The organism is Bacteroides faecium (assembly GCF_012113595.1).
Classification (GTDB): Bacteria; Bacteroidota; Bacteroidia; order Bacteroidales; family Bacteroidaceae; genus Bacteroides; species Bacteroides faecium.
Genome location: NZ_CP050831.1, coordinates 692,058 through 749,728, shown reverse-complemented (window position 1 = coordinate 749,728; position 57,671 = coordinate 692,058). Strand labels below are relative to the sequence as shown.

30 protein-coding genes and 1 pseudogene (2 of these 31 cut by a window edge) are annotated in these 57,671 nt (G+C 43.9%); 4 read left to right on the top strand and 27 right to left on the bottom strand.

Going from position 1 to position 57,671, the window contains the following annotated elements; all coding sequences use genetic code 11:
* The 6 genes from BacF7301_RS02960 to BacF7301_RS02935 all read right to left on the bottom strand — a co-directional run.
* On the bottom strand, positions 1-202 hold the 5' portion of the coding sequence (locus BacF7301_RS02960; RefSeq protein ID WP_167960046.1) for a BACON domain-containing protein. 1,316 nt of this gene lie to the left of the window's left edge; 202 of the gene's 1,518 nt are visible here — the first part of the coding sequence; it begins with the start codon at positions 200-202; the stop codon falls past the left edge of the window.
* 43 nt (positions 203-245) lie between these two features.
* Positions 246-1,931, bottom strand: coding sequence for a RagB/SusD family nutrient uptake outer membrane protein (locus BacF7301_RS02955; protein ID WP_167960044.1), 1,686 nt, complete (start codon positions 1,929-1,931; stop codon positions 246-248).
* A gap of 21 nt (positions 1,932-1,952) precedes the next feature.
* The gene (locus BacF7301_RS02950) at positions 1,953-4,739 is read right to left on the bottom strand and encodes a SusC/RagA family TonB-linked outer membrane protein (RefSeq protein ID WP_167960042.1); all 2,787 of its coding nucleotides are present in this window, start codon (positions 4,737-4,739) and stop codon (positions 1,953-1,955) included.
* A 32-nt stretch (positions 4,740-4,771) separates the two neighbouring features.
* Positions 4,772-6,523 carry a RagB/SusD family nutrient uptake outer membrane protein gene (locus tag BacF7301_RS02945; RefSeq protein WP_167960040.1) on the bottom strand — a complete coding sequence of 584 codons (1,752 nt, stop codon included), beginning with the start codon at positions 6,521-6,523 and terminating at the stop codon, positions 4,772-4,774.
* Positions 6,524-6,536: 13 nt separating this feature from the next.
* Entirely contained in the window at positions 6,537-9,716 is a 3,180-nt protein-coding gene (locus BacF7301_RS02940; RefSeq protein ID WP_245208324.1) for a SusC/RagA family TonB-linked outer membrane protein, read from the bottom strand.
* Between the two features lie 156 nt (positions 9,717-9,872).
* The gene (locus tag BacF7301_RS02935; RefSeq protein WP_167960038.1) at positions 9,873-11,330 is read right to left on the bottom strand and encodes a sulfatase-like hydrolase/transferase; all 1,458 of its coding nucleotides are present in this window, start codon (positions 11,328-11,330) and stop codon (positions 9,873-9,875) included.
* A 214-nt stretch (positions 11,331-11,544) separates the two neighbouring features.
* Between BacF7301_RS02935 and BacF7301_RS02930 the strand changes: the two genes are divergently transcribed.
* The gene (locus BacF7301_RS02930) at positions 11,545-15,648 is read left to right on the top strand and encodes a hybrid sensor histidine kinase/response regulator transcription factor (protein WP_245208322.1); all 4,104 of its coding nucleotides are present in this window, start codon (positions 11,545-11,547) and stop codon (positions 15,646-15,648) included.
* 118 nt (positions 15,649-15,766) lie between these two features.
* Here BacF7301_RS02930 and BacF7301_RS02925 read toward each other — a convergent pair whose 3' ends face one another.
* From BacF7301_RS02925 to BacF7301_RS02875, 11 genes and pseudogenes are all read right to left on the bottom strand, one after another.
* On the bottom strand, positions 15,767-17,491 hold the full coding sequence (locus BacF7301_RS02925; RefSeq protein WP_167960036.1) for a TonB-dependent receptor: 1,725 nt from the start codon (positions 17,489-17,491) through the stop codon (positions 15,767-15,769).
* Positions 17,492-17,520: 29 nt separating this feature from the next.
* On the bottom strand, positions 17,521-20,538 hold the full coding sequence (locus tag BacF7301_RS02920; protein ID WP_167960034.1) for a tetratricopeptide repeat protein: 3,018 nt from the start codon (positions 20,536-20,538) through the stop codon (positions 17,521-17,523).
* 23 nt (positions 20,539-20,561) lie between these two features.
* Positions 20,562-20,777 carry a hypothetical protein gene (locus BacF7301_RS02915; protein ID WP_245208321.1) on the bottom strand — a complete coding sequence of 72 codons (216 nt, stop codon included), beginning with the start codon at positions 20,775-20,777 and terminating at the stop codon, positions 20,562-20,564.
* Between the two features lie 950 nt (positions 20,778-21,727).
* A pseudogene (locus BacF7301_RS02910) lies at positions 21,728-22,719 on the bottom strand (ATP-binding protein).
* Between the two features lie 95 nt (positions 22,720-22,814).
* On the bottom strand, positions 22,815-23,339 hold the full coding sequence (locus BacF7301_RS02905) for an NUDIX hydrolase (RefSeq protein WP_167960032.1): 525 nt from the start codon (positions 23,337-23,339) through the stop codon (positions 22,815-22,817).
* Positions 23,340-23,472: 133 nt separating this feature from the next.
* Entirely contained in the window at positions 23,473-24,942 is a 1,470-nt protein-coding gene (locus tag BacF7301_RS02900) for a DUF4832 domain-containing protein (protein WP_167960030.1), read from the bottom strand.
* Between the two features lie 33 nt (positions 24,943-24,975).
* Positions 24,976-26,562 (bottom strand): glycoside hydrolase family 31 protein, encoded by a 1,587-nt coding sequence (locus BacF7301_RS02895; protein WP_167960028.1) that lies wholly within the window; start codon positions 26,560-26,562, stop codon positions 24,976-24,978.
* A 19-nt stretch (positions 26,563-26,581) separates the two neighbouring features.
* The gene (locus tag BacF7301_RS02890) at positions 26,582-30,712 is read right to left on the bottom strand and encodes a hybrid sensor histidine kinase/response regulator transcription factor (RefSeq protein WP_167960026.1); all 4,131 of its coding nucleotides are present in this window, start codon (positions 30,710-30,712) and stop codon (positions 26,582-26,584) included.
* Between the two features lie 18 nt (positions 30,713-30,730).
* Complete coding sequence (locus BacF7301_RS02885; RefSeq protein ID WP_167960024.1) at positions 30,731-31,834, bottom strand: DUF5017 domain-containing protein; 1,104 nt, start codon at positions 31,832-31,834, stop codon at positions 30,731-30,733.
* A 30-nt stretch (positions 31,835-31,864) separates the two neighbouring features.
* Positions 31,865-33,658: a RagB/SusD family nutrient uptake outer membrane protein gene (locus BacF7301_RS02880; RefSeq protein ID WP_022043278.1), complete on the bottom strand. Its 1,794-nt coding sequence runs from the start codon at positions 33,656-33,658 to the stop codon at positions 31,865-31,867.
* A gap of 18 nt (positions 33,659-33,676) precedes the next feature.
* Complete coding sequence (locus BacF7301_RS02875) at positions 33,677-36,748, bottom strand: SusC/RagA family TonB-linked outer membrane protein (RefSeq protein WP_167960022.1); 3,072 nt, start codon at positions 36,746-36,748, stop codon at positions 33,677-33,679.
* Between the two features lie 896 nt (positions 36,749-37,644).
* Here BacF7301_RS02875 and ahpC point away from each other — a divergent pair.
* The 3 genes from ahpC to BacF7301_RS02860 all read left to right on the top strand — a co-directional run bounded on the left by ahpC (position 37,645) and on the right by BacF7301_RS02860 (position 41,809).
* On the top strand, positions 37,645-38,211 hold the full coding sequence (ahpC, locus tag BacF7301_RS02870) for an alkyl hydroperoxide reductase subunit C (protein ID WP_005675267.1): 567 nt from the start codon (positions 37,645-37,647) through the stop codon (positions 38,209-38,211).
* An 86-nt stretch (positions 38,212-38,297) separates the two neighbouring features.
* The gene (gene ahpF, locus BacF7301_RS02865; RefSeq protein ID WP_167960020.1) at positions 38,298-39,848 is read left to right on the top strand and encodes an alkyl hydroperoxide reductase subunit F; all 1,551 of its coding nucleotides are present in this window, start codon (positions 38,298-38,300) and stop codon (positions 39,846-39,848) included.
* Between the two features lie 134 nt (positions 39,849-39,982).
* Positions 39,983-41,809 (top strand): endonuclease/exonuclease/phosphatase family protein, encoded by a 1,827-nt coding sequence (locus BacF7301_RS02860; RefSeq protein ID WP_167960018.1) that lies wholly within the window; start codon positions 39,983-39,985, stop codon positions 41,807-41,809.
* Positions 41,810-41,885: 76 nt separating this feature from the next.
* On the opposite strand, the gene BacF7301_RS02855 is transcribed toward BacF7301_RS02860, so the two are convergent.
* From BacF7301_RS02855 to BacF7301_RS02810, 10 genes are all read right to left on the bottom strand, one after another.
* Complete coding sequence (locus BacF7301_RS02855) at positions 41,886-43,835, bottom strand: glycoside hydrolase family 97 protein (RefSeq protein WP_167960016.1); 1,950 nt, start codon at positions 43,833-43,835, stop codon at positions 41,886-41,888.
* Between the two features lie 2 nt (positions 43,836-43,837).
* Positions 43,838-44,842 carry a GRP family sugar transporter gene (locus BacF7301_RS02850; protein WP_167960014.1) on the bottom strand — a complete coding sequence of 335 codons (1,005 nt, stop codon included), beginning with the start codon at positions 44,840-44,842 and terminating at the stop codon, positions 43,838-43,840.
* 10 nt (positions 44,843-44,852) lie between these two features.
* Complete coding sequence (locus tag BacF7301_RS25890) at positions 44,853-47,408, bottom strand: nucleoside hydrolase (RefSeq protein ID WP_167960012.1); 2,556 nt, start codon at positions 47,406-47,408, stop codon at positions 44,853-44,855.
* Between the two features lie 12 nt (positions 47,409-47,420).
* On the bottom strand, positions 47,421-49,043 hold the full coding sequence (locus tag BacF7301_RS02840) for a DUF4832 domain-containing protein (protein ID WP_167960010.1): 1,623 nt from the start codon (positions 49,041-49,043) through the stop codon (positions 47,421-47,423).
* 17 nt (positions 49,044-49,060) lie between these two features.
* Positions 49,061-50,476, bottom strand: coding sequence for a RagB/SusD family nutrient uptake outer membrane protein (locus BacF7301_RS02835; RefSeq protein ID WP_167960008.1), 1,416 nt, complete (start codon positions 50,474-50,476; stop codon positions 49,061-49,063).
* Between the two features lie 13 nt (positions 50,477-50,489).
* The gene (locus tag BacF7301_RS02830; RefSeq protein WP_167960006.1) at positions 50,490-53,435 is read right to left on the bottom strand and encodes a SusC/RagA family TonB-linked outer membrane protein; all 2,946 of its coding nucleotides are present in this window, start codon (positions 53,433-53,435) and stop codon (positions 50,490-50,492) included.
* A 25-nt stretch (positions 53,436-53,460) separates the two neighbouring features.
* Complete coding sequence (locus BacF7301_RS02825) at positions 53,461-54,636, bottom strand: DUF1566 domain-containing protein (protein ID WP_167960004.1); 1,176 nt, start codon at positions 54,634-54,636, stop codon at positions 53,461-53,463.
* A 12-nt stretch (positions 54,637-54,648) separates the two neighbouring features.
* Positions 54,649-55,584: a ribokinase gene (rbsK, locus tag BacF7301_RS02820; protein ID WP_167960002.1), complete on the bottom strand. Its 936-nt coding sequence runs from the start codon at positions 55,582-55,584 to the stop codon at positions 54,649-54,651.
* A 41-nt stretch (positions 55,585-55,625) separates the two neighbouring features.
* Positions 55,626-56,549, bottom strand: coding sequence for a ribokinase (gene rbsK / locus BacF7301_RS02815; RefSeq protein WP_167960000.1), 924 nt, complete (start codon positions 56,547-56,549; stop codon positions 55,626-55,628).
* A gap of 226 nt (positions 56,550-56,775) precedes the next feature.
* A protein-coding gene (locus BacF7301_RS02810; RefSeq protein ID WP_167959998.1) for a BT2802 family ribose utilization protein crosses the window boundary here: on the bottom strand, positions 56,776-57,671 show its 3' portion. It continues 646 nt past the right edge of the window; the window shows 896 of its 1,542 coding nt (coding positions 647-1,542); its start codon lies beyond the right edge, outside the window; its stop codon occupies positions 56,776-56,778.

Sequence of the window (57,671 nt, the reverse complement as noted above, 5' to 3'; positions counted from 1 at the left end):
TCCAGGGAGTATTGGAACTGATATTGAAAACAATCGTATGCGGGGATTTGGCTAATACGGCATATTCTGCTTGAGCGTCAGTCTCTAATAGAGGTGGGTATTCGGTTTGGGAGTCGATGTTGAATTCCTGGCATGAATTCAGGCTGAATGTACATACCACTACCAAGCAGCATAGTATTGTATAAAATGATAGCTTTTTCATATAGCGTATTGTTTTATTATTGATGATATAAATAGATAATAGGTTACCATCCCGTGTTCTGGGGATTCAGGTTTTTATTCTTGAATAACTCGCTTTGCGGAATAGGATAGAGATACATCCGTTGGTTCCATGTCCTGCTTTTATAAAGCGTCCGTTGGAAATTCAATGTACCATCCGTTGCTCTTTCGATGCTTACGCCGTAGAGTTCCTTTTGGGTGTCCTCTCCAATCTGCCATCTGCGTATATCCCAGAAACGGTGGTCTTCGAAAGCAAATTCAACGCGCCATTCATTCTGCAATGCCTTCATAAATTCGTTCGGGTCGGTAATGGAGACGGTTGGCATTCCGGCATTTGTTCTGACTTCGTTCAGTGCCCATTCCGCCGATTTCGGAAAATCACTGTTGGTATATTGCGGGTTCTTAAATGCCATTACCATAGATTCCGCGTAAGTAAGCAATGTTTCCGCATAGCGGTAGACAATCCAGTGATGTTTGTTGACTACTTCCTTGTCCGCTTCGAAACTGGTAGTCTCCTGGATATATTTCCGCAGGAAGTAACCGGTGGGCGAACCTCCTTCGGAAACGGACGTATAATCACTTCCACCTTTATATACCGCGATTTCGGAACCTTTGAACGACATGCCGTTGGCAAGAATCGTGCGCTCGAAGCGCGGGTCACGGTTGGCATACGGATTTTGCGGATTGAAATCGGGGTCTTCACATTCCCAACCATTATCGGTCAGGGTGACGGCATATCCTTTGATAGTCTGGAAAGCATTTACCAGATTCTGCGACGGGAATGTGGCAGTGGCCGGTGTGGCACGTGTTCCTTCGGTGAACCGGACCGGGAAGTTGTTACGCTCAAACGCGGCGCTGTTGCCGTTCATGTGGAACAGGACGACTTCCGGTGAAGAAATATTATTTGCTTTCTCATTCGGATCGAGCCGGTATAAGTCTGTCTTGATAATGTCATAGGCAGCTTTGGCGGACGCTTCCCATTTCTCCTGATTGTTGGACGGGTTGTGCTGTTTGCTTGCTGCATATAGCAGGGCTTTTGACTTCACAGCCATGGCAAAGCCTTTGGTGATTCGTCCGGTTTCGTTATTAGGCTGACCGACGTATGTTGCGGGCAGATTGTTTGCACCGTCTTCACATTCGGATACGATAAAGCGGATCACCTCTTCAAAGGGTGTCTTACCGATAGCGTTTGCTTCTTCGGTCGTAAGAGTTTTCAACGGCATGGCGATGTCTCCATATCTGCGGGCAAGCTCGAAGAAGTAGTGGGCTCTAAGTACGCGTGCTTCATACGGGAAGTAACCCAGTTGCTTCATCCAGTTCTCATAATTGGTGTTATACTCATAGCGCGACAGGTCTACGTCTTCCAATGATTGAAGGAATTCATTGGCTGCGCGGACACCTTCGTATAGCCCCCAGTTATCATCGCGGGTTTTAATAGCCGACCAGTTGCCGTTGGTCATATCCTGTATGTTGCCTCCCGTTGCTCCGAATTCGGCATCATCACTGGCACAATCTCTCATAGCTCCGCCGATGACGCCAAAGTCTTGCGGCATATAGGTATATACATGGGTGAGCATTTGTTTGGTCTTATCGAAATACCGGTAGATATCTTCCCGGGTATTTAATCCGTTCGTTTCATCGTAATCCAGGTAATTGCAGGATGCGAATGCGATGATAGAACTGCATGCTACTATGATATGTTTAATTTTCATATATCTTAATCGTATTTCGGGTTAAAAGTTGAACTTGATTCCTGCCCAGTAGGAGCGTGTGGAAGGGTATGCGGCTCCCAGTTGTTCGGGGTCGGCAAAACCGATATTGTCCAGTGAGAAGAGGTTGTTCCCTTGCAGGTAAACCTTCATGTCCGCAAAACGCATCATCTTTTTAGGGAATGTATAGCTGACATACAGGTTCCTTAGCTTGATGAATGAACCGTCCCTGTACCACAGGGAATTGGCGCGGTAGTTGTTGGCGTTGGCAAGGGTGGTGAGGCGTGGCATGGTCGCTTTGGCCGCGTTCTCCGGCGTCCATGCAGTCTCGTTATCCAGGAATGTCTGTGAGATGTTTCCGTTATTTACCAAGGGTTGGTATAGCGGTGAATTCAGCAGGCTGGTGGTGACACCCGTCATTCCTTGAAAATCGGCGGAAATCTCGAAGTTCTTATAAGAAGCGGTGAGGTTGATTCCGAAATAGAACCGGGGTACGCCCGAACCGAACATTTTTACTACGTCTTGCTCGTCAATCCTGTTATCTCCGTTCTGGTCTTTGTATTTGATGTCACCCGGACGGACGGTAGAGAATGTCTGGACAGGACTGTTGTTAATCTCTACCTGGTCGTGGAAAAATCCGATTGCTTCCAGCCCGTATCTCTGGCCTACCCGGTTTCCTTTGGTGTACAGATAATCGTATTGCTGGTATTCCTGTCCGTCATTAATGATTTTACTGTTGACGTAGGAAGCATTGGCACCGATACTGTAATTGAAATCTTTGCCTATTTTGTCCTTCCATGAGAGAGAGGCGTCAAAACCTTTATAGTCTTGGATACCGGCATTCAGTTTACTTACGCCGATACCGATGATACCGGAAACGGAAGATGAACCGTTGATAAGAATATCGCTTCTTCTTTCGTAGAATCCTTCCAGATAAACGGACAGGCGGTTTTTGAAAGCGTTCAGTTCCATACCGTAGGTGACTTTCTTTGACTTTTCGATTGTCAGATTCTCTACGGGAAGGTCACCTTCTGCCAACCCGTAAAATTCGCTGGCATTATTGGTGAAGTAATAAGTTCCACCGTTGGTGCTACCGTATGACTGGCGGTAAAGTTCATGCTGCATATTGCCGTCCCAACCGGAGATTCCGTATGAGGCGTATAACTTGAAAAGGTTGATTGCTTCAATGTTTTTCATGAACTTCTCGTTAGAGGCAATCCAGGCGGCGGATACTGCCGGATACAGGTGGAAGCGGTCCCCTTCGGGCAGAAATGCCGTACCGGAATAGTTGAGTACTCCATTGACTGTATATCGGTCGTTATACATATAGGTGGCATACAGTAGGCCGGATTGTCTCTTGGCACCCTTGTTTCTCCCGTTGGCTGTGTAGGATTGCTGGTCGTAGATAAGCGAGGCGTTCAGGTCGTGTGCGCCGCTTTGCAGCAGATAATTGATCTTAGCCTGAATGTTGGAACGCATATAGAGCGACTTGAATTTAGAGTCATCGTGATTGAGGGTTTCCGAATCTTTTCCGTAGCTGACGGGTGTAGTCACTATTGTGCCATCGGGAAGCATGGAAGCCTGTACGTCCATATATTTATATTCCTTTGTGGCTGTGTCATACATAGAGCCGGAATTGTCGAACGCTACGGATACTTCCGCCGAAAGGCCTTTCAACAGTGCGTCCAGTTCCTGTTTCAAGGTGGCATTGGCTAACAGTGTGCCGTAAGTAGTCCGGTAGTTACCCGTACTTTCCAGCAAGGCAACAGGATTGTTGGCTCCATACGTGCTGTTCCCGCCATACGTACCGTCTGCGTGGCGGATAGGAAACACGGCGGAAGGGGTATTATAGATGATTCCCGCAAGCGCATTGGTGTTGTTGGCTCCAATACTGTAAGCATTATTGGTTTCCTGCAGTTTTCCGAGAATACCGACCTTGAAAAAAGTGCTCGAAGTCAGGTCCACATCAATGTTGGTGCGGATATTCAGACGAACATCCGAAGGTTTGGTGCTATACCGTCCGTCGGCTTGTTTGTCTTTAAAGAGAGCCGTGTCGTGCATATAGTCGATAACGGAGTAGTAGCGGAAACGATTGCTTCCACCGTCGAAAGTCAGGTTCAGGCGATGATTGTCGGATGTCTTGTTATACACTTCGTCCCACCAGTTCACGTTCGGATATTCGTAGGGGTAAGTGTTGTTTTTAAATGCATCCAGTTCGTTGGGCTGGTAGCGTGCATCCAGTCCGTCAAGTGCCAGTGCCGTGTTGAGGCTGTTGGCGTATGTGTATGCATCGGCAAATTCCGGTTTGCGGAACTGCGTACTGATACCGTACTGGTATTTGGCGGTTACTTTCAGTTTGTCGTCGTGCCCGTGTTTGGTCGTGACGAGTATGACGCCATTCCCGCCTCTCACCCCGTAAAGGGCGGATGCCACAGCATCTTTCAGAATCTGGATAGATTCGATTTCCGAACTGCTGATGTCGGATAAACTGCGTGGAAAACCGTCTACCAAAATAAGAGGAGCATTTCCGTGAATACTTAGCGAGGGAATATTCTCTGCGCTGGAACCATTTCCCTGATATACATTCAATCCGGCTATTTTGCCGTACAGTGCTTTGGCAATATCTATTTCCGGTGCTTTGTCGAGCACTTTGCTATCGATGCTTCTGGCGGAACCGGCAATTGCTTTTTGGGGCATTTCCGTCTGGTATCCCAATTGCACCCTGTCCGGCAAACTGTCTCTCTCCTGTTCCTGTGCAAATGTAGGAGTAGTGAAACCACCGATTAATGCTATGATTATATATTTCTTCATAAGATATGATTAACTTAAGTTATTGTGTAAATTTACCAGCCGGGATTTTGGGTCATTCCGTATCCCTTGTTGATTTCTTTCTGCGGGATAGGAGACATATACCATTTGCTGTCCCAATTGTTTGCCCAGTAGCGTGAAGCCAGTTCGTAGGGTGCGAAAGTAAAGGAAGTGGGATTATTGACTTTATCTCCTTTGGAATACAGGCCATATAGCTTTTTCTGGAAATCGTCTTTGCGCCCCCAGCGTACAAGGTCGAACCAACGCACTTCTTCGAAACCGAACTCCAATGCGCGTTCACGCAGGATAGCTTCCCGCAAGTCTGACTGTCCGATATCGGAAGATAAATCGGAAAGTCCTACGCGGTTGCGTACTTGGTTGACATAGCTAAGGGCATTCTCGGGACCTTCCACTTCATTGATTGCTTCCGCATAGCTCAACATCACTTCCGGCAGACGTAGATAAGGCCATTGGACAGGGCGGTTCTGGCGGTCGCTCGCTGCTTGCAGGATGAATTTCATCATCAGGAATCCGCTACCTTCGGCACGATAATCCTGATGGTTGGTATATACGGGTGCTTGCGTGTCATTGAAATAACGGTCACCGGGAACGGCTACATTTTCATATAATCGCGGGTCGCGGGTAGGCTCACCGTTTTGGAAGAAAGGTTGTTTGGAAGGATGCTCCCAATTAAAGTCTTCCGGAAAATCTTCTCCGTCCGCCCAAGGGAACATATTAACATAGTTCAGTGTGGGACCGGAGTAGAAACGTTGATCGAACAAGTTATTGTGGGTGCTTTCGTTATATCCCCTTCGGATAGAAACCAATACTTCTGTCCCCCCTCTGTCATAGTAGCCGGCGCGATAGGCAAGGCGCCGTGCCTGTGCGGTCGGTTCTGCCGGCTGCGTCAGGGCATACTCCTGTCTTCTATCCAGTTCGGCAAAGAATTCCTGTCCGGCTTTCATCGCATCTTCCCAACGTTTTTTGCTATAATTACCATAGCAGGTATATTCATCTGCCTGACCATGCCATTTGGTATCGGAATTGAAAGTGGGGCTGGCTGCAAACAGCAATATCCTGAGTTTTAATCCCATGGCTCCGGCTTTAGTCATGCGCCCGTCCTCTATCTCGTCCTGTTTCCATTTCAGGTAGGGGATTGCTTCGTTCAACAGACCTATAATCCTGTCTACTGTTTCAGCGAAAGTGAGACGGGGGAACTCCATTGTTTCGTTGGGTTCTATTGAATGGTCAATCCAGCATACGCCACCTACATAACGGAACATCTCGGCATAGCTCAGGGCGATAATCATTTTAGCTTCGGCAATGCGTTCGTTGCGCTCGTCTTCTGTCATATCGGGCACTTTTGCCACATTCTCGATATAGATCCATGCGTAACGGATTGCGTTGTACTGGCTTTCCGAACCATAACGGTAGGCTTCGGCATTTGCCAATGAATTGTTGGCACTTAACAGACCGTTGTAATAGAGGTTGGTAGGACCGTCGGATGCATTGTTTCTGAAACTCTGATATAAATCGCTGATTGCTTCGAGCAGGTTCACTCCCAGTTTATTATTGGGTGCTGCACCCGTAGGCAACCCATAAGGCAGATAGGTATAGGCACTTGTCAACACTTTGTCCGCATTGACCTTGGAACTGAACATGGAGTCCAGTACCGCACCCGAACTTTCGGGTTGGCTGCCCAGGAATTTGTCTCCGAATGTCAGGTCCGAACAGGAGCAGACGCCGCAAACCAGACAAATTGAAAGTAACTTTATAATATTCTTCATTGTTTTACGGTATTTAGAAATTAAGATTGACACCTACACTATAAACCTTGACCAATGGATAAGCACCTACATTGTTTCCTAAACTTTCCGGGTCTAAGATGTCGAGAGGTGAGAAGGTCAGCAGATTATATCCATTGAGGGAAAGTCCGAGACTTTTGGCGCCGATTGCTTTCAGGAAGCGCTTGTTGGTGAAGGTATATCCGATTGTCAGGGTTTTCAGGCGGATATACGAGGCGTCTTTCAGCCAGAGGGTAGAGTTCTCCGAGTTCCATGTTTCCGAAGTTTCCGCCGCACGCGGATATTTGGCTTCTAGCTGGTTTTCTTCTGTCCACCCTTGTTTGTAGAAGTAGTCCAACAGTCCCCGTTTGCCCGCATTGGTAAAAGGAATACGGTATTCTACCTGAAGCATTTTATTGACGTGCGTTGCGCCGCTCCATTGCATGCTGAAGTTGAATCCTTTGTAATTGAATCCGCCATTGAAACCGAATACATATTCCGGACGTTCCGAATAGCCGGTTGTCATCCGGTCGTCTCCGTCTACCGTATTGTCACCGTTCAGGTCGGCGTACATAGCGTCGCCCGGATACACTCTGACGGAAGGTTGGGGAAGTGAAGGATTAAGTACCAGTTCGCCGTTTGCGTCTTTCGTGAAGTCGCTGTACTGGTAGAGCCGGAGATATTTATACACATTAGTCGGACGTTCCGTAGAACCGCCGGTCTGGTTCATGTAGTCATATTTGTTGGGCACTTCGTCCATGTAGATGATTTTGTTGCGGGCAAAAGACATATTGGCGTTGGCATAATAACGGATACCATTGCTCAATGTGTGGTCCCAACCCAACGAAATCTCATATCCGTGATTATCCACCTTTCCGATATTCAGGTTCGGCAGTCCGGTGGCAATGATAGAAGGAGTGGAGTTTGGTGAGATAAGGATGCCGGTACGTTTTTCCGTAAAGTAGTCGACACTCAATGAAAGTCTGTTTTTCAACATTTTCAGGTCGATACCATAATTTTGCTTGTCGGCTGTTTCCCAACTGACGTCGGTGTTTCCCGGAGTTCCGAGTATGTATGCCTGGCTGCCTGTCGGATTGGAAACTCCGAAACTGTACGTACCGTTTTGCGTCCATACTCCCGGCATATACATAAAGCGGGTGCTCGAACCGGTGTCGCTACCTACGCGTCCCCACGATACTCTCCATTTCAGGTAATCAATCAAAGATTGTTTTTTCATAAATGCTTCTTCCGACATGACCCAGCCTACGGAAGCGGACGGGAATAAACCATACCGCTTCTTGCCCGGAGCAAAGTTCTCGGAACCGTTGTATCCGGCATTTACGTCTACCAGATATTTGGATTTGTATCCGTAAGTGGCACGTCCTACAAAACCTACATATCCCCGCGGCATATATTGATACGTTGCGTCCGTTCCATCCGATTTTTTCGGATAGTAGTTGCGTGACTGGTTGTAAAGGAACAAGGCGGTGACTTTATGGTCCTTGTTGAATGTGCGGTCATAATTGATTCTGCCTTCGATATACCAGTTGCGGTCCCTGCCGTAATCTTCGGAATAATTGAGCGGAGTGATACTTCCGTTCGGCACATAGACAATGGTCTTGTCATAATCCGGGTCGGTCTGCGGCTTGGTAGAATCATCCATAAATGATTTGTAATAGGCTGTTTGCGATTCGACTGTACCGCCGGTACGATATTTATTCAGTTTGAACATATTATCATAAGATGCTTTTACTGAAACGGAAAGTCCCTTGGTCAATACATCCAGTTTTTGTGTGATGTCTACATCTGTGTTCAGGGTGGTCTTGTATTCCTGGTTGTAGCCTTGTCCCCAATATATGCTCAATCCGTCACGGCTTACTCCTACTGGGGTTAATGCACCCGGAGTCATAGTCCGTACTCCGTTTACTATGCCGGGACCGGCAAAAGGAAGCGCCCATATCTGGGTATATACCCAGGGGTTGTCGCTGGAAGCTCTCGGTTCTTGCTTCTGTCCTACGTTGCCACCGATGTTCAGTTTCATAGTAGTTGTCCGGGTCAGTTTGAAGTCGAGATTGGCACGGTAATTATAACGGTTGTACTTGAAGTTATTGTCATAGGGCAGCGCGTCAAATTGTTTCAAAATACCGTTCTGATAAAGATAACTTAAAGATACGAAGTATTTTACCGCCTCATTGCCACCGGATATGTTGATGTTGTTTTTTGATTGTATGAATAGGTCGTTATACATATAATCTCCCCATTTGGTGTTGGGATACATGATAGGGTCCGAGCCTGTGCGGTATGCTTCTATCGCTTCACGGGTGAAGTACATGGCTTTGTCCGTCACCCGGTCATTTTGTTGCTTCATGTTCCAGTAACGGGCGAACTCGTAGCTTCCGGTTTGCTGGACGTATGATAGCGGTTGCTGCACACCGGTAATGGTGCTGACATTGATAGTCGGTTTGCCGGATTTCCCCCTTCGGGTAGTGACAAGAACTACGCCGTTCGCGCCGCGTACTCCGAATACCGCCGTGGCGGAAGCGTCTTTCAGGATAGAGAGGTTCTCAATTTCATTCGGGTCTATCTGTGAGAATTCACGTTCTACACCGTCTACCAAAATGAGGGGAGAGGAAGCACCGCCGGTTAGCGAACCGCTACCGCGTACAAAGATAGAGGCGGCGTCATCACCCGGCTGTCCGCTTGTCTGCACAGTGGAAACTCCCGGCATTGCTCCTGCTAACACATTGCTGATACTTGCTACGGGGGCTTTTAGCAATTCCTTTGTGTCGATAGATGATAAAGCACCGGTCAATGTTGCTTTTGTCTGTGTACCGTAGGCAACTACCACGACTTCATCCAGTGATTGTGAATCATCTTTCAGAGTAACGTTGACAGTTCTATTTTTGCCTACTGCAATTTCCTGTTTCTGATAACCGATGAATGAGAATACCAATATGGCTTTCTCGTCCGGTACTACAATTGTGTACTCGCCATTGATGTCGGTTATGGCACCGATAGAAGTGCCTTTGACCAGCACATTTGCACCGATAACTTCCATCTGTGTATTATCGACTATCTTACCTGTGATTTTTATGCCGTTCTGTGCAACTGCGGGCATAGAACTACAAAAAACAAAGATAAATGACAATACAAAGAAACGAAGCCATCCTGCTCGAATTTTGCTTTTTCTTTTCATGTGATTGATTTTTGTGTGATTAATATAGTTTTAGTTAAAAGGGTGTTTTTTGCGGACAGGCGGCATTATGCTGCCTGTCCGGGTTGTGTTAAGTGAAAAACCTCTTTATATAATTATTGAAAACTGACGATTCCTGACTGTTACGAATCGTTTTTTTTATTGTTTCTCCGGGAGATAGGCAGCGAACGGATCGTTGGTCTGCATCAGCCATTCTCTGAGTTGCTTGTGCAGGGCGCGGACTAATTTAGGTCGTTCTGTTGCTATATTTTTCATTTCGTACGGGTCTTTGTCCCGGTCGAAAAGTACAGTCCGGTCAATCTTTCCATTGGTGGCGTGTACGGCAAAGGTATATTTTGAAGTACGCAGGCCCCGGTAGCCGGTAGTTGGATTATCGGGCTGTACGCGATAGTAAGGCTGCACGGTTTTCTTGTCCGCTTTTCCTGACAGGATAGAGTTGGCAAAGTCGAATGTCTGTACTTCCTGCGGAATGTCTTTGGAGAATCCCATCATGGATAATAAGGTGGGATACATATCTCCGAACGCAATCATGGTATGATTGTCGACCCGTGGCTTGATTTGTTGAGGCCATGAAATAATCATGGGGACTTTCATGGACTCTTCGTAGTAAATGTCTTTTCCTGCGGAGTGGTGGGCTCCCATGCATATTCCATGATCGGAAGTGAACACTACAATCGTATTGTCGAATAGTTTCAGCCGTTTCAATTCTTCGATAAGACGTCCCACGTTCTCGTCTACTCCGGTCATACAAGCATAGTAGTCACGGATATTGTTGCGGAAGTAGTCTCCCATTTCAGTTCCCTTGGCCGGAATGTCCGGGCGATTCTCGCATAAAGATTCCACATTCAGGTGCTTATAAATCTCTTTGTATTTGTCGGGCACGAGGTCATAACCTGTATGCGGGGGATTCATGGATACGACCAATGCGAAAGGAGAACTGCTCTTTTTCTGTTCCGAGAGGAACCCAATGGCACGGTCTACCTCATATTCCGGTCCCCATTTATGGGCATAGAAGAAACTGTCACGCGGAGCGGTTGTTTCCCAATACATCGGATTGAGGTGATTGTCATACGTGCCGTAAGCTACCCAGAAGTCGAAACCATGTCGGCGTTCGGGGGGGCACCATTCATTCCATGCCGTTTCTCCACGGTTGTTGTAGGTATCCACATAGGGTTTGTAGGGTGAGTCGAGATGCCATTTCCCGACGTAGCCTGTCCGGTAGTTCTTGTCTTTTAGGACATCACTCCAGCAACGGGCTGTTTCCGGCAGTTCCACACCATAGGGGGCTGTATCCGAATTGCAGTTTCCTATTACCTTATTATTCATGGGATACATACCGGACATCAGGATTCCCCGTGCCGGTGATGAAACAGGATAGCAACTGACTGCATTGGTGAAGAGCACTCCTTCGGACGCAAGCCGGTCCAAGTGGGGAGTTTGTACCGGTTCTTTGTTCAGACAGCCTAAAGCGTCTCCTCTCCATTGGTCGGCCATGATAAAAACGAGATTGGGGGATTCGTTTTTTTCTTGTGCCTGAGCAGGAAGACTGGCTGCTATCGGCAGTAACAAAAAGGTGTTTTTTAAATGTTGTTTCATACTATTTATTTGGATTATTTCTGTTGTTCTCAGGTTAACGATTTACTGTTCTGGTAACTGCTACAAAATTAAGGTGAAGGCAAAAAAACGCCTCTGAGCGTTTCATTCATTAATGTCTGGCGTTTCATTCAAATGACGATTAATTGGGCTTTTTTCTAGCTTTTTCGAGTTTGTTTTTGTTTCTTTGTGCGCAGAGCTAAATCTAATCCCGCCTATGAACGCAAAGAAAACTTTCTTATTAACCGCCTGTCTGCTTCTTCCTTTTTTGCTTTATGCTTCTTTGGAGCAGAACTTTAAAAAGATGAATATGCAAAACGGTCTTGCCGGTAATTCCGTTTATTCCATATTTAAGGATAAGGATGGATTTATATGGTTCGGAACAGGAGATGGGTTGAGCCGTTATGACGGAAAGAATATACGCAGCTTCACTTCCGATAAATATAATATGACTATTGAGCATATGTATGATACATCGGACGGGCTGCTTCTTTTTATCACCAGTAGTAATTTACACTGCTTTGACCGTTATCGGGAATGTTTTGTAGAAACAGCCGGCTTTGGCGATATGCGATACTACAATACGAGAGGGCTGGTACTTCTGAATGATTCTACCTACTGGTCGATTTCGAAAAATAAGTTACACTTATTGAAGCGTGTGCTTGGTAGAAGTGCTGATAATAAAACGTCTGTGCTTTCGCTTGAAGTACTGAAAGAGTTTGCACTAACTGATGAAACGGAGATTATCTATGCATTTTGTGAATCGCAGGACAAAAAGAAACTTTTTCTGGTAACAGAGAAAAGTAAACTGCTTATTTTCGATTTGCAGACGGAGAAGTTGGACGCTGTTGTTACTCTGTTTACCAGTCGCCCCGATTCATATCAGATTTCCTCATTGGTTTGTGATAAGGATTATTTATGGATGTCGACGATAGGCGGGGGCGTGTTGCGTTATCATTTGCGCAATCATTCTTTAGACTCTTTTACAAGAAATTCCAGTAGTAAACAGTATTTGTCGCATGATGACGTGTACGCTTTGATAGCTGTAGGAGATAAATATATAGCGGCTACCTGGAATGGATATACGGTACTTTCCCTGGATAGGAAGAATGGTGATGTAACGACCGAGATTAATAACCAGCTTCCCCGTTTCTCCTATAACCTGGAATCCCGTATGCTCTCTGCTTATTATGATTCTCAAGGGTTGCTCTATTTCGGAACACATGGGGGAGGGGTAATGATTCTCGACTTGAGGGAAAAGTTTTATGAAAGGTTCTGCCAGAGTGAGACGAGTGAAATCTGTGATATTGTGTCCGATGATAAAGGGAATATCTGGCTGGCTACGTTTCATGGGGAGATATTATGCAGCGACTCGCCGTTTGACCCGTCAAAGCCTTTGAGTTTTTCTCCGAAGAATACTCCCATTGTTGAAGGAAAAGCTGTGCTTTGTGCTATGAAAGATGAGGAAGGCAATCTATGGTTTGGCAATTCGGATGCATCCATAACTTGCTATCAATCTTCTTCTGGTAAGTTTATGAACTATAACTTGCCTTATGAATACCGGAAGAATAATAATCTGAAATATTCCACTTATGTGTGGCAGTTGTTTATGGACAGTAAGCACCGCTTTTGGGTAGGGACGCGGAACGGTTTATTACTGTTCGACCGGGAGACGAAGAACTTCTCTCCGGTCTTAACGGTGGAAGGCAAACCATTGGAAAAACATTCTATACGTGCCATTGTCGAGGGATTGAATGGCGAGCTTTGGATAGGTACTCCCGACGGATTGTACAAGTTAGTATTGAATGTCGAAGGAAAAGCGGAAATAAAAGGAAATTATGAAGTGGCAGCGGGAACTGCCGCCCGGTATGTCCGTGCTCTGCATGCTTCTACGGACGGGCAACTTTATATCGGTTATACGGAGGGACTGGGGATTCTTGCGCAAAATAAGGACTCGATACAACATTTCTATACCACCCGTGACGGAATGTGCAGTAATTTTGTCACTTGTATAACGGAAGATGAGAACGGGCATATATGGCTAGGCACGAATTCGGGCATCTCCCGATATAGCCGGCATCAGAATTTATTCTATAATTACTATATCTCGGGCAGTAACCGTTCGGTTTTGCAAGCAGCGAATACATTGTTCTTCGGGAATAACTACGCATTGACTTATTTTAATCCGGAAACGGTGGAAATGATACCTTCGATAAAGAAAAACCTCTTGCTTGACCTGGAAGTGAATAATAAGCATGTAGCGATTGGTGAGAAGAGAAACGGGCAGGTTATATTGCAAAAAGGACTTCCTTATACTGATGAGCTTACTCTGGCTTATGCCAACCGTGACTTTTCGCTTTCATTCAGCAACTTGCTTTATTCGGAAGAACATCAGAAGTATAATTATCGTTTGCTCCCTTATCAGAATGAATGGGTGGTATGCAACGGAGGAGAAAAAGCTGCTTATACCAATCTGCCTGCCGGTGATTATGTGTTTGAGGTGAAAAGCGTTTATCCCGACGGCACTGACAGCGTGGTAAATACATTAGCGATACGTATTCTTCCTCACTGGAGCCAGACTATCTGGTTTCGCCTGTGTGTGCTTTTGGTTATATTGTTGATAACCGGCTATGCCGTTCACCGTGTTCGCCGTGAACAGCGAAGAGCTAAACGCGAATTACTCCTGAAACATGAATTGCATATATCCAATATGGAGCGTGAGCAGGAAAAACAGATTCGGGAAGAGAGGGAGAACTTCTTTACCTGTGTGGCTCATGAGTTGCGGACTCCGTTGACATTGGTACTTTCTCCGTTACAGGAACTGTTACATCGAAAGACAAATACTGACCCTGATTATAAGGCTTTGTCGTTGATGTATGAGAATGGTAATTCACTTCACCGCTTGGTAGACGACTTGTTGAGTGTGCAAAAGATTGAGGCGGGGATGATGAAATTATGTCTTTCCGAAGTGAATGTCGTGGCTCTATTGAAAGAAACGGCGAATACTTTCCGGCAAATGGCGGTGTCGCGAAAGATTGATTTCGCTATTGATTTGCCGGATAAATCTATCCCTTTATGGGTGGATATTGAGAAAGTCGCTTCTGCTGTACGCAATTTATTATCGAACGCATTTAAATATACGGAAGCGGGAGGTAACATCACTCTTGCTGTAATGGAGAATACAATGGATGAAAAGGAGTATTGCCGGATTGTAGTTTCCGATACGGGCAGAGGGATTCCGGTTGAATTGCAGCATCGGGTATTCGATTCGTTTGTTACCGGAGGGGCGGCCCCTTCCTTTTCGACTAAAGTCGGTATTGGCTTGCGTATTGTGAAAAACACGATGGATATGCATCACGGGACAGTAGACTTACAAAGCGAATTGGGAAAGGGAAGTAGCTTTAGCTTGAATTTCCCGAAAGGGAAAGCCCATTTTGCCGACGATAACTGTGAAGAAACGGTTTATGAACCGGTGGATGACAACGCAAGTCCGACGGACGAACCTGCCGTACCGGAACAGGTAAATAAAGAAGAACTATCTGCTGCAAGGTATAAAACAACTCTGCTGGTTGTAGAAGATAACCCGGATATCCGGCAGTATATTGTGAGTCTTTTTCAGAATAAATATAATGTTCTGGAGGCTGCCGACGGTGAAGAAGGGGTGCAACAGGCTATGCGACATTTGCCGGATTTGATAATCTCCGATATTATGATGCCGGTAAAAGACGGTTTTGCCTGTTGCAAGGAAATCAGGGAGCAGGTGGAGACAGCGCATATCCCTATTTTAATGTTGACGGCAAAAGCGGAAGATGCGGATATAATACGGGGAGCACAGCTTGGAGTGGATGATTATATGATGAAACCTTTTAATCCGGAAATACTGAAAGCTAAAGTCGAAAATCTGATTCTGCGCAGGGAACATTTGAAACGGATTTATACAAAATCGTTGATGTTGAAGCAAACGGCGCAGGCAACAGAAGGGGATGATTTCATGCAAAAGGTAATTAATGTAATAGAAGCCAATCTGGCTAATGAGGATTTTAGTGTACAAATGCTTGCCGAACAGTTGAATATGTCACAGCCTACTCTGTACAGGAAGATTAAGGAACGAAGTGAACTTTCTATTATTAAAGTGATTCGTAGTGTCAGGATGAGCAAGGCGGCTTCGCTTATCATGGAGCATAAATACTCTGTATTGGAAGTATCTGAAATGGTCGGGTTTAACGACCCGAATACATTCCGTAAACACTTCACAGAGCAGTTTGGCGTACTTCCTTCTAAGTATGACGAACGGACTAAGGGAGGAGAGAGTGAAGAATAACAGAGATTGTAGCGATGCATTTATTATATAAATAGAAAATGCTCATTCCATATTGTGTGGAATGAGCATTTTGTGCAATCTATTCTGATATGATTTATCTATCTGCTTTCTTTAGTCCTTAGAACCGGAAACTTAATCCCCCTAAGAAGTTGAATCCTTCGGCAGGATAGCCTAAATAATATTGATATTTCTTGTTCAGTAGATTGTGTACCTGTGCATAAACAGATACTCCTTTGAATACATTGTAGCTGGCTCCGATATGTAAATCGTTGATTGCAGTCATTTTTGAATACCCTTCCACTTCTTTTCGGTTCACATAATCATAACCGAGATTTATATTTAAGGCGGAAATCGGATGAATATGTACATTGAAAGACATTTCGCTGACAGGCTTTACAGCCAATAATTCCTTTCCATTCTTGCTATCCCAATTACGATAGGTATATTTTGCTGATATTCCTAGAATATCTTTGTAATCGTAGCTGATTTCGCCACCGAGATAGAAGTTGCTTGTATTGTCTTGAGCGAAGCTCAGATATTTAATGTGGGGTTGCTCATCTGAATCTTTGAAATCAAAATAAGACAAATCATTCTTCAAGTTTTGGTAACCGCCATATACATTGAACCAGACTCCCGGATAAGGGCTGGCTTTAAAGCCGACAGCACCGTTGATTTGTTCGTAAGTGTCGTAAGGACGTTGTACATAGCCCCATGCGGAAGAAGTATTTGCTTCCGGCAGCTCTCCGTAAGGACAGACATTCTCCAATCTGCGGAAATCATTCAACAGTTTGCCGCCTGTCGCTTTTGCATAAAGCACATAACTGTCAGAGAAGATATACTGTGCAGTGATATCCGGTGAAACGCGGAAGGACTTGTCGAATCCGAAAGATAAGTCTACATTGGCTCCGATGTGTAATTTCCAGTCATCGTTATCCAGTTCGTAATAAGGATTCAGAAGAAGCGTTGTATAGTTCTTGAAAAACTCGTCCCCGGTAGCGGTATTCTTTGTGTATCCGCTATACAGAAGATTATTCATCTCCAAAGCGATAGTCACCGATTGTTGGTCACCGATAGCTCCCGTGACATCGCCTTTGGTACGTATGATTGTCTCTTTAAGAGCTGTATTGGCATCATTCTCATTGAGCATGTTATGCTGACGTTCGTACATCAATAGATTCGTTTCGGCATTGAAACGTAGCGGTGCAGTTTCGTCGATAAAATGAATACCAGCATGAAAGTCACCGGAAGTAAATTTCTGCTTGCTGTTTACACTTCCCGGTTTGAGGTTGAAGTTATTTAGGCCGAAGTTTCCGGCAATATTCAAATCCAATTTGTTGAATTGGTGTGTGTAATCCACGTTTGCACGTGTGCGATAATAGAAAGCATTCCATTTTTCGTTGTCGGTAAAGGGGATTGTCAACTTTCCGTCCATTCCATCCATCTGGAAACGTACATTCAGTTTGTCTTTATCCGAGAGACGGAATAAATAATTGGCAAGAACATCCAGATTGCCTAAATTACCATATCCGGCACGTACATATCCGGGAGTGCTTCCGGGCTGGATTTCTTTTCCGGTATAAGGATTCATCAGACCCGCCGGGACAGAAGTTGCCGGAAAGAAAGTCGTAGCATACTCTACCTCTTTCTTGCTTACCGTCGGTTCTTCCACTTTGGGCAGGACGTTTACTTTCGAAGCGTCCATAATATCCGGGTTATATTCTTGTTCCACAACAACGGTACGATTCATGGTCGTATCTTTGGGCTGGGTGGTTTGGGCTTGAAGGCCGGACGGCATGGAAATCGCCAATGCAAGTCCGCCTATTATATAAAGAGACTGTTTCATCTTATTCTTTATTCTTTAATTTTCAACTTTCAATTTGCACCTTTCAACTTAGCAAGTCTGCTTTCAATCATACTTTCTATATCATCGTTACCTTGGTAATTCTGTTGCAGGCTCAATAGATACTGGCGTGCGTCAAGGTCTTTGCCCATAGCGGCATACACATCGGACAAAAGGACGAAGCTACGTGCCAGCCAATAAGCGTGCGGCGTGCTTTGTTCTATGTAGTTGAGCAGTTCCTTTTCCGCGGCAGCATATTCTTTCGCGTCATACAATGACTGTGCAACCAGATATTTAGCTTCCGCTCCGTATGGATTACGGGTGTCTTTTGCCAGTTCGCGGAAGTCGTCCATCGCTTTTTTATCCGCCTTTTGTTTGACATAAGCCTTAGCGCGATAGTAAAGAGCTTCATTTCTCAGTTCAGGACTGAGTTTGGCTTCTGCCAGTAAGTCGGTAGCAGCATGGATGGTTTCAATATCGTCCCTCAACAGGAAGGCGCAGCGGAGTATCCCTGTTTCAGCAAGCTGGCGACGTTCCACGTTGGTTGCTTTTTCTTTCAGCATCTTATAGCTAGCTAATGCTTCTGCCGTCTGTTGTTGGTTGAACTGCACTTCGGCACGCAGGATAAGGGCTTCTTCCGCAAACGGATTGTTTGGATATTCCAGTAATTTGCCAGAGTGGAGAAGAATCATATCATAGTTTTTCTGCTCGTTCCCAATCAGGCAAAGATAATAATGTGCATTCAAGCTGAAAGCTCCTTCCGGGAAAGTCTGCAAGTATTTGTTGAGACTCGTCTTTGCTTCTTCCATCCGTCCCCGCATATAAATCTTTTCTGCCGCGGCATAGGTCAGTGAATCCTGCTCGTTGGCATCAAAGCGGATATGTCCCGACATGGCATTTGCCAAAGCCGCAAATTCGTCTATACGGTTCAAGTCTACATAAATCGACTTCAAATCACGCATGGCCAGACGGGCTTCTTCACTACCCGGATATTTCTCGATGACCTGCTTGTAGGCTTCGATAGCTTGGTTGTAATCCTCTTTCTGATAATAGAGCAGTCCGATTTCCGCCGCAGCTTTCCGGCTGACCGGGCTTTCGGGGTATTTGTTCAGCAGTTCCTTGAAGGAAGTGATTGCCTGACTGTTATTGTCCATCAATACATAGGACCGCCCTTTCTCGTAAATAGCATTCACGGCATAAGGAGAAGCGGGATATTTTCCTACCAGCCGGTTCAGCAAAGTTATCTTGCCGGTATAGTCTTTCTGCAGGCCGGATACAAGAGCCAGTTGATAGAAAGAATAATCGCCGGAAGGAGTATTCATCTGTTCGGCTTGCGAATAATAATGTTTGGCTTCCTCGAAGTTGCGTACGTGCAAGTGGCAGTCACCGATACGGTTGTATGCATCGGCTAAAGCCGTTGCGTTTTCACCTTTCTCCAGTTGGACGTATTTTTGGAAGTAGTTGCTTGCTTGCGTATAGTCTTTCCGGTGGAAAGCGATATATCCCAGGTTATAATTGGCAAGCGCATACATTTCGTTATTGGGCTGGGTGGTCAGTTGCAGATAAGCGTTGAAATCGCGGGCTGCTTCCATCATCCGGTTGAGGCGATAATAGGATTCTCCACACCAATAGTAAGCATCTGCTTTTGTCTGACGATTGTATTGTCCGATGGCAATGGATTGGTTCAGATATTTCAAAGCCTGTTCAAAATCGGCATTGGCAAAAGATTGCGTACCTAATTGGAACAATATCTTCTGCTTGGCTTCCAGTATTTGTGCGCTTGGTTTGGCAATCCGGTCTATTGATTTCAAAGCCGCATCGTAGCTACGGGTATTCATGTAAACTTCCACCAGATAGCTGCTGACTTTCTCTGCATAAGGAGAAGTCGGAAATTCGTTCAGGAACTTCTCGAAGGCAGTAACGGATTCACCGAAAGCGGAGAAAGAAGTCTCATGCAGGCAGAGAGCGTAGTTGTAAGCCGCCTGTTCTTTGATTTGCATATTGGCGTTGGACGCTGCCGCCTGTTCGAAAGCCATGCGGGCTTTGTTCTTTTCTGCCAGTTGCAGATAGGAGAGTCCCATATGCAGGTAAGCATTCTGTGTGAGCGCGTCATTGGTAGTTGTCACTTTACCGAGTGTCTCGGCTGCTTTTGAATAGACTTTCGTCTGATAGTAAGAAAGTCCCAGCATATAAAGGGCATCTCGACGGGGAGCCGAATGGTCTTTATTCAAATATTCACTGAATGATTCTACTGCTTTGTGATATTGTCCGAAGTGGTAATAAGCATCTCCGAGGATACGGTACATTTCCGCTGCATGTTCATTGTTCGGATAAGCCGACAGATAATTCTGTGCTACAATCTGTGCCTTGTCATAGTTTTTGAGCTGTGCATAGATTTCAGCGATATAATAAGGTACGAGTGCTTTGTATTTCGAATCGTCTTGTAGCGGAAGGAAACCTTTCAATGCTTCGTTATAGCGTTTCTGTGTATATCGGATATAAGAAATATAATAATCGCAATCTTTTGCATATTTGGGACTGTTGGCACGGAGAGTCTCAAACCAGATGGCTGCTTCTCTCAGGTTATCCGTTTTCAGATAGCAGGTAGCCAATTGATAGGTGCGGTCGTCACGTTCTTCGCTGCCGAGCAAGTCGAGGTCAGTAGAATTAAAGAGTGCCATCGCTTCATTGTACTTTCCTTCGTAGAAATAGCAGGAAGCTAACAAAGAATAAATTCGATTGGCGTAAGGCGTATCGGGATAGCGGTCGAGATATTTGCGGAGCAATTCGATACGGTTCTTGTCATTTAACTCGTATGCCGAACTGACCAGCATATACTCCGCATCTTGAAGCAGGCTGGCTGTTGGCTTTTGTTTTACAAATGCCTTTAGTGCCGGCAGGGCAGCGGCATAATTCTTTTCCTGGAAAAGTTCTTTCCCTTCTTTATAAAGGTTGTCAGTCGAAGTGAACTTATCACCTGTCTGGGCAAATCCTATAATGGGTGCGCAGCAGATAGCCGCACAAATGAGTCTAGTAATTTCTTTTTTCATAATCGGGTATTTATGCAAAAGTACTACATATCTTCCAAAGACAATCCTTTGAAAGTTATTTTATAATCATTTAATTCTTTATGTAAAGTTTCGCTCTTCTTTTCCAACACGTTTTCCAACACGGAGATGCTTATATTTTTGGGGTTTCTTTTTACCTCTCCGATTAGGGCGGTTTTATTGAATCGGTTGAGGGCTGTCGGGTTTATCTCTATTTCTTTCTTTCGGTCATAAAATTTCATACTACAGGCTTTATTCTTAATGGCGGTTAATTTAATGGCCATTAAATTAATGACGATTACAAAGATAATGAAAGTCATGCTATTCTTCTCATTTTGAGTGGTGTAATATAATTATTTAAGATTATGGACTGATTGTGTGCTTTGGTCTTGAATGGTCTTTTTATAGGTTTTGGGCTAAATCCAACTTTTCATCAACTTCTCCGCTTTCAGCTTTCAGTTTCTTCTGTAATTTCCTATTCATCGCTGTTTCGGCTGAAAGCACTTGCTGAAATCACCTTGTTTTGCTTTCAGTTTTCCGATTTTGCAAAAACAGGGGCTCTGTTTAATAAAAATACAGGTTCTGTTCCCACACATCAGAACCTCTGTTCTTATAGATTAGAGGCTCTGATGTGCGGGAACAAAGGTGCTAATCCTTGGGAACAGAACCTCTGAACCGTGGGGAGAATTCGATATGCCCGGTGCTCAGAAGAGGTATGGGCTGGGGCTAGAATATATACATGCACAGCGCAGACATCAAGCTGTTTAGTGGGTATATATATCCATTGTGGTGGCTATATATGTACAGCACGGTGGCAATATATATACAGTACGGTGAATCTATATGTCCAATATGTTGGTTATGTAGATATATATTAGGATAGATGTGTGTTTAATTTATTTGTAGATTTTGCTGTTTCTTGAGAAGCTGAAGGCTGAAAGGCTATTTTTATGAGCGCTTTCAGCCGGGATGCCGATGAATAGGGATTTGCAGAGAAAACTGAAAGCTGAAAGCAACTTTCTCTACTTTTTGTTGGGTGGGATAAAAGGTATCAAAGAGCCTGCTCAAATTTAAACTAAGTACTTCTTCTATCTGATTCGTCTACTTCACTTGTTGAAGTCTTGTACTTCTTCTGTCTCGTTCTTGCACTTTACTTTGCCAGCTCTTGTACTTCACTTTCCCAACTCTTGTATTATTCTACAATCCACCTCTCAATATTCCTTGTCTGGCTACTGAAGTTAATCCCTATCTTGAATAACTTACGAGGGTCGGCTGTAAAAGGCTGCGCATAATTCTTTTCGTTTATTTGTCTGAGAGCCTCTTCGGCACTGCCTTCCAGTTTAAATTCCATTACATATATGAATTCATCGGTTTGCAACACGAGGTCAATACGACCTTGTGATGTACGGTACTCTGCCTTTACATAGAAACCGATAAGCTTGAAAACGATGAACAGTACATTTTGATAATGTAATTCCTGGTCGCGTATTAACTCATAGGGTGTATCGGCAAGAAAGCTTTGTAAACGGCGGAAGAAAGATTCATAATCACCACTCTCCACCTCGCGGACAAACTTTAGAATTCACTTACTTTGCCGAACTTGGTGACACCTGTCAGAAAGGCGAACTTTATGTAGCCGTCCATCGTTTTTATAGCTCCGTAAAAGGCTTGCAAAGTGTTGCGGAAAGCTTTTTGCAGTTCTTCGTTGCCGATAGCTTGCAGCATGGGTTTGTCATATTCATCTACGAAAATGGCAACACGATTTCCGGTCTGTTCATAAGCACGGCGGATGATGCCCTTGAAGCGGAGAGGCAACGAGGTTTCGGAGGGCTCGGTGCCGTACACCTTTTCCCATTTGTAAAGAGTATCGTTCAGAATATTTTCCAGACTTTCCAGGCTTTCGTACTTTTCCGTATTGAGGTCTATGTGCAATATAGGATGCTTTGTCCAGTCTTTTTCCAGTTTCTCTATCGCAAGTCCTTCAAAGAGTTCGCGCTTACCTTCAAAGTAGGCTTCGAGTGTAGACACTAACAAACTTTTCCCAAAGCGGCGCGGGCGGTTTAGGAAGAAGTAGCTGCCTGTCTTTACCATTTGATAAACTAAGGCAGTTTTATCGATGTAGAAATATCCGTCTCTGCGAATCTTCTCAAAGTTCTGTATTCCGATGGGGTAAATCTTGTTCATGACCAAGATAGATTTAGAATTCTAATGCTACAAAGGTACACCCTTTTTCCGCTTAGAACGCAATTTGCATACCGAAAGTTTAGTGAAGCCTCCAGTTAGTTATGTTGGCTCAGAAACCGTATAAGTCCCCGCCGGATGGAGTCCAACCCGAAATCTTCCGGACGTATCTCCGATAAAGGCAGGAAGAAGGAATCCGCCACATCATCCATTGCCGAGAAATGGCTCATATCTTCTACGGTACAAAGAAAGAACATATCAAGCGTGTGCACGGGAAACCCGGAGTAGATGTAAATATTGGGAAGTGAGAATTGGTAAATGGCTTGCTTCACTTTCAATCCGGTTTCTTCCAATACTTCACGGGCTACGCCTTCTTCCCCTGTTTCGTCCATATCAATAAAGCCGCCGGGAAGGTCGAGCGTACCTTTGGCGGGCTCTTTGGCGCGTCGGCAGACTAGCAACTCCTTCTTTTCATTCAGAATCAGCGCCACGGTAGCGGCAGACGGGTTGAAATAATAGACAAAGCCGCAATCGGCACATTTCTTGGATTTTTCATTGTTGACCTCGAAATGTGAGGAACCACATTCTGGGCAATATTGGAATTGGTCGAGAGGATGCTTCATAATTCTTTTGCAGATACTGCATTTTGGTTTTTTCGATTACAAAAGTACCTAAAAAAGCAAAAACGACAAACTTTGTGAGTGTATCGTTTTTGCCTGCCTTTCCTTTTTCCCTCAAAGAAGATGTTCCTTTGCATTATTTTACTTGGAACTTTTCTAAACTTTCTCCAACGAAAGGTGCTTTATTTGAATTAGTAACCAACATTGTACTATGTATTTTATTATATCCGTATTGTTTGTTCCATACATCTTTGTTAGCTAATTGTATACTGTATTCCCAACGTGCCGCAATGGTTGGTCTGGGGTCGGGAAGATTCAAATAAATATCATATTCACCGCTTGGCATTGATTCCGGCAGTCCGAATCGAGCCTGAATGGTAATCTGCTCATTCGGAAACCAGAAGCGCGGATCTTCTTTAAGTTTGATCTTATACTTGTTCTCTTTCTTCTTTTTGTGGACAAATACAATCTCGACATCTCTCGGATTAAATGGGGCAGCCCAACCTGTATTCTGTAACTTTAACACCACCTCATAAGGACAACCTATTTCTCCTTTGGGAGTAAAGTACCCTTCGGAGAGAGTGAAGCGATAACCTAAACGCTTTTGTATTTCCTTCATGCATTGTTCGTCCTCCCATTGGTTGATGACTGCGGGATGATAATCAATATTAATATACGACCAATGGTATTTGGCAAAGTCTGTAACAGCATTCTCGCAGTTCGAATATTCCGACAGTTTGCAGGTTTCTCCTCCCATGGCTACATATTTTGTTTCCCATTCCCAGAATTTTCTGTAATCAGGATTCTCTCCGAAAGTTCCCATGTCATCTATGTCGGCCAGAAAACAGTCGTTGTGAAAAGCTATACGAGATAAGTCGGATTCATTATAAGCCGTTTTCCTGGTAATGGTGTCGGTGTAGTTAATATTGAAAGTAAATAACTTGGCTACCGGATACCGTACACTTATCATTCTGTCCTTGGGCATTACTTTCAGAAGGGCATCCAGTACCTTACGGCGGGGAGCATACTCTCCCTTTTTAGGCTGGTAGTTGTAATGGTCGGTATAATACCATTCTCCCCATACCCCGACAAATCCGGCTTCGAGTACACATATCACATCCGAAAATTCTTCCAGAATAGGTTTTAGCTGTTGGATATGCTGTTCCGTGAGTTCCCAGGGAGCATCCCATGGCTTCTCGTTTTCGGACGAAGTATATGCAAAGCGTAATACGGATTTCGCTCCTCCTTTTCTGAGAGCCAGCATATTGTTGCGTATCCGTTGCAGATATTCTTCGGAGATCAACTTATCTTTGAAATCTCTCATATAGTAGGCGGTGAATATAAGGCTCATGCCTTTCTCCCGACATTCTTTCAAGAAGGCGGGGGTAATGGAGTGGTTATTGTCCGTGGCATATTCCTGGTGAGTGAAGAATCCTCTCTCCGGGTTGCAAATTATTTCCTCCGAGGGTTGGTATGTTACTTTCTCCAGTTGATCCGGCGCACTGGAAGCGGGAGATTCTGTTTCTTCTTTGGAGTTTACTTTGTCATTGCAGAAAGTCAATAACAGAGCCGGAATACAAAAAAGAGATAAGAAGAGTCTTTTCATGGGATACTATATATGAAGTGTGAATATTCGGGATTATTTAACTTCTACAAACCAGGGAAGCCGTGAAAGAGGGACATCGAGGGTATACGTTTTACCTCCTTTATAGACTTTTCCCAGATCATCTTTCCATTTACCTTTGGGGAGTTTTACTGTACGTGTATTGCCGCTGGACATAATGGGGGCTACCAGGTATTTATCCCCCAACATATACTGGTCCCTGCATTCTTCAAATCCCTGATTAGGGAAGACATAATCCATGTGGCGTACAATGGGTTCTCCTGTAATAGAGGCATTTTTTGCCTGTGAGAGTATATAATCACCCAGTTGCTCATGCCATTTGGCATACTTGATGCACGTTTCCAGGTTCTCTTTATTTAGAATCCGCCAGGGGGCTACCGAAAACTGCATCATCGGCATCATGGAATGTATCTGGCAGGAACGTACAATCAATGTCTGGTCAAAACCGGACGCATCAATACCCTGAAAACTGGAATATTCTCCGCCTCCAATCATGTCGGGACAGGCATACGAATATCCCAACAGACCGGCAGCTATCATTGAGGGTACCAGACTTGCCACTCCGTCCCATGAGTATTTCTTGTCGCCCAGGCGTTGCACTAAAGGCTGGCCGCCTAATTTCCAACAGGCGCGGAATTCGTTATATGGAAATTCGAGCCCCAACTTGGCCCATAAATAAGTCTGTTCGGTATCATACGATTGGCGGTCGAAAACATCTACCTCTTTTTCCGGATATCTTTCCGGGTCTCCTGCATCGAATTTGAAACCGTCGATATGATAGTCTTGTTGCATTTTCTTGAGCGTATTCCGTAAATGGTTATAAGCGTCGGGATTGCTCAGGTCATAGCAGGCACTGGAACCGTTCCACCAATCGAGAATTGCCGGCTGGTCACTACCTTTTCTTTTTACCAGATATCCCTTCGCCTTTAGATACCTGAATTCTTCGCTATCGGGTGACACAAACGGACTTACCCATAACATCACTTTAAATCCCATGGCATGAAGTTCGTCAACCATTGCTTTGGGGTTCGGAAACTTGTCCGGGCGGAAGTTGAAGTTTCCGTAATCTTTTTGCCAGTTATCGTCAATCATCAGTATGCCGGTAGGAAATCCGTTGTCGATAATACTTCTTGCATATTTCAGGATATCCTCTTGATTCTGATTATATATAAGCTCTATCCAGGTATTGTATTGCGGCTTTGAGAAGAACAGTTCGGGCGGCAATATACCGGCGGGTGGGAGATACTTTCCGGAAGCGGTCAGGTAAGCCTCTTTTAATGTGTTTCCTGCGGTAGCGTGCTCTATTGTTCCTCTGGCGGATTCTATGCGGATTTTGCCGTCTCTCAGTTGAAACCGGAATGGACCGTCACACCAGATATAACGCCCCTTATTCGAGATAAGTAACGGGGTAGTCTGGTTATTAAAATTCTGGGTTTGCAGGTCGGCTTCTATTGTGTTATCGCAGAAAGGCATTTTATTGCCGAGGTCAGTAGCTCCTCCCCACCATTTTTCATTGGGAAGGATTTCTATTTCTTTTACCTGTTGTGGCAAAGCAGTTGTAGCGAGACTGAATGCCAGGATACTGAGGATTAATTTCTTCATAATATAAATATTAATGTGACTAATGCTTGATAAATTCGGAAGGTGAACTGCCGAATTGCTCTTTAAATGTTCTTGTGAAATAAGACGGACTTTCGATTCCGACAGCATAACCGACTTCACTGATTGACATATCGGTGGTTCTTAACAATTCTGCTGCCTTGTCCAACCGAATCTTACGGATGTAATTTCCCAAAGACATTCCGGTTGCCGATTTGATAAAGCTATATAATTTGGTCCTGTTCATCCCAAGTTCGAGGCAGAGGTGGTCGACAGAGAATTGCTGGTCGGTTAGATTGGCATTAACCAACTCCACTAGTTTGTCAAACACTTCTCTTTGTTTCTTGTCTTGAATCTCCTGCCGGACGTTGTTGGCGGTAGGCAGATTCCGCATCTGATGACTTTTATTGAGAAGATTGCGGACGTTTGCTTTGAGAAGTCTGGGGTTGAAGGGTTTGGGGATGTACGCATCCGCTCCCATTTCAATCCCTTCAATCTGGTCCTCAACCTGCGATTTTGCAGTAAGCAGAATAATAGGAATAAAACAAGTCTGTAAGTTCTTCTTTAGAGTTGCACACAGTTCTATGCCGTTCATTCTGGGCATCATTACGTCTGAAATGATAATGTCCGGGAGGCTGCGGTTACATTTGTCCAAGGCTTCCTGTCCATCAATAGCCATGATGATATTATAGTCTTTTACGAAATACTCCCTTAATATCATAAGTATTTCGTGGTTGTCGTCCACCAGCAGAATCGTAGGTTTGCCTTCCATATAAATAGCTGTGGTCTCTTCTATCTCCAATGGTTCGTACTCTACTGCATAGTTTGATAAATAGTCTTTTAGTACGAAAGTACTTTCTTCTATCTTTTCCTCTTTGGCCAGATAGGTGTCCGATATCGGCAGGGCTATGATGACTTCGGTTCCTGCATCCGGCTTGCTGCTGATGATAATTCCGCCGTGGTGGAGTTCGATAAGGGATTTGACCAAAGATAACCCGATGCCCGAACCGGTATGCTGTTTACCTGTATTATTTTGCACCTGATGAAAACGTTTGAAAATGGTAGGCAGTACGGCTTTCTCCATGCCAATCCCTGTATCGCTCACTCTTATTATCGCCTGTTCGCCGGGAATCATATCTTTGGTATTCCAGAAAGAATCCTTATAGCGGGGAACAATGTCATTCACGTATCCTTTAGCAACCTGAATGTTGATTTCGCTGCCGGCATGAGAATAGCGTATACTGTTGGAAAGGATATTCGACAGTATTTTACCGAAATGCTCCGGGTCTATCCACATCCCGATCTCCGGATTGTCAATTTGTAAGTTCACATGGATGTCGGAGGCTTCCGCCCAGCCTTTGAATTCTTCGTAAATATCGCTCACGTATTCAGGAATAGAAGTATAGGTCGTCCTGAGTTGGGCGGACTTCACTTCTGCCCGGTGAAAATCAAGCAGTTCGTTGACCATGTTCGACAGTTTGCCTGTATTATGCTTTATGATATTTACATATTTGTTTGTGCAAATGTCCTCGTCTTCAGCAATCTCATTGATAGCGTGGCTTATCAAGGTCAGCGGGGTCCGGAACTCATGAGAAACATCCGTGAAGAATCTCATTTTCATTTGCATCATTTCCTCTTTCTGTCGTTCCTGTTCTTTCTGCATGGAAATCGTATTCTTCATCTGAGTCCACTTGATGAAGTAACGGAAACCTACGTAGAACAGTCCCAGAATGGCGAGAATATATAGGGTATAAGCCCACCAAGTCATCCAGAAAGGGGGTTGGGAGTAAATCTGCAATGCATATTGTTCATTACTCCATATTTGCCAGTCGCCTGCTTCCACCAGTAAGGTATGCGAACCGAACGGAATTTTCTGATAAGCTACGGCTGGTTCCTTGCCTGCTTCTATATATCGCCATTCATTATCATATCCTTCCAGTTTGTAGCGGTAGCGTATGTGGTGCTGGTTACTGTAAGATAATGAGGTGAAGTTGACGGAGAAATTATTATCAGGATACTTGAGTTCAAGACTGTTGGAAAATTCGATGTCCGAGTCTACAGGTTTTCCGTTGATATGGCAACCGGTAAAGTAAACACGATATGAGGTGTTATGCGGAGTTTCGGCAATAGGAGTGAAGTAGTTCAGGCCGTGGGCTCCTCCGAAGTATAAGTTTCCTTCGTCATCCTTGGCGGAAGAGGAAGTACCGAACACATAACTTTGTAAGCCATCGTTTGTGTCGAATACATTGAAGCGTTTTATCCCGTCGTCGAAGTAGTTCAGATTAAAGCCTCCGCACCATACACGCCCGAACTTGTCGACTTCGATACTCTCTATGTCGTTGGACGTCGCTCCGGCCTCTATCCCGTAACTTTCGGCTGAGTAGTCATAAATCCCGTTGGGCCTGTCTATCAGTGTCACTTTGTTAAGTCCGTTGCCCATGGTGCCTATCCAGTAAGTAGAGTCACTTCCCTTGTCGATAGGCCAGATGTAGTTACTGCTTAAACTGTTCTCGTCGTTCTCTCTCGCCAGATATTTGACGATACGGACTACCTTGCCTTCATTATCGAATATGATACGGTTGATACCCATTGCCGATGTGATAATGAGTTCATTTTTAGTTGTATCGCTATATATGTTGTGAAGCAAGTCGGTGGACAGATTACAGGGAGCGGGGGTCCGGCTGGTATAGGTCATCGTGTTTTTCCATAGACCGTTGATCTCTTCGAAACACTCCAGTCCGGCATACGTCGTGACCCACAAACGGTTGAACTTGTCGAAATCCAGCCAGAAAATATAACCGCCGTTGATTGTCCGCAGTGAGTGGGTAACTTCTCTTGTCTTTTTATTGATAATGATGATATTATCTCTGACAGCTGCATAGATATTCCTGCTATCCGACTGTATACTTGTGATACTCGGAAATAACTGGGGAAGGTGACAATAATCCCATATCACTTCTTTTGTTCTGATATCGAAACTGCTCAATCCGCCAAACTTGCTTCCCATATATACATGGCCATCCTTGCTGTAATGTACGGAACTGATAAATTCGGAACCGATACTTGTATCGGACGTTCTGAAAGGACTGTATCTGACTGTTTTGAAAAAACGGGCCCTTGTATTGGCATAAGACACGCCTGCGGTCCAGGCGGATACCCATAGATTATTGTCCCTGTCGAGGAAGATATTGTTGATGTCACTTCCTACCGAATAGGGATTGGACGGTGAGTGCTTATGTTCCATGACAGAGGTGGACTCATTGCTTTTCCATACTTGGAAAAGTCCTTCGTTTGCTCCTATCCATACATATTCGGGGTCAACACATAAGGACAGTACCCCACCCGGAGTATGGAACATGACCTGCTTGGCAAGTGTATAACTGCCGTCGTTTTCGATTTTATATTTAGCCAGATGTTCCTGATAGATGATCCATAAATCTCCGTTATCATAACAAATATCCCTGACTCCCGATCCTATGTTATTATTGATATTGCCGGAAAACTTCAGTTCTCCCTCAGCGTCAACCTTGTAGGCGGACAGATACCTTTTTCCCGAAATCCAGGCATTTCCCAAGCTGTCTGTTGTCACCTTCGGGTTCAATTCGTCGGAAATATAATTGTAAGCGTCTCCTATCTTTCTGGCAGAAATGACCGGTTCCCCGTTATCTTTTTCGGAAGATTCAACCTTTACCAATCTGATTTGGTTATCCGATATGAGCCATAACTGATTACCAATGCCCTGCTTGAGCACCCTGACTTTGGAATAAAAGGCGGGATCGGGTTGAGCCTCTGTCCGGTAACTGACAAATTGCTTGGTTCTGATATCAAAACAAGCCAGTCCGGCTTCCGTAGCCAGCCAGATATAGCGGCCTACTATCTGAATACTATAAACCCTGTTATAATAGACTGAATTTATAATACCGTTTTCGTACTTGTAGGAATCAATGGAATATCCGTCGTACCGATTAAGCCCTCTATGGCTTCCGAACCACATATATCCTAAGGAGTCTTGTACGATACAGGTCACGTTATCGTGTAGCAGTCCCTCGTTTCTGGTCAGATGACGGAACAGGAGTTCTTCCTGTGCATTGCCGGTTATGAATGCACAGGAAAGAACGATAAGTGACAGAATGATTTGTTTATAATATCTCATAAGCAAAAAACGTCTGTGTTATGGACGAACGGTTATGTCAATGGTAGAGAACTGAGTGTTGTAATCATATTCACTCGCATGAATATTGTTTCCTACATTGTCTTTATACCCGCTATCCGAATAGTTTTTCATACTTGTATTGGTGCCTATTACGACTACCTGATAATTACCCGGTTGCGTATACGTATATTGATATTTCAATATTCCGGAGTTGTCATTGATGTTCAGAGACTGGCCTGTGGAGAACGGAATATAGTCTATATCACCATAACTTGCGGAAGCTATGTAGTAATCGCCTAAATATCCGGCATTATTACTAGGGGTAAATAAGATCTGTATGTATGACAATGTACCCATGGTTTTTCCCGTAGCTCCCTGCCAGGCGTCTATAACACTCGACAAATCAACGGAGTAGTCCGTAAACGCGGTATTGGGATTCCAGTATATGTCCCAGACGGTTTCATCTCTGAATATAACCTCCGTTTCACCGACTCCAATGCCGCCGAGGCGGATGACTACCTGAAAGGTTGTTATGTCCGGACGCTGTTCTCCCGAACTGACATCTCCCAGGATGTCTTTGTCGAATCTCATCCGTAAATTCAGCTTTTTGTTTGTTCCCAGCTTGGCGTCCGTATGCAGGCGGAGTGCTTGATACCACCATTCGGGATGAACGGATGTGATTTTCAGTACATTCTGCTGAATGGACTCGTCATACTTGATTTCAGCTTCCGAACCTATCAGGTTATCGCCACTGCCTGCGTTCACAACTTCTGCGAGATTGTCCGTAATGGAAGTGGAACCGGCAGGGGTATCGGCAAAGTTACAATTATACGGCGTAATTTCCGGATCGATAGGGCGATAATTGTTGTTTTGTAAATCATCGTTGGTTTTTCCTTGCAGCAGATAGTAGGCACTGCTCTTGTAGTCGTGTCCGTCGTCTCCGGTGTAAATGGATACAGCCATTGCATTATGCCGGATACTGAATGTAACGGGTTCTCCTACCTTTACCTCTGTCTTGTCTGCACTGGCGGAGATATGTAAGCTGGGGGCTTCCTCTTCATTGCACGCAATAAATGTAGTTGCTGCGAGCAGAAGTATGAATTTAGTATAGGTTGTTTTCATTCTCTTATCGTTTTAAGTTGACACAAAAGATTAATATCCCGGGTTCTGAGTCAGGTTCTTGTTCACATCTATTTCACTCAAAGGCACGGGCAATAACATATTGCGGGATTGGATATTCTCCGGAGCTCCGGGAGTTGTGATTTCCCGTTCCGTATTACTGATGAACGGGTTGTATTGCCGCCATGCCTGCATCTGCTTTACCAGGATGCCACGGCGGACGAGGTCGCACCACCTGTCAGTCGACTCGGCTACTAGTTCGCGTGCCCGTTCGTTAAGTATTTCAGTTCTGAAGGCTGTATAATCATCGCCGTATCTGTTATACTCCCAGGCAGTTCTCACTCCGTCGTAGATATAACCGTATGCTCCGGGTTTCCAGTCGGGTACACATTCGTCTACTTCGGTAGCATAGTCGGTAATTAATTTACGGGGCAGTACATCCTGGTGCATAATGCCTTCGTTGGCGATTCGCGAACGTTTGCGCACAAGGTTGACAGCGTCGTAAGCAGACTGTATGGAGATTCCGCTCATGTCCATTCCTGAAGAAGGTCGGTAGTCGCCGGGACCGTGGTTGACTTCGTTGTATGCTTCCGCGTACATCAGTAATACGTCCGCATAGCGGAGCAGAGGTTCATCCATACCGAAGTTGGTGTAATTGTATGATGAAGGGTCTGCCAACGGATATCGTCTGAATTTGCCGATACTCCATTGAAGCCAGTTATTGTTTTCCGTGGCCTCGCTCAGCTTCTGGTCGCCCCTTGTGTCCCAATACATCTTGTAGTCCCAGCCCCATAACGTTCCGTCATCTTGTATGGTCATTCGCGGGCAGTTCCATAAACGGCGGATAGAGTCGCTCGGTTCATACATCATGCGGTGGTAGTCCGAACTTGAGATGTTATCCCACGAACCTCCGAGATTTTGGTTGCCTCTGATACCGAACATCATGCCTGTCCATGTTCCCGTATCGTCACCTGTCAATCCCTGAACACACCACAAAACTTCATCCGGTGCCTTGTCCCGGGTCTTGGCATTGAATACATCCGGATAATAGTCCACCAGTTTGTAACGTCCGCCCTGAATAACAGCACTTGAATGTTCGAGTGACTTCTCGAAATTGTCGGCTGCATTGCCTAGTATTTCTTTCCCGTCCCGTTGTGCTACGCTACCCAGCCATAAATATACTTTAGCCAGAAAACCATGGCAGGCGTCTTTGGTCAATCTGCCGTATTGATAGCCTTTTGAAGTGTCACCCTTATCCATTGTGTGACTGATACAGTATTCGAAATCCTCTATGATTTGCCGGAATACTTCTTTCTGCGGAGTGCGTGTCACCTCCAGTCCGTCAAGAGATTTGGTATCGGTCAATACCAGCGGCACATCACCAAACCACCTGACAAGGTCGAAATACAGGAAAGCACGGATGCCATGTGCCTGTCCGACATATCTTTCCCAGTTGTTGATTTTCTCTTTGTTGGCAGTCACGTTGTCTATCACAGAATTGCAGTCTTTTATCACTGCATAGTGATTTTGCCACATACCGGCGATATATGTGTTCTCAGAACCGTATGTAAAGTTACTCAGTCCGCTTGCTTCGTCCCAGCTTGCGCGTTTCAGCAAGTCGTTGGGGATTTGCTTTATATTGTATCCCGTCACCCACGAATCGGATAATCTGCGGTAAACACCATTAATGGCTTGCCGCGCATCGGATTCACTGTTGTAGAAATTGTCAGTTGTCAGCTTGCCTTTGGGGTCTTCTTCCAGAAAATCGGAGCAGCCACAAATGTTCAGGCATACAAGCATTGCAATTAATATGTTAAACTTATTCATGTCCTTGTTCTTTTATGATTAAAACCCTAGTTCGATTGAAAGCGAGAAGGAGCGTGGTCTCGGGTACGGGCTCATGTCGAGTCCGGGAGCCAGACGGGCTACTGTTCCGTAACCGGTATTTGCCTCGGGGTCGAAGCCGGAGTAACGGGTCCAGAGCCATAAGTTCGTTCCGGTCAGTGCTATGCGCATTTTGGAGAGTCCCATTTTGCCGGTTAACTTGGCGGGGAAGGTATAGCCCAGGGTCAGGGTTTGCAGACGTAAGAATGAACCGTCTTCTACCAGATCACTTCTAAGTACGCTTTCTCCCCAGGTTCCTCGGCCGTACAAAGGATAATTATTAGTGGGGGTGTTGGCAGACCATACATCTTTGTAGACACTCTTCAATACGTTGTTGATACTAGTCGTTCCTACGAGATAGTAGGCGTTGCCGTTTACTACGTCGTTGCCGTATGACCAGCGGAAGAAGGCATACAAGTCGAAACCTTTATAAGAGAATGTATTCCCGATTCCTCCTGTATGTTTGGGGTTGACATCCGCAATCGGTGTACGGTCGTTCGAGTCGATAACACCGTCTTTATTGACATCGACAACTTTGAGTTGTCCCAATCCGAGGTTAGGGCCGGGGTATCCGTTGATGACTTCGGTATCATTGTTGTAAGTTCCGTCGCTGATATAGCCGTAATAGATACCTACCGGCATTCCTACTCTGAGCAGGACATCACTGGTAATTTTGGCATTAATCCCTCTGTCGTAGAATTGCTGGTATTGTCCCTTGTCCAGTGACAGAATTTTGTTCTTGTAGAAGGAGATATTGAAGTCCGTCGACCAATTGAAAGCGCCTTTAAACCAGTTTGCGTTAATGGCGAACTCCATACCCTTGTTCTCCATTGAACCTGCATTTTTCCAGGCTTTGGTATAGCCGGAAGTAGAAGGAATGTTTACTTGCAGTAACATATCGTCAATCCTTTTGTAGTAAAAGTCTGCCGTAATAGAGAAACGGTTATCCAATACGCCGAAATCGAATCCGATGTTGTACTGTTTCTGGCTTTCCCATTTCAGGTCGTCATTCGTTACGTTGGAAGGATAACGCCCGATTTCCACCGTGCTTCCGTTCATTACCACCTTATTATTTTCCAACTGGGATAAAGATTGATAAGAGGGAATCTGATTATTACCCGTCATACCGAAGCTAGTGCGTACCCTCAGGTTGGATATGAAATCAAACTTCTTGATGAATTCTTCTTCAGAAGCGCGCCATGCGACACTGACAGCAGGGAAATAGCCGTATTTGTTATTGGCTCCGAACTTGGAAGAGCCGTCGACACGCAAAGAGGCATTTAATACATATTTATTGTCGAAAGTATAGGTTCCCCTACTGATAAACGATACCATTTGATTGCTGTCATACGTGTATTTGGGAGCGTAAGTGACCAGCCCCTTGTCTATTCCCCATATACCGACAGCCATGTCTTCGAAGTTTGTTGATTTGTTGTAGACATCTTTCATCGACCATTTGCTGGCCTCAAAAGCTCCCATTAGTGAGAAAGAATGCTTCTTTATGCTTTTCGCATATTGCAGCCGTGCTTCATATACCCAACTGTTTTCTTCCCGGTTACTGATTTCCATGCGTCCCCTTTCCGATTGCCCGTACCAGGTATCCGAACCCCAGAGCTTGTCCTGATCCATGGAATACTGGCGATAAGAGGCGCTGGTACTGAACGTGAGGTCTTTCAATATCTTATAGTTGAAGTAGATATTACCATTGAGCTCACTATACCGATTGTTGATATTGACCTGATCGACTGCTACCAGAGGGCTCATTATGTTCACGTTACTGTAATTCATGATATCTGCCAGTCCCGGATAAAACAGGAAAGGAGAAATCTGCAAGGCATTGAGAATGACTCCCGACTGTGACCAGTCGCTGACCGGATTCTTGTCTTTAGAGGTAGAGTAAGACAGATTAATACCGATATTGATTTTGGAATTGACCTCCTGATTCAAGTTCAGGCGTGAGGTGAAACGGTCGAATGCAGACCGTTTGATAATTCCCGTATTATTCAGATATCCGAGTGAGAGCATATAGGTTGTTCCTTTGGTTCCTCCGGATATACTTGCGTTTGCTTCGTATTTTTTCGCTGTCCGGGTAATTTCATCCATCCAATTGTGTACGGACGGGTTGTTCCAACCTTTGTTGTCAATCACGTTTTGCCAGAAATTGATGAGGTTCGGACTATCGTATGTTCCGTAATCAAGCATCTTCTTTGCGTACTCTTCCGGAGATAATACTTCCAACGGAATATTTGGATTCATATCCAGACCTCCTGTCAGACTGAACGAGAATTTAGGTTTGGTAGAGGCTGCTCCCCGTTTGGTGGTGATGATGACAACGCCATTGGCTCCTTTGGCACCATAAATAGCTGCCGCCGCTGCGTCTTTCAGAATCTCCATGGATTCGATGTCGTTCGGGTTCAATCCTAACAATGGATTATTCACCGTTTCGGTATCTTCATTGGTGATCTGTTGAGTAGGCATGGGGACACCGTCGATGACAAACAGAGGTTGGGTTCCGCCTGTGATAGAGTTGACACCTCTGATTCTGAAGGTCATTCCGCTCGATAACGAACCGTCTGTCGGGATAATCTGCACACCGCTGATTTTGCCTTGTAGTGCTTGCAGGGTTTGCGCCGAACTGCTTTTGGCAATATCTTTTATATTAACTGACGCAACAGCGGTTGCAATGTCGCTTTTTCTCTGGCTACCGTAGCCTACGACTACTACCTCGTCCATTTCTGTTACTGACGGATCCAGCGTTATATTAAACTTGCGGTTCTTGCCGATAGCCACTGTCTTGGGTTTATATCCCAGATAACTGATGACAATCTTTTCGGAAGGAAGTGCTTTTAGAGTGAACTTTCCTTCTAAATCTGTAATTACGGCGTTGGTAGTGCCTTCGATATTTACCGTAGCACCGATCAGAGGTTCGCTCTTCTCATCCAACACTTGCCCTGAAATAGTTACTTGCTGTGCTAATACTACCGTCATGTGGAGCATTAGGAACAATGTGCTTAATAGTACCTTTCTCTTCATAGTGCAGATATTAAAGTTTATAATAAGAATGAATACAAATAGACTTAAATGGTGATGCAAATAAAGCGATTTATAATATTCGAGCTTTGACTTATAGTACTTTTCTCTTGACCAAATTACAAACTTCTCTTTTAAATTATCTCCGTACACCTTAAAATTAGGGGAGAGTACTGCTTATTTATAAATAGTTAGGAAAAAGACTGGATATGAAGAATTGTATATTCAATCATCTTATTTTCTGAAATATACGGCCCGGCGTAGGTTTGAAGGAAAAAACTCGAAGGATTTAGCATTAGTGGGTTCTCTAATGTTGTCATATTGGGCTATTCCCTGTTAATGTGTCGCTCTTTTGCTGGTTAGTGGTGTGTGGGGAAGGAAATATTAATGATCCTGTTTGAAAATGATAATATCAGTTGCTTCTTGTTCTTATGTCAACTAGAGTAAATGGTGCTTCAAATAGGTGTTTAAAATCCTTCTTTATCATGTCCGGTTTGTTTCTCACCTTGAAACATTTTGTTTCTCACCGAGGAACACTTTGTTTCATACCGGGAAACACTTCGTGTCGCACCGGGAAACAACTCGGAAAACGGTTGTTTCTTGCATATTTGGCTCGTTTATATGCATAAAAAGACCGAATATTGTATGTATATGCGTTATTTTATACGCGATTTCTTCTCTTAGTGAGAATCTGACAGTCCTAGTTGTGATGAGAATCTTAAAAATAGGACATTTCGCTGACTTATCGGTTTCATCTATCGCCGCATAGAATTATTCGATTGGACATTTTTTGCAAGGCGGGACTTATGCCTTTATCTTTGCATCAGAAACAAGAAACAAAATGAAGTTTCTGATGTTATAAGTCAAACCAATTAATAACAATAAAAGCAATAAAGATTATGGAACCAATTTTAAATTCTCAGCTTCCTGAATTCAGTGTTCAGGCTTTTCAAAACGGAGCTTTCAAGACTGTAACCAACAATGACCTGAAAGGTAAATGGGCGATTCTGTTCTTCTATCCTGCCGACTTTACTTTCGTATGTCCTACTGAATTGGTGGATATGGCTGAAAAGTACGACCAGTTCAAAGCAATGGGCGTAGAAATCTACTCGGTAAGTACTGACTCGCACTTCGTACACAAAGCTTGGCATGATGCTTCTGAAAGTATCCGCAAGATTCAATATCCGATGTTGGCAGACCCGACAGGTGCTCTGTGTCGTGCACTCGGAGTATATATCGAAGAAGAAGGTATGGCATACCGCGGTACATTCGTTGTCAATCCGGAAGGAAAGATTAAAGTGGTGGAACTGAATGATAACAACATTGGCCGTGATGCGAGCGAGTTGCTTCGTAAGGTGGAAGCTGCACAGTTTGTAGCGACTCACGACGGAGAAGTTTGTCCGGCCAAGTGGAAGAAGGGTGAATCTACCCTGAAACCAAGCATCGACCTGGTAGGTAAGATTTGATAGATCTTTGATAATGATGATTATGGAAGGCCGGTAACGGGAAACGCTGCCGGCCTTTCTTTTCAAAAAACGAAAGGAGAACAGGTATGTTAGAATCTGCATTAAAAGAACAACTGAAGGGTATATTTGCCGGACTGGAGGCGAATTTTACTTTTGATATATCGGTATCATCCAGTCACGAGAGTAGAACAGAATTGTTAGAACTGCTGGGAGATGTAGCGGATTGTTCCGCACACATCACTTGTGTAGTGAATGAAGGAAACGGGCTGAAATTTACTTTGTTGAAGAACGGCAGCCGTACAGGAATCACCTTCCGTGGTATTCCCAACGGACATGAGTTCACTTCGCTGTTACTGGCTATCCTGAACCTGGACGGTAAAGGAAAGAACTTTCCCGATGAGGCTGTCTGTAACCGTGTGAAGGCACTGAAAGGCCCGATACATTTGGTGACTTATGTCTCATTGACTTGTACGAACTGTCCCGACATAGTGCAGGCTCTCAATGCTATGACTACGCTGAATCCCTCCATCACCCATGAGATGGTAGACGGTGCGCTTTATCAAGATGAAGTGGATGCATTGAAGATACAGGGAGTACCTTCTGTCTTTGCAGATGGCAAACTGCTTCATGTAGGTCGTGGCGAATTTGGCGAGCTGCTTGCGAAACTGGAAGAACAATACGGCATTGATGAAACCAAAGCAGAAGCGGAAGTGAAGGAATATGATGTGATTGTAGCCGGTGGAGGTCCCGCAGGAGTATCGGCAGCTATTTACTCTGCCCGTAAAGGATTGCGCGTGGCTATTGTAGCCGAGCGCGTTGGCGGACAGGTGAAGGAAACAGTCGGCATCGAGAATTTAATCTCTGTACCCGAGACAACAGGAAACGAACTTGCTGATAATCTGAAGACTCATTTACTGCGTTATCCCGTAGATTTACTTGAACATCGTAAAGTGGAAAAGGTGGAAGTTATGGGAAAACAAAAGCTGGTCACTACTTCTGTTGGCGAAAAGTTCCTGGCTCCGGCCTTGATTATTGCAACCGGTGCAAGTTGGCGCAAACTGAACGTTCCGGGAGAAGCGGAGTATATAGGCCGTGGTGTTGCTTTCTGCCCTCACTGCGACGGGCCGTTTTATAAAGGAAAACACGTAGCGGTAGTTGGTGGTGGAAATTCCGGAATTGAAGCGGCTATCGACTTGGCAGGTATCTGCTCTAAAGTAACAGTCTTTGAGTTTATGGATGAACTGAAAGCTGACAATGTACTTCAGGAACGACTTAAATCATTGCCGAACGTAGAAGTTTTTGTAAGCTCTCAAACTACGGAAGTGATAGGAAATGGTGATAAACTGACTGCCCTGCGTATCAAAGACCGTAAAACGGAAGAAGAACGTCTCGTTGAACTGGATGGCGTATTTGTACAAATCGGACTTTCCGCAAATAGCAATGTATTCTGCGAAGTAGTGGAAACCAACCGTCCGGGTGAGATTGTGATTGATGCGCATTGTCGTACCAATGTGACGGGTATCTACGCAGCCGGAGATGTTTCAACTGTGCCTTATAAGCAGATTATCATCTCTATGGGCGAAGGTGCGAAGGCCGCGCTTTCCGCTTTTGATGACAGAGTGCGGGGCGTTATTTGAAACATGCAGATATAATAGACACACACACAAACAATTCATGGTAGAAGCTGTAAAGGTATGGACACATATCTTTGCGGCTTTTTGTTTTTTCATTACCTTTGAGCCGCTTAACATTAACCCCCAAAATGAGAAACATGAAAAAGAATCTTTTATTAGTTATTGCTACTCTATTTGCCTTTTCGGTACAGGCTCAGAACACATTGAAGCTGATGACCTACAATATCAAGAATGCAAACGGCATGGATGATGTCTGTAATTTCCAGCGTATAGCGAATGTGATAAACAACGCTTCTCCCGATGTGGTGGCTATACAGGAAGTGGACAGCATGACAAGTCGAAGCGGACAGAAGTATGTCTTAGGAGAAATTGCCGAGCGTACACAAATGCATGCCTACTTTGCACCTGCCATTGATTTTGATGGTGGAAAATACGGAATCGGATTACTGACCAGGCAAGTTCCGGTACGTTTACAAACCATTCCTTTACCGGGAAGAGAAGAAGCGCGTGCCCTGATTCTCGCAGAATTTGAAGATTACATTTACTGTTGCACTCATATGTCGTTGACAGAAGAAGACCGAATGGAATCATTGAAGATTGTGAAATCGTTTACTGCTCCTTATAAAAAGTCTCTTTTTCTGGCCGGAGACATGAATGCCGAACCGGAATCCGACTTTGCTAAAGAACTGCAAAAGAATTTTCAGCTACTTTCCAATCCCAAACAGCATACTTATCCGGCTCCAGAGCCTAAGGAAACGATAGACTATATTGCGACATTAAAATCCAATGCAAACGGTTTTGCTCTTATATCCGCACAAGTATTGAACGAGCCTATGGCTTCCGACCATCGTCCTATATTAGTAAAACTCAGAACTGCCGAAAAGGCAAACAAGATATTCCGCACGAAACCCTATTTACAGAATCCGGTAGGCAATGGCATTACAGTGATGTGGGAAACTACCGTCCCTGCATATTGCTGGGTAGAATATGGAACGGACACTACCCAACTGAAACGTGCCCGTATGATTGTAGACGGACAAGTGGTTTGCAATAACTATTTGCACAAAATACGTATAGACGGTTTGCAACCTGGTCAGAAGTATTATTACCGTGTATGCTCACAAGAAATGCTGCTTTACCAGGCATATAAAAAGGTGTTCGGCAATATGGCACAGTCGTCTTTCAGTGAGTTCACCCTTCCGGCAGCGGATACGGATTCTTTTACTGCCGTTGTCTTTAATGATTTGCATCAGCATACGCAAACTTTCCGTGCCCTGTGCAAACAAATACAGAATATCGATTATGACTTCGTTGTTTTCAACGGTGACTGTGTGGACGACCCTGTTGACCATAATCAAGCAACTACTTTTATCAGCGAACTTACCGAAGGCGTCCGTGGCGACCGCATACCGACCTTCTTTATGCGTGGTAACCATGAAATACGAAATGCCTATTCTATCGGCTTGCGTGACCATTACGACTATGTAGGAGACAAGACCTACGGCTCTTTCAACTGGGGAGATACCCGTATCGTCATGTTGGACTGTGGAGAAGACAAGTTGGATTCCCACTGGGTATATTATGGCTTGAATGATTTTACCCAACTGCGTAATGAACAAGTGGATTTCCTGAAAAAAGAACTTTCTGCCAAAGAATTCAAGAAAGCGGAGAAACGTGTCCTTATTCATCATATTCCACTTTATGGCAATGATGGAGTGAATCTTTGTGCTGATTTATGGACTAATTTATTAGAGAAAGCGCTTTTCAATGTTAGCTTGAATGCACATACCCATAAATATGCTTTTCATCCGAAGGGTGAGTTAGGCAATAATTATCCGGTCGTTATCGGTGGAGGATATAAGATGGATAGTGCTACGGTGATGATTCTGGAGAAGAAGAAAGATGAATTAAAAGTGAAAGTCCTGAACGTAAAAGGGGAGATTTTGCTGGATATTACAGTCTGAAACGATTGGGAGTAAGATAAAGGCAGGCTGTCTCAAGAAAAAGAGACAGCCTGCCTTGTTGAGTAACTGTAAAATGTTACTTCTCTATATGAATAATACCTGTATATCCTCCTCCTCTACTCATATTTATGAGTAGTTTCTCATTATTCTTGATAATTTGTTCTATTATTTGTGAGTCTTTTGCTTGTTGACTGGCATTTACTCCGTCTATATGCGCTTTTATCTTCTTCGGGCCATTTCCTATGAATGATAAATCAATTTCAATATGCCGTGGAGTATTTCCGTTTATTACTCCGATGTACCAGGTATTGCCATGCCGGCGTGCAAGAGCGATATATTCGCCCACTTCTCCTTCTAAAGGAACTGTTTCATCCCAGGTTGTAGGTATGCTTTTGATAAATTCAAAGCTCTGGGGATTCTCGTCATATTTAGTCGGACTGTCCGAAATCATTTGCAACGGGCTTTCGTAGACTACATACATTGCCAATTGGTGGCTACGTGTGCCCTGACTCATCGGTTCATGTTGATTTTCATAGAATGTTTCCGGATGTGCGTTAAGCATAGCTCCGGGAGTATAGTCCATTGGGCCTACCCACATACGGAGATAAGGGATGATTACATCATGTGTAACTGTGGCTCTTTTGCTCCATTTGTTATACTCCAGTCCTATTACTCCTTCGCGTGTCATCAGATTCGGATATTTGCGCCTCATGCCCTCGTTGGGGTAAGAACCGTGAAAGTCTACTAATAATTTGTATTGAGTGGCTTTAATAGCTACTTGTTCGTAGAAGTTAACCATTTTGGCATCATTACGGTCCATAAAATCTATTTTGACTCCCTTCACTCCCCATTTGCTGAATTGTGCAAAAGCCTCATCCATTTGTCGCATGATGTTCACCCATTTCGACCATAACTGGATACCTACTCCTTTTTCTGTTGCATATTCACAGATACGCGGAATGTCAACATCAGGATTGAGGGTTAACAGATCGTTACGTGCCGACCAGCCTTCGTCAATCAGGACATATTCGATGTGATGTTTGGCTGCATAGTCTACCAGATATAGATATGTATCGGTGTTAATGCCGCTTTTGAAATTTATATGATAGATATTACGGTCATTCCACCAGTCCCATAATACTTTACCGGGTTTAACCCATGTATAGTCAGCGGCTTGTTCTTTCTCTTCGGAGAGTAAATATATAAGCTCGCTTTGTAATATGGAAGAGGCATTGTCGAAAGTACCGATTACCCGCCATGGAAAGACCCGTTTCCCGCAGGTGGGAATAAGATAATCTTTGCGTGTGGAGGCATAAATTTTATTATCCCCTTCGTATGGCACTTCCTTATCCGGATAATTGGCAAAAATGCCATGGAAGGATTCTTGGGCAGGTTGTAAGTACATTCCCGGATAATTATAGAGATTGGCCTCTGCTAATAATACTTTGTATTTGTCTACTTCAACCATTACAGGAGCTACGGAGAAACTGTCTTTGGGTAATGCATTGATCGGCTTTACCGTATAATCCTGCTCAAACCAGTTTTGTAGCTGGTCGGTTAAAAGAGTGTACGAGGTGTGATCCTGTCCGAAGCGGAAAGATACTGACTCTTTCTTTACAGGCTGTTTATTGTTTGCAGTACTTACGAAACGATAGGCCATTCCGTCATTATAGACTCTGAATTCGATCTTATAGTCTTTGTAAATAAGCTCAACCTGGTTATAATTATCCACTGTCTCTTTATATTTACGCGGTACAATAAATTCCACTTTTTCCGAAACGCTCTTACGAGTTATCTTTCTACATTTGTCTGTTCCCCAAATGTCGTTTCCGACTGTAAGTGAGAGCGGGCAAGTATCAAGAATCTTTGTTCCATTCCGGGATAAGCTGTAACTGATTTGATTGTCTGTCTCGATAGTTATCACATTTTTCTTGTCCGGCGAACCGGCCTCAATTATTTTGGCAACTGTTATCGAAGGAAAACAGAAGGCTGCCGTCAGTAGAAAAAGAATATGGTTTATTTTCATAATTAGTTTCCTCCGGATAAAACGATGAATGATAATCCTGTGATGAACAGAATAAACATGATTCCTAAAAGCCTGTCGGTTGATTTGGAACTACCGGTGAACTCTTTCCAGATAAATACACCCCATAAGGCTGCAATCATAGGTGCTCCCTGACCGAGAGCGTAGGAGATGGCAGCTCCCGCTTTTCCTGCGGCTATATAGCTCAAAGCAGTTCCCAATCCCCATATACATCCTCCGAGGATACCTACCAGATGTGTGCCTGCTTTTCCCGCAAAATATTCTTTATAGCTTACCGGAGTTCCTACAAACGGGCGTTTCATAACAACTGTATTGAATAGGAAGTTGCTCAAGAAGATACCGATTGAGAATATAAAGAAAGCAGTATATGGAGTAGCCATACCCGGAGTCGGAGAGTCGAAATTATTAAGATCCATAGCGGCAGCTACAAAGCGGTAGAAGAAAGACATAAGTATGCCGGCAATAGCCGCAAGAATAATCCCTTTCTTACTATTATTATTCCCCTCTTTCTGTTGCCTGCCTGCCGCTATTCCATTGCAGATGATAGCGATAACAATCAGGATTACTCCTGTAAACAACCAGAACGGATCTCCTTTAGGGGTGCTGAAATAATTGATAAACACACCTAGGACCAAGGCAAGTCCTACACCCAGCGGAAAAGCAACCGACATTCCGGCGATGGAGACTGAAGCTGAAAGTAAGATGTTGGAAGCATTGAAAATAACTCCTCCGATCAAAGCACTGACTATGTATCTGGCATCTACTTGCCGGATATCTTCCAGAAAACCTCTCCCCGAATCTCCGAAACTTCCGAGTGTGAAAACGAGAAGTAAGGCAAATAATAAGATACCGATCGTATAATCCCAGTAATAAAGCTCATAACGCCAGTTCTTGCTGGCCAGTTTCTGGGTGTTACCCCAAGAACCCCAACATATCATGGTTATGAAGCAAAAGATAATGGCTAGTGTATAACTATTGACTATAAACATGATTCTTTCTTTATTGGTTTATATTCTTTTCTTCTTTCCCTGTCACCTGGCAGACAATGGCATCTAATGTTCTCTGAATATTCTCATTTCCTTGAATCATAAGATATTGATGTTGTCCTTTGTCTGACGTATTAAAAAGACTGTGTCCTGCACTGTCTATTGTAATCGTTCCTTTTGTTGACAGTTCAAAATAATCCTTCTCCGGTTCTATGGCCTGTATGACAGAGGTCAAATCCCAAGTTTGCCTGTCATAAGGCATTTTGTCATATATCTGGTAAGATACACAAAGAGGATGTTTGTAAGCGTTCGGGAAATCATTCAAGATACTCTGATGCGGATACAACAATTTGTTGCCTAGTTCCCAGCCGCTTGCAATGACCGGAGTGGGCCATTCGCTGAATACGGTTTGGGCTGCACTTATATCCTGCACTAGATTCCATTCGGGGAAATCGAACTCGTTCCCATAGAGTCCTCCCATTACGGACAACAGCTTCACTTTTTGGGCAACGAGTGATTTGCCGTCCAAAGGACTGTATTCATCGGCTTCCGAGCGTAGCAGGCGTGAAAGGTTCGTTTCCGGTCCTACGGCAATAAATACGACGGAATTATCTGGTTGTGAAGCCAATAATTTCCGTAACAACTTATATCCTTCCGGCAGATTGTCTTTTATGCTTCTTTGAGGATGCAGTATCTTATTGCCTTCAATAATGGTATCCAAAGTTTGGCGGAGATAACCTCCGTCTTCGGGAGTAGCTCCGTTGTATGCATATCCCAATGGAATGTCTCCCCTCTCATTGAGGCGGCAATATCCGTCAATATATTCGATTGAATAAGGATTGGACTTGCTGATTGTGATACCTAGCAGATCTATTTTTCCGGCTTTCTCGTAGTTGAATAGCATTTGCATAGCCAGCACGTCGTCAATGTCATTGCCGACATCCGTGTCGAATATCACAGGAACGGGTTGTTCGAGTTGATATTTTAAAGACTTGTCACTTTGAATGTCGAAGAATAAATCTGGGTTCAGACGGGTATCAGCAACTGATTCACCAATACCGATATAGCCCATTGGGTGATAACCACCTTCGAAATAATTCTCATTGGCAAATCGGAGCGAAGGTTGCATACCGGCCGGATCGAGCACCGTTAAAGCCAAGATATATTTTCCCTTGGCAATGGGGGCGTCAATAGAAATATTCTTCCGGATGTGGTAAGTCTCCGGAGCCGTCTGGTATTTATGTTCATCTACCGACCAATTATCTCCCGGCATCCATTCGGAGATGTTTACCCCTTCTAATATTTTTCCCCATACTTTTTGATGACTTTCAGGGTCTAGCAAAGCTACTTCTACCGGCCAGTTATAATAGAATGGAGACGATCCGGTGTTGACAACTTTAAAAGAAATAGGGAATTGTGCTCCCGCTTTAATTTCATTCGGGTAAGAGAATTCATTGATAATGAACCGATACCCCATAGCTTTTTGCAGTATCTCTGCATTTTTCCGGAACTCCGGTTCGTTGAAGTCTGCCCAAGTGATTCCGCCTAAATGATTGCAGTGCAAGTTCCGGATCTGTTCCATGACATATTCCCGGGTATCCTTATCCGCCACCACTTCTTCAAAAGATTTGAACCGGGCCAAATCTCCCCAGTTCCAAGTAATTTCTCCACCTATCGGCTGGGTTTTCCAACGATCACCCAGTTTCTTCATTTCCTCATAACCTCTTACAATCTCTTGGGGCTGAGACCATGAATCCCAATAAATCCCGAATTCGTAATCTTTAAATTCATAAGCATAACGGACCATTACTTTCTTGTTTTTGAATGCTTTGGCAAAGGCATCTCCCAGTATCTTTTCCATGCCTGGAATCCATGTCCGGTTAGCTACGTGTTCCGGTTCGTCGTGCGGAGCCCAGTAAGTTGAGAGATCTGGGTCATGGTGTTCTCCCCATTCACCGATAATTCCCATTTCTACATACGCTACTCGCGGGTCGTTATCCCACGCCTGTCCGAGTTTCTCTACAAGTTTTTTTACGCGTTCAGGAAAAGAAGGGTCAAAGTATCCCCCGGTAATGGGGGTATTTTTGTCTTTTTCTTCTACATAGGCGGCCACGGAGTTCGGTCTTTGTTTATAAGGACCTTTTTCCGGAGTTATTCCTTTGGGCCAGTGCCAACCGGTTAAGTCATCCGGATTAGTGGTGTCTTTGGGTTTTCCGCCATGCCAGGGTTCCAGCCATACAAGAAAAACCCGGGGAATAACTTTGACGTTTATATCTTCTACTCCTTTCCAGCGATGATTGCTGTAAGCGATAATCTTGTCTACTCCGTCATTGGCGTCGTCTTCGATCATATTCCACTGCATATATTCTTTTGTCAGTGAACCGTAAGGGTAGGGATATTCTTCCCTAATCCGGTCGATGCCGGGAGCGAAGAATTCCCTGAATCCTTTCATTGGATTCCTGAATGCATTCGGATACTCTTGGTAAGAAACCGTCACGGTTTTCTCACTGCAAGCAGATATCGTTCCGAATAGCATTAGGAGTAATATGTTTCTGATGCTTGATTTCATTAAGTTTGCTTATTATTGGATTTTATATTTCAGAGTCTTATCCTGCCTCATGTCATCGAAATCTTCGGTTGGAATTTCAAAATATACGGGCTCCGTATTGACACCGATATGTCCCATAGGGTGGCGTCCTCCTTCAAAGTAATTTTGAATGGCAAATCTTAATGAAGGAAGCATGCCGGACGGGTCTAATATGGAAATTGAGATGATATAATCTCCTGTGTCCAGTTTCTTGTCTAAAGTCAGTTCTTCCTCAATATGATTCGTAGCAGCCGGTTGAGCATAGACTTTTGCTGAATTATTCCAGTTGTCTCCCGGCATCCATTGTGATATTTTAGGAGTTTTCAATGTTTTGCTCCATACAACTTCTTGAGTCTGGGAGTTTAGTAAGGCAATTTCTACCGGCCAGTCATAATAAAAAGGCGACGAACCTGTGTTAATCACATCAAATGATATTTTAAATGGTTCATCCGGTTTGATATTTGTCGGATAGTTGAAATTGGACAAAAGAAAGCGGTAACCCATTGTCTTTTGTAGTAATTCTGCATTGGGTTCGAAAGTCGGGTCATTGAAATTAGCCCAAGTGATACCTCCCAAGTGGTTACAATGCAGATCGCGTATTTGCTGAATGACGAGGTCTTGCGTTTGGGCATCTGCTACTACTTCTTCAAAAGATTTGAATTTGTAGAGGCTTCCCCAGTTCCAGGTAATTTCTCCGCCTATGGGCTGGGTTTTCCAGCGATCGCCTAACTTCTTCATTTCTTCGTAGCCGCGCTTTATTTCTTCATCAATAGCCCATGAGTCCCAATAAATCCCGAACTCATAATCTTTGAATTCATAAGCATAGCGAACCATTACTTTCTTGTTTTTGAAGGCAGCGGTAAAGGCATCTCCCAATACTTTTTCAATACCTGGCAGCCAGGTACGGTTCTCTACATGATTCGGTTGGTCATGAGGTGCCCATACTGTGGTGATATCCGGGTCGTGATGTTCCCCGAACTCGCCGATAATTCCCATTTCTACATAGGCTACTCTAGGGTCATTATCCCATGCTTGTCCGGCTTTCTCTACCAATTTCTTCACTCTTTCCTGAAAGGTAGGGTGACAATAGCCCCCAATAATAGGGGCGTTAAGATCATCTTTATCATATGTCTCTCCCGGAATGTCGCTGGGCCAATGCCAACCGTTCAAATCGTCGGGATTGTTGGTATAAGTATTCTTGGCATATCCGCCATGCCAGGGCTCCATCCATACGATGTAAATACGTGGGATAACCTTGACATTTATATCTTCCACTCCTTTCCACCTGTGGTTACTATAAGCAATAATCTTGTCGACACCGTCACTCTCATTGTCTTCCAGCATATTCCATTGCATATATTCTTTTATAATAGAACCGTAAGGATATGGATATTCATCTCTTACTTTATCATATCCCGGACCGAAGAATTCGCGTAATCCTTTCATCGGATTCCGGATTGCGTGAAGATATTCCGCCGGATTGATTGTAACTCTTCCGTCTTTTACTTCTACAGTTCCTCCTCCTTCGATAGGAGGAAGTATGCCATGGTCCTCTTCTTTGCATGAATAAAAGAAGATACTCATCAGTAGTCCTGTGATAAAAATAATTTTTTTCATGTGTTAAATGATTTATGTTAATATCCTTCGTTGTTTTCTGTGATAGCGTCATTGGCATCGATGGCGGCTTGCGGAATTGGGTATAAAACATGATAGGGCTGAATAGTGACCCCAGCGTGGTCTTTCATGTATTCACTTAGTTTGCCGAAGCGAATTAAATCCCAGCGGCGCAGGTGTTCACAACATAATTCATGCAATCTTTCTTCCAGTACGACTTCAGCAAACTGTTCTTTATTCAGGTTATCGGCTGCCGTTATGGAAGTCAGGCCTGCCCTGTCTCGTACTTCATTCAGAGCATTATATTTTTCATTACTTGTGTCGTCTATACTGTTCAGTGCTTCGGCTTTCATCAAGAGTACGTCTGCATAGCGAATCATAGTAAAATTCAAATTATCATCTTCAATCACATTGCCGGTTTCCGCATCCCAGAATTTACCGGAAGAGGGCGGTGTCTGGGTAACTCCTGCATATTCTGTGATGAAGAATGCCTTTTTGCGTTTATCGGCGTTATCATAAGAATCATATAGATATTGTGTCGGACCAAATCCACCCCAGCCGCCAAAGTTGGTCGGGCCGCCTACATTACGGGGTCCCCAATAAGAATGCTGGATACTTCCTTCCAGTCCCCACGAACCGGAATGCTTGAACTGGATTTCAAATATGTTTTCATATTCCTGATTCTTGTTTTTGGGATCAAATATATCCTTTAGATTATCATACAGCTTGAATTTGCCTTCGAGCATCCGGCAGTATTTTAATGCTTCGTCCGGTTTTCCCCACTGAAGATAAATGCGTGCCAGCAGAGCTTGGGCAGCATAGGACGTAGCTCTTCCTTTATCTTGGGCATTCGGCCAAGAGGTAGGGAGTCCGAGAGCAGCTTCCATGTCCTGGGTAATCAGTGTATATACTTCGTCAGCCGTGGCGCGCGGTTTCATGATTTCACTTCTATCAATGGATGATTTTGTCCATAAAGGAACTCCGCCATACATTCTCACAAGGTCGAAATAGTAGATCGCTCTTAAAAAACGGGCTTGCATAATCATGGAACTATGGAGATCCGCACTGACTGCATCCGAAGGCATATCAATAACTGCATTGCAACGTTTGATGCCTTCGTAGCAGAGCCGGTAGTGATTATCCAGGAATTCGTGTGAAGCGGAAAAAGTATAGTAATGCAATTGGGAGTAAGCCGCCCAACCCATATCAAACGGAATTACTTCATCTGTTCCGAATTCAGTAAGGGTAATGGTGTATTTTCCGACAAAGACTTCTTGGAGCGTACCATAAGCGGCATAAAGAGTTTGCTGCCAATCTTCCGGTTTTTCATAAGCATTTTCCGGGGTTAGTACACTTTGGGGTGTCAAGTCAAGAAAGTTGTCGCAACTGCATAATGTCAGGCAACTGAAAGCTAATATTGATAAATATTTTTTCATAATGTTTCTGTTTTTAGAAGTTAAGAGAAATACCACCGATAAAGCTACGGGCGTTCGGATAAGGATTGGTATTGTCGCTGGACTCTACGTCAAATCCTGTAAATTCCGTAGCTGTGAATAGGTTCTGTACAGAGAAATAAACCCTGATATTTGAGGCTTTGATATTTCTGATGACACTTTTCGGCAAGCTATAACCAATTTCCAGGTTACGGAGGCGCAGGTAATCACCTTTTTGGAGATTGGCGTCAGTACCGTCTCCGTTAGCATAAGCGCTACCGACTCGTGGGGCAGGATATTTGTTGTTCGGTCGGTCCTGTCTCCAATAATATTTGTAATAGTTTTCGCTCATGTTTCCCCATACATTGAAAGAGTTGAGGTAACGGTTCAGTGAATTATTGATTTTATGTCCTCCTGCAAAAGTAAAGAATGCGGTAAGATCAATACCTTTATATGAGAATGTATTGGTAAAGCTACCGTAATATTTGGGAGTGGAAACTCCGCAGAAATCACGGTCTTCTCCGTTGATTACATAGTCTTTCTTAGAATCCAGAATCTTGCGGTCACCGGGTTGGGCATTGTATTTGGCAGCTTCGATAGCTTCGTTCGTTTGCCAGATACCTTCGGATTTTAATAAGTAGAATTGCCCGATAGGACGTCCCACAAACAATGTTTTATTGACGTCTTGTTTGCCGTCATAAAGTTCTTTGATCTTATTGTTATTATAAGAAATCATGAAGGCTGTTGTCCATAAGAAGTCTTTGGTGCTGATGTTGACTGTGTTTAGTGTAAATTCAATACCTTTGTTATCAATTTTACCGATATTGGTGAGTGAAGTGCCGAAACCGGATTCCAGTGGAAGGGGGACTTCCCATAGTAGGTCGGTCGTACGTTTATAATAAGCTTCAATCGTACCGGCTATCCGGTTGTTGAATAATCCGAAGTCAATCCCTAAGTCTAATTGGTTGGCTTTTTCCCAAGTCAGTTCCGGGTTCGAGATGGAAGTTTGTACAGAGCCGGTTACCAGATTATTGCCTAAAACGTAATTGGCTGAAGCGCTTCCGAGGGCAATTGTCGGAGCATAGGCGAAATCTCCGATATTCTGGTTACCCAGTTTGCCGGCGCTGATTCTTAACTTCAGGTTGCTGATGACCGGAGCGTTTTCTTTGATGAAACTTTCTTCAGAGACACGCCATGCAAGAGCCAGTGAGGGGAAGAATCCCCACCTGTGTCCCGGGGCAAAACGAGAAGAACCGTCACCGCGCATGGTCAATGTTGCCAGATAGCGGTTGCTGAAATTATAATTGAATCGCCCGTAGAATGACACTAGGGAAGAGGGGACTGCATACGAAGAGTTCGGTCCATGTTCTTCCGCTCCTTGCAAATTGTAATACTTGAGAATGGATGACAACTTTTTAGAGTCGGCGGTAACTTCTTCATAATCTGTTCTGGAAGCTGAGAAACCAGCCATTGCAGAAAATTGATGTTCTTTGTTGATATCAAATGAATAAGTGGCAGTGTTCTCTGTTTGCCAGTATCTTTTTTTATTCGACATTACATTGGCATGGCCGCCAGCCGTATAATGTTGTCCCATGCGTCCGTCTTCGTAAGTATTTACTTTGTAAAAGACAAGTTCTCCACCGTTGTCGGAACGTAATTTCAAGTTCTTTATCGGTTCTATCTCAATGTAGGCGGAACCTACGAATCTGGATTTGAGTGTGGCTTTGTCAAGCAAGTCGACAATGGCTACCGGATTTGCTTTCGTGTTGAGGAAACCGTCGAAATATTCTCCGTCTTCGGTATAAATAGGAGCTGTTGGTTGTGAACTAATAGCACTGAACATGGTTCCGTATCCCGAATCTGCTTCTTCATTGATATTCATGAGTTTAGACTCGATGACGTTGAAACGTACACCATATCTTAACCACTTGTTTAGTTTGGCATCCATATTATATCGAACAGTCAGCTTATTAAAAGACGAGTTCTTGACCGTACCTTTTTGGTCATACCAATCTACTCCCAGGAAATGTTGCATATCATTCTTTCCACCGGAAATCGAGAAGTTATAATTTTGATATTGGCCGTTCTGGGTAACTGCGTCCTGCCAGTCGGTCGACTCGCCACGGCTGAGTAAACGTAGTTCCTCTGATGTCCATTTATAATTAGGTTGGGCAATGGATACTAATTCATAATATTGCTGTGCGTTCATCAAATCTTGTTTGTTCAACATTCGTTGCGTACCGAAAGAGGCATTCAGGGAGATTTTGGCTTTTCCGCTTGTACCCTTTTTGGTAGTTACGAGTACTACGCCATTAGAACCCCTTGAACCATAGATGGATGCAGACGAAGCATCTTTTAGAATTTCGATGGATTCAATATCACCGGAAGATAAATCCTGCAAACCTCCTTGTACGGGAATACCGTCGACGATATATAGCGGCTCGCTGCCGGCCCGGAGCGATCCTACTCCACGAATAACGACAGAAGCATCTCCACCGGGTTTTACGGAGCCGGTAGTTACTTGCACACCGGCGGCAAGTCCTTGTAGGGCAGTTGTCACTGTTCCTACTTTGGAGTTAGTAAGATTTTCAGATTTGATAGAGGCAACAGCACCCGTCAAATCACTCTTTTTAGCAATACCATAACCGATTGCCACTACTTCATCCAAGTTAATGGCGTCTGCTGCCATTTGTATATTAATGACATTTTGTTTTCCTACGGTAACAGACTGTTTTACCATGCCCACGAAAGTAAACTCCAGGACATTTCCTCTTTTGGCTTTGATGCTGAAGTTTCCGTTTGCATCACTTACTGTTCCTGTTTGAGTCCCTTTTATGGTTATAGATACACCTGGCAATGTTTCATTACTCGTGTCGGTAACGGTTCCTCTAATGTTGATTGTCTGTGCATGTAATACACTGACAAAAAAGATGGCAATAAATAATATAATGTGTTTTTTCATGACGCTTATTTTATAGGATTGTTAGTTAATAGGCCCGGATAGGAAGAACACCAATTTTCCAACCGCTTTTTGAGCAGATTTCAGAAACGATATTAGTCTCTTCGTAGAAATTCACATAATAGGCAGACCAGCCGGTTTCCCCGTCGCCTTCGCTTGAAGTCCAGTAATTGTTTGCCGGAATATTGACTCCTTTCTCAGCTAATAAACTTTTAACTTTGAATACTTCGATCAATTCTTCTCTGGAAGGGAGGAACCAGTCGGCATATACGGCATTTCCTTCAGTGACACTATTGTCCAGACAAAGTTGGGCGGCAATTTTGACTCCTTGCCACTCGGGCCAGTTGTTCGCACTCTGCAATGCATTAAACTTCTTGACTATATTTTGAGTGTTTGTATAGCCGCTTCCCATACTTTGACTCGTTCCGGCCGCATCCGACGGATTTACTTCCGGACCGAATTGCTCTGTTCCCGTACCGATGTTACTCATGTTTACGATATATCCGTGTGCCTTTGCAGTATTCACCCAGAATACAACACCTCCTCCGAGTTTATCGCCAACATTCGTCTCGATAGTGATAGTTCCAAGATTACTTTTCCGTTCTCCTCTGACAATCATGATAGAGTTTACTCCGTATAACCCTTCAGGAAGTGTAAATTCTACTCCTTCTTCATTAAGAGTTAATGGTAAATTGTATTCGACGCCTGCCGGGTAGAAGGATGCATATAATACGGCAACGTCTCCTGCTTCAAATCCTTTTCCTTGAATTTCAACTTTGCTCTTGGGCTGTACATTGCCGGAAGGAAGAATAACATCAGTAATTGGAACAATGAACGGTACTTTCAAAGTTCCGTTTAAAACGGTTTGTTTACCGGCTCTTTCAATTGTTATGCTATAGTCGCCACCTGCTTCCACCGGAACAATAAATTTTAAGTAGTTATCTGTGATTTCTGTGACTTCTACCTTTTCTTTCTGGTTGGTAGCGTTGCTTAAATAGACTATATCTTCTTTTGCAAAACCGAGTCCGTTGATTTGCGCCACCTGACCGGGGATGATGTCATTTTCCGAAGGAAATTTTATTTCCTTTAGAATGGGAGCTATAGGGGTAGCGGTGTGTTCGTCGTCGCTATCGCAGCTATAAAAGTTGCATACTATCAAGCCCGATAAGATAGGGATGAGTAGTTGTTTCAAATAGGTTTTCATGGTTCATTAAGTTTAAAAGTTGAATGATAAGGCTAATTCTTTTTCAAGTATGAAGTGTTTCACTTCATCGAGAGTGGGAATAGACGGCTGTGCACCCGAACGTGTGACTGCGATGGCTGCCGCAGTGTTGGCAAAGTTGAGTGCTTCCTGATCTATTTCTTTCTTTGCACAAACGACCGCCAATGCACCGCAAAAAGTGTCACCTGCGGCGATCGTGTCGATCGCATTTACTTTACAACCGGGAAGTTGCATGGTTGCTTTTGCATTTTTCATATACACGCCTTGGCTTCCCAGTGTGATTACGACATTGCTTGTACCCGCTTTCAGCAATGTTTCAGCAATTTCCTCGAGATTATTATCTCTATACTCAATTCCTGAGATGAATGAAGCTTCCAGCTCATTGACGACTAGTATATCAATGGCTTTCATCAGTTCCTCATCGATCAGGCAGGCGGGTGCGGGATTGAACAATATCTTTTTACCTTTTTGTTTTGCCGATAGAGCTATTTTTTTTATTGTTTCGTAAGGAATCTCAGCCTGCATGACGATGATATCAGCTTCGTCGATTACTTCTGAGAAATGGGTGATTGAACCGGGTAATAAAGAATAGTTAGCTCCAGGAGCTACTGCAATGCAGTTTTCACCACTGTCAGCCACAAAAATAAGTGCGGTTCCTGTGGGATGATGGACATCATCAATAATGTAATCGGTGGTGATACCTTCTTTCTTAAAGTGTTTTTTTAAAATATCCGCGTACATGTCATTCCCCAAAGAGGTGACAAACGTCACAGAGCCGCCAAGCCTGGCTGCTGCCACAGCCTGGTTCGCTCCTTTGCCTCCGAGGGACTGCATGAAATTTGCATCTCCGACTGTTTCGCCGGGTGCCGGGAGATGGCTGACTTGTGCAACCATATCGATGTTTGAACTTCCAATAACTACTACTTTCATTTGAATCAGATTTATGTGATTAACCTAGGCTTTTCTCTATTTTATAAGTTGACTTCTCTTTTGTATGGGATGGCGCTCTGGGCACCGATGCGTGTGACGGCAATAGCTGCCGCTGCATTTGCAAACTTCACGGATTCGGCCAACGAATGTCCTTTGGATAAATAAACACTGAATGCTCCACAGAATACATCTCCTGCTCCGGTTGTGTCGATAGTCTCTACTTCTTTGGCAGGAACCATGGTATATTCGTCCTTTTCTTTCACGTAGGCTCCATCTTTTCCCAAAGTAATGACGACATTTTCTATACCTTTTTCTCCGATGGCTTTAGCTGCCCGGTGCGCACTTTCAACATCCATTACCTTTATTCCTGATAGCATTTCTGCTTCTATACGATTAGGCAATATAGTATGTACATTATTTAAAAAGGAGTTGCTCAAGGTAGAGGCAGGCGCAGGGTTGAGTATTACTTTCTTGCCATATTGGTTGGCAATAGTAGCTGCATACTCCACTGTTTCTATCGGAACTTCAAGTTGCATGAGTATAATATCAGCTTCCTTGATTTTTTCTTCAGCTTTATTGATATCTTCTATCGAAAGCGAACGGCTGGCCCCCGGTGCTACGATGATGCTGTTTTCTCCGAAAGAATCGACAGAAATAAGAGCTACTCCTGACGGACTTTTCTGATCGGTGAATATAAATTCAGTATTGATTTTCTCGGATTTGTATATTTCTAAAGCTTGCAGTCCAAATAGATCATAACCAATTTTGGAGATAAAAGTTACTTCCGCTCCTAATCGTGCTGCTGCGATAGCCTGATTGGCTCCTTTGCCCCCAGGGTTCATATAGAAAGTTCCACCTAGAATGGTTTCTCCGGGGACAGGTAGCCTGTTGGCTTTCACAACCATATCGGTATTACAGCTTCCGATAACTACGATTTTGGGTCGATTGCTAGATATAGTTTCCATAATATTAATAATTAAGATGATGCAAATAAAAAGAATAATAACGCATCGTTTTTTACATTAATAATTCATTTATATAATTTCAAATTATATGTTTAATATGGAATATTATGTTTTAAGGTATTCTTGGGATTGTAGTGTTGTGTGAATTTGTATAATTACAAATGGATAATTGGAAAATAAGAGAAGTGTTTTTGCGCTGTGAATTTAGATTATTAGCTTTGTCTTTTTAGATTTCTTTAGCATTTGTGTGTTGTCTGAGAACTTCAGACAGCTTTTCTTTCCGTATTTTTGATTCTATCCATGCAGTAAAATCGAAAATGCGTAATAACTGATTTTCGTATTTGTCATTGTATAATTCCTGAATTTCCGGACATAGCTTTTCCCAGAAAGCTTCCCGGTCTTTTCGTAGAATAGGCAGATTGCTTTTGTTTAAGAACCATAAAACCGTGTGCTCTGTCTTGAATGTCTGCTCTTTGGGAGAAGACAAACTGCGCGTAATGGAGCGTGATTCGTGCTTTATCAGTTCAAATTCTTGTGTTTCATAGTAAGCAATGAGACGAACCAGACGAATCGTTCTCATTAGCGGCAAGTATTTGATATTATGGTCTATAATGGCATTGCTTATATATTTCTTCGCTGCCTTGTAGTTCTGGTTGCCGATGTGTATAAGAGTCGTGTAGAGTAATAGCTCGCTTTTGCGTATAGGACTTAACCATGCTTCTTTGTCGTATAGTAACTCCTGATAATGATTCATGAGCTCCGTGCAACTGGAAAAATCACCTTTGTCCAAATAGGGAAACAACTCATATTGGAAAAGCAAACAGGTAGCGTTCACTTTAAATTCCAGTGAAGAGTCCTCTGCGATTAATTTCCTTAATTTCTCCAGGAAATAGGGCATCTCATTATAATTTCCCACCGACCGCAGACTGCCGAGCACTCCCTCGAGTACTGACAAATAGTAAATCGGTGGATTCGACCAGAATTGTTGGTTCTGCTCAAATAGAGAATTCAGTTCTTTGTATGAGTTGAGGGCAGCTCTGTAATCTCCTGCTCCCATTAGATAGTTTGCCTGAAAAAGTTTATGATTTCGTGTCAATTCAAAATTCCCTTCTGCGTCAGAAG

What these genes read in the sequence shown, in the direction of transcription:
- BacF7301_RS02935 (WP_167960038.1), bottom strand. Translation starts at nt 11,330, where the DNA reads ATGAAACAACATTTAAAAAACACCTTTTTGTTACTGCCGATAGCAGCC.
- ahpC (WP_005675267.1), top strand. Translation starts at nt 37,645, where the DNA reads ATGGAACCAATTTTAAATTCTCAGCTTCCTGAATTCAGTGTTCAGGCT.
- BacF7301_RS02885 (WP_167960024.1), bottom strand. Translation starts at nt 31,834, where the DNA reads ATGAAAACAACCTATACTAAATTCATACTTCTGCTCGCAGCAACTACA.
- BacF7301_RS02840 (WP_167960010.1), bottom strand. Translation starts at nt 49,043, where the DNA reads ATGAAAAAAATTATTTTTATCACAGGACTACTGATGAGTATCTTCTTT.
- BacF7301_RS02950 (WP_167960042.1), bottom strand. Translation starts at nt 4,739, where the DNA reads ATGAAGAAATATATAATCATAGCATTAATCGGTGGTTTCACTACTCCT.
- BacF7301_RS02890 (WP_167960026.1), bottom strand. Translation starts at nt 30,712, where the DNA reads ATGAGATATTATAAACAAATCATTCTGTCACTTATCGTTCTTTCCTGT.
- BacF7301_RS02855 (WP_167960016.1), bottom strand. Translation starts at nt 43,835, where the DNA reads ATGAAAATAAACCATATTCTTTTTCTACTGACGGCAGCCTTCTGTTTT.
- rbsK (WP_167960000.1), bottom strand. Translation starts at nt 56,549, where the DNA reads ATGGAAACTATATCTAGCAATCGACCCAAAATCGTAGTTATCGGAAGC.
- BacF7301_RS02880 (WP_022043278.1), bottom strand. Translation starts at nt 33,658, where the DNA reads ATGAATAAGTTTAACATATTAATTGCAATGCTTGTATGCCTGAACATT.
- BacF7301_RS02830 (WP_167960006.1), bottom strand. Translation starts at nt 53,435, where the DNA reads ATGAAAAAACACATTATATTATTTATTGCCATCTTTTTTGTCAGTGTA.
- rbsK (WP_167960002.1), bottom strand. Translation starts at nt 55,584, where the DNA reads ATGAAAGTAGTAGTTATTGGAAGTTCAAACATCGATATGGTTGCACAA.
- BacF7301_RS02930 (WP_245208322.1), top strand. Translation starts at nt 11,545, where the DNA reads ATGAACGCAAAGAAAACTTTCTTATTAACCGCCTGTCTGCTTCTTCCT.
- BacF7301_RS02940 (WP_245208324.1), bottom strand. Translation starts at nt 9,716, where the DNA reads ATGAAAAGAAAAAGCAAAATTCGAGCAGGATGGCTTCGTTTCTTTGTA.
- BacF7301_RS25890 (WP_167960012.1), bottom strand. Translation starts at nt 47,408, where the DNA reads ATGAAATCAAGCATCAGAAACATATTACTCCTAATGCTATTCGGAACG.
- BacF7301_RS02915 (WP_245208321.1), bottom strand. Translation starts at nt 20,777, where the DNA reads ATGAAATTTTATGACCGAAAGAAAGAAATAGAGATAAACCCGACAGCC.
- BacF7301_RS02895 (WP_167960028.1), bottom strand. Translation starts at nt 26,562, where the DNA reads ATGAAGAAATTAATCCTCAGTATCCTGGCATTCAGTCTCGCTACAACT.
- BacF7301_RS02875 (WP_167960022.1), bottom strand. Translation starts at nt 36,748, where the DNA reads ATGAAGAGAAAGGTACTATTAAGCACATTGTTCCTAATGCTCCACATG.
- BacF7301_RS02905 (WP_167960032.1), bottom strand. Translation starts at nt 23,339, where the DNA reads ATGAAGCATCCTCTCGACCAATTCCAATATTGCCCAGAATGTGGTTCC.
- BacF7301_RS02860 (WP_167960018.1), top strand. Translation starts at nt 39,983, where the DNA reads ATGAAAAAGAATCTTTTATTAGTTATTGCTACTCTATTTGCCTTTTCG.
- BacF7301_RS02900 (WP_167960030.1), bottom strand. Translation starts at nt 24,942, where the DNA reads ATGAAAAGACTCTTCTTATCTCTTTTTTGTATTCCGGCTCTGTTATTG.
- BacF7301_RS02850 (WP_167960014.1), bottom strand. Translation starts at nt 44,842, where the DNA reads ATGTTTATAGTCAATAGTTATACACTAGCCATTATCTTTTGCTTCATA.
- BacF7301_RS02920 (WP_167960034.1), bottom strand. Translation starts at nt 20,538, where the DNA reads ATGAAAAAAGAAATTACTAGACTCATTTGTGCGGCTATCTGCTGCGCA.
- BacF7301_RS02955 (WP_167960044.1), bottom strand. Translation starts at nt 1,931, where the DNA reads ATGAAAATTAAACATATCATAGTAGCATGCAGTTCTATCATCGCATTC.
- ahpF (WP_167960020.1), top strand. Translation starts at nt 38,298, where the DNA reads ATGTTAGAATCTGCATTAAAAGAACAACTGAAGGGTATATTTGCCGGA.
- BacF7301_RS02825 (WP_167960004.1), bottom strand. Translation starts at nt 54,636, where the DNA reads ATGAAAACCTATTTGAAACAACTACTCATCCCTATCTTATCGGGCTTG.
- BacF7301_RS02925 (WP_167960036.1), bottom strand. Translation starts at nt 17,491, where the DNA reads ATGAAACAGTCTCTTTATATAATAGGCGGACTTGCATTGGCGATTTCC.
- BacF7301_RS02835 (WP_167960008.1), bottom strand. Translation starts at nt 50,476, where the DNA reads ATGAAAAAATATTTATCAATATTAGCTTTCAGTTGCCTGACATTATGC.
- BacF7301_RS02945 (WP_167960040.1), bottom strand. Translation starts at nt 6,523, where the DNA reads ATGAAGAATATTATAAAGTTACTTTCAATTTGTCTGGTTTGCGGCGTC.